At 29.4% G+C, this 57,671-nt stretch carries 48 protein-coding genes (2 of these 48 cut by a window edge); 39 read left to right on the forward strand and 9 right to left on the reverse strand.

The window, feature by feature from the left end:
* The 7 genes in view from pheT to efp are tightly spaced (at most 60 nt apart) and all read left to right on the forward strand, a layout consistent with a single transcriptional unit that may run on beyond the window.
* Positions 1 to 481 carry the final stretch of a phenylalanine--tRNA ligase subunit beta gene (gene pheT, locus L8X50_RS01595; RefSeq protein ID WP_263660220.1) on the forward strand. Its footprint begins 1,850 nt before the window's first position, so 481 of the gene's 2,331 nt are visible here — the last part of the coding sequence; its start codon lies beyond the left edge, outside the window; it ends in the stop codon at positions 479 to 481.
* Complete coding sequence (gene aroA / locus L8X50_RS01600) at positions 478 to 1,764, forward strand: 3-phosphoshikimate 1-carboxyvinyltransferase (RefSeq protein WP_263660221.1); 1,287 nt, start codon at positions 478 to 480, stop codon at positions 1,762 to 1,764. The genes pheT and aroA overlap by 4 nt, the downstream gene beginning before the upstream one ends.
* Entirely contained in the window at positions 1,754 to 2,590 is an 837-nt protein-coding gene (locus L8X50_RS01605) for a 4-hydroxy-3-methylbut-2-enyl diphosphate reductase (protein ID WP_263659749.1), read from the forward strand. Before aroA ends, L8X50_RS01605 begins: the two co-directional genes overlap by 11 nt.
* Before the next feature lie 55 nt (positions 2,591 to 2,645).
* Positions 2,646 to 4,313, forward strand: a complete 1,668-nt coding sequence (locus L8X50_RS01610) for a 30S ribosomal protein S1 (protein ID WP_263660222.1) — start codon at positions 2,646 to 2,648, stop codon at positions 4,311 to 4,313.
* Positions 4,314 to 4,319: 6 nt separating this feature from the next.
* On the forward strand, positions 4,320 to 4,799 hold the full coding sequence (locus L8X50_RS01615; protein ID WP_133319893.1) for a hypothetical protein: 480 nt from the start codon (positions 4,320 to 4,322) through the stop codon (positions 4,797 to 4,799).
* On the forward strand, positions 4,796 to 6,376 hold the full coding sequence (serA, locus tag L8X50_RS01620; RefSeq protein WP_263660223.1) for a phosphoglycerate dehydrogenase: 1,581 nt from the start codon (positions 4,796 to 4,798) through the stop codon (positions 6,374 to 6,376). The genes L8X50_RS01615 and serA overlap by 4 nt, the downstream gene beginning before the upstream one ends.
* Positions 6,377 to 6,436: 60 nt before the next feature.
* A complete protein-coding gene (gene efp / locus L8X50_RS01625) occupies positions 6,437 to 7,006 on the forward strand; it encodes an elongation factor P (protein ID WP_039618934.1) in 570 nt (189 codons plus the stop codon).
* Positions 7,007 to 7,022: 16 nt separating this feature from the next.
* On the opposite strand, the gene uvrB is transcribed toward efp, so the two are convergent.
* Positions 7,023 to 8,996 (reverse strand): excinuclease ABC subunit UvrB, encoded by a 1,974-nt coding sequence (gene uvrB / locus L8X50_RS01630; protein WP_263660224.1) that lies wholly within the window; start codon positions 8,994 to 8,996, stop codon positions 7,023 to 7,025.
* A 154-nt stretch (positions 8,997 to 9,150) separates the two neighbouring features.
* Between uvrB and L8X50_RS01635 the strand changes: the two genes are divergently transcribed.
* The 6 genes from L8X50_RS01635 to ispG all read left to right on the forward strand — a co-directional run bounded on the left by L8X50_RS01635 (position 9,151) and on the right by ispG (position 14,656).
* Positions 9,151 to 9,384 (forward strand): hypothetical protein, encoded by a 234-nt coding sequence (locus tag L8X50_RS01635; RefSeq protein ID WP_012661890.1) that lies wholly within the window; start codon positions 9,151 to 9,153, stop codon positions 9,382 to 9,384.
* On the forward strand, positions 9,371 to 9,610 hold the full coding sequence (locus tag L8X50_RS01640) for a hypothetical protein (RefSeq protein ID WP_133319896.1): 240 nt from the start codon (positions 9,371 to 9,373) through the stop codon (positions 9,608 to 9,610). The genes L8X50_RS01635 and L8X50_RS01640 overlap by 14 nt, the downstream gene beginning before the upstream one ends.
* Positions 9,611 to 10,081, forward strand: coding sequence for a type II secretion system protein (locus tag L8X50_RS01645; RefSeq protein ID WP_263660225.1), 471 nt, complete (start codon positions 9,611 to 9,613; stop codon positions 10,079 to 10,081).
* Positions 10,078 to 11,922, forward strand: coding sequence for a primosomal protein N' (locus L8X50_RS01650; RefSeq protein ID WP_263660226.1), 1,845 nt, complete (start codon positions 10,078 to 10,080; stop codon positions 11,920 to 11,922). The genes L8X50_RS01645 and L8X50_RS01650 overlap by 4 nt, the downstream gene beginning before the upstream one ends.
* Positions 11,923 to 12,042: 120 nt before the next feature.
* Positions 12,043 to 13,536, forward strand: coding sequence for a C69 family dipeptidase (locus L8X50_RS01655; RefSeq protein ID WP_263660227.1), 1,494 nt, complete (start codon positions 12,043 to 12,045; stop codon positions 13,534 to 13,536).
* A 55-nt stretch (positions 13,537 to 13,591) separates the two neighbouring features.
* Positions 13,592 to 14,656, forward strand: a complete 1,065-nt coding sequence (ispG, locus tag L8X50_RS01660) for a flavodoxin-dependent (E)-4-hydroxy-3-methylbut-2-enyl-diphosphate synthase (RefSeq protein WP_373416668.1) — start codon at positions 13,592 to 13,594, stop codon at positions 14,654 to 14,656.
* Here ispG and L8X50_RS01665 read toward each other — a convergent pair.
* The 5 genes from L8X50_RS01665 to L8X50_RS01685 all read right to left on the reverse strand — a co-directional run bounded on the left by L8X50_RS01665 (position 14,653) and on the right by L8X50_RS01685 (position 20,671).
* Complete coding sequence (locus tag L8X50_RS01665; protein WP_263660228.1) at positions 14,653 to 16,017, reverse strand: nicotinate phosphoribosyltransferase; 1,365 nt, start codon at positions 16,015 to 16,017, stop codon at positions 14,653 to 14,655. The two genes, ispG and L8X50_RS01665, sit on opposite strands and share 4 nt — an antisense overlap.
* Positions 16,018 to 16,038: 21 nt before the next feature.
* Positions 16,039 to 17,145, reverse strand: coding sequence for a cell division protein FtsZ (ftsZ, locus tag L8X50_RS01670; RefSeq protein ID WP_039626779.1), 1,107 nt, complete (start codon positions 17,143 to 17,145; stop codon positions 16,039 to 16,041).
* Between the two features lie 11 nt (positions 17,146 to 17,156).
* Entirely contained in the window at positions 17,157 to 18,536 is a 1,380-nt protein-coding gene (gene ftsA, locus L8X50_RS01675; RefSeq protein ID WP_220566695.1) for a cell division protein FtsA, read from the reverse strand.
* Positions 18,533 to 20,011 (reverse strand): peptidylprolyl isomerase, encoded by a 1,479-nt coding sequence (locus L8X50_RS01680; protein ID WP_263660229.1) that lies wholly within the window; start codon positions 20,009 to 20,011, stop codon positions 18,533 to 18,535. Before L8X50_RS01680 ends, ftsA begins: the two co-directional genes overlap by 4 nt.
* An 81-nt stretch (positions 20,012 to 20,092) precedes the next feature.
* The gene (locus L8X50_RS01685; protein ID WP_263659740.1) at positions 20,093 to 20,671 is read right to left on the reverse strand and encodes a class II aldolase and adducin N-terminal domain-containing protein; all 579 of its coding nucleotides are present in this window, start codon (positions 20,669 to 20,671) and stop codon (positions 20,093 to 20,095) included.
* Between the two features lie 60 nt (positions 20,672 to 20,731).
* On the opposite strand from L8X50_RS01685, the gene rsmH reads away from it, so the two are divergent.
* Together rsmH and L8X50_RS01695 are read left to right on the forward strand one after the other, a co-directional pair.
* Complete coding sequence (rsmH, locus tag L8X50_RS01690; RefSeq protein ID WP_263660230.1) at positions 20,732 to 21,649, forward strand: 16S rRNA (cytosine(1402)-N(4))-methyltransferase RsmH; 918 nt, start codon at positions 20,732 to 20,734, stop codon at positions 21,647 to 21,649.
* 3 nt (positions 21,650 to 21,652) lie between these two features.
* Positions 21,653 to 22,576, forward strand: a complete 924-nt coding sequence (locus L8X50_RS01695; RefSeq protein WP_263659738.1) for a hypothetical protein — start codon at positions 21,653 to 21,655, stop codon at positions 22,574 to 22,576.
* On the opposite strand, the gene L8X50_RS01700 is transcribed toward L8X50_RS01695, so the two are convergent.
* Positions 22,573 to 23,064 (reverse strand): hypothetical protein, encoded by a 492-nt coding sequence (locus L8X50_RS01700; protein ID WP_133319905.1) that lies wholly within the window; start codon positions 23,062 to 23,064, stop codon positions 22,573 to 22,575. The two genes, L8X50_RS01695 and L8X50_RS01700, sit on opposite strands and share 4 nt — an antisense overlap.
* A 132-nt stretch (positions 23,065 to 23,196) precedes the next feature.
* Here L8X50_RS01700 and L8X50_RS01705 point away from each other — a divergent pair, with 132 nt between their 5' ends.
* Both L8X50_RS01705 and L8X50_RS01710 read left to right on the forward strand, forming a co-directional pair.
* A complete protein-coding gene (locus tag L8X50_RS01705) occupies positions 23,197 to 24,174 on the forward strand; it encodes a glycosyl transferase family 90 (protein WP_263660231.1) in 978 nt (325 codons plus the stop codon).
* A gap of 11 nt (positions 24,175 to 24,185) precedes the next feature.
* On the forward strand, positions 24,186 to 25,043 hold the full coding sequence (locus L8X50_RS01710) for a D-amino acid aminotransferase (RefSeq protein WP_263660232.1): 858 nt from the start codon (positions 24,186 to 24,188) through the stop codon (positions 25,041 to 25,043).
* On the opposite strand, the gene L8X50_RS01715 is transcribed toward L8X50_RS01710, so the two are convergent.
* A complete protein-coding gene (locus L8X50_RS01715) occupies positions 25,040 to 26,416 on the reverse strand; it encodes a cation:dicarboxylate symporter family transporter (RefSeq protein ID WP_263660233.1) in 1,377 nt (458 codons plus the stop codon). The two genes, L8X50_RS01710 and L8X50_RS01715, sit on opposite strands and share 4 nt — an antisense overlap.
* A gap of 285 nt (positions 26,417 to 26,701) precedes the next feature.
* On the opposite strand from L8X50_RS01715, the gene L8X50_RS01720 reads away from it, so the two are divergent.
* The 11 genes from L8X50_RS01720 (at position 26,702) to L8X50_RS01770 (ending at position 43,133) form a co-directional block, all read left to right on the forward strand.
* Positions 26,702 to 28,753, forward strand: a complete 2,052-nt coding sequence (locus L8X50_RS01720; protein WP_263660234.1) for an FTR1 family iron permease — start codon at positions 26,702 to 26,704, stop codon at positions 28,751 to 28,753.
* The gene (locus L8X50_RS01725) at positions 28,750 to 29,271 is read left to right on the forward strand and encodes a ferrirhodotorulic acid transporter, periplasmic binding protein (RefSeq protein ID WP_012661874.1); all 522 of its coding nucleotides are present in this window, start codon (positions 28,750 to 28,752) and stop codon (positions 29,269 to 29,271) included. The genes L8X50_RS01720 and L8X50_RS01725 overlap by 4 nt, the downstream gene beginning before the upstream one ends.
* 77 nt (positions 29,272 to 29,348) lie before the next feature.
* Positions 29,349 to 30,770 carry a Fe-S-containing protein gene (locus L8X50_RS01730; RefSeq protein WP_263660235.1) on the forward strand — a complete coding sequence of 474 codons (1,422 nt, stop codon included), beginning with the start codon at positions 29,349 to 29,351 and terminating at the stop codon, positions 30,768 to 30,770.
* Positions 30,760 to 32,052 (forward strand): ABC transporter permease, encoded by a 1,293-nt coding sequence (locus L8X50_RS01735; protein ID WP_133319910.1) that lies wholly within the window; start codon positions 30,760 to 30,762, stop codon positions 32,050 to 32,052. The genes L8X50_RS01730 and L8X50_RS01735 overlap by 11 nt, the downstream gene beginning before the upstream one ends.
* Positions 32,042 to 33,157: an ABC transporter permease gene (locus L8X50_RS01740; RefSeq protein ID WP_263659662.1), complete on the forward strand. Its 1,116-nt coding sequence runs from the start codon at positions 32,042 to 32,044 to the stop codon at positions 33,155 to 33,157. The genes L8X50_RS01735 and L8X50_RS01740 overlap by 11 nt, the downstream gene beginning before the upstream one ends.
* Positions 33,157 to 33,813 carry an ABC transporter ATP-binding protein gene (locus L8X50_RS01745; RefSeq protein WP_012661870.1) on the forward strand — a complete coding sequence of 219 codons (657 nt, stop codon included), beginning with the start codon at positions 33,157 to 33,159 and terminating at the stop codon, positions 33,811 to 33,813. Before L8X50_RS01740 ends, L8X50_RS01745 begins: the two co-directional genes overlap by 1 nt.
* On the forward strand, positions 33,803 to 34,294 hold the full coding sequence (locus tag L8X50_RS01750) for a TlpA family protein disulfide reductase (protein WP_220566705.1): 492 nt from the start codon (positions 33,803 to 33,805) through the stop codon (positions 34,292 to 34,294). Before L8X50_RS01745 ends, L8X50_RS01750 begins: the two co-directional genes overlap by 11 nt.
* On the forward strand, positions 34,255 to 34,752 hold the full coding sequence (locus L8X50_RS01755; RefSeq protein WP_220566706.1) for a TlpA family protein disulfide reductase: 498 nt from the start codon (positions 34,255 to 34,257) through the stop codon (positions 34,750 to 34,752). The genes L8X50_RS01750 and L8X50_RS01755 overlap by 40 nt, the downstream gene beginning before the upstream one ends.
* 392 nt (positions 34,753 to 35,144) lie before the next feature.
* The gene (locus L8X50_RS01760; protein WP_263659661.1) at positions 35,145 to 37,646 is read left to right on the forward strand and encodes a hypothetical protein; all 2,502 of its coding nucleotides are present in this window, start codon (positions 35,145 to 35,147) and stop codon (positions 37,644 to 37,646) included.
* Positions 37,647 to 37,673: 27 nt separating this feature from the next.
* Positions 37,674 to 41,096, forward strand: a complete 3,423-nt coding sequence (locus L8X50_RS01765) for a filamentous hemagglutinin N-terminal domain-containing protein (protein WP_263660236.1) — start codon at positions 37,674 to 37,676, stop codon at positions 41,094 to 41,096.
* Positions 41,097 to 41,216: 120 nt separating this feature from the next.
* Positions 41,217 to 43,133, forward strand: coding sequence for a ShlB/FhaC/HecB family hemolysin secretion/activation protein (locus L8X50_RS01770; RefSeq protein ID WP_263660237.1), 1,917 nt, complete (start codon positions 41,217 to 41,219; stop codon positions 43,131 to 43,133).
* 17 nt (positions 43,134 to 43,150) lie between these two features.
* On the opposite strand, the gene L8X50_RS01775 is transcribed toward L8X50_RS01770, so the two are convergent.
* Positions 43,151 to 44,242: a CinA family protein gene (locus tag L8X50_RS01775; protein WP_263659658.1), complete on the reverse strand. Its 1,092-nt coding sequence runs from the start codon at positions 44,240 to 44,242 to the stop codon at positions 43,151 to 43,153.
* 100 nt (positions 44,243 to 44,342) lie between these two features.
* Between L8X50_RS01775 and ileS the strand changes: the two genes are divergently transcribed.
* The 11 genes from ileS to dapE form a co-directional block, all read left to right on the forward strand.
* Positions 44,343 to 47,108: an isoleucine--tRNA ligase gene (ileS, locus tag L8X50_RS01780; RefSeq protein WP_263659657.1), complete on the forward strand. Its 2,766-nt coding sequence runs from the start codon at positions 44,343 to 44,345 to the stop codon at positions 47,106 to 47,108.
* A 99-nt stretch (positions 47,109 to 47,207) separates the two neighbouring features.
* Positions 47,208 to 48,572: an Asp-tRNA(Asn)/Glu-tRNA(Gln) amidotransferase subunit GatA gene (gene gatA, locus L8X50_RS01785; RefSeq protein ID WP_263659656.1), complete on the forward strand. Its 1,365-nt coding sequence runs from the start codon at positions 47,208 to 47,210 to the stop codon at positions 48,570 to 48,572.
* A 10-nt stretch (positions 48,573 to 48,582) separates the two neighbouring features.
* Positions 48,583 to 50,034: an IMP dehydrogenase gene (gene guaB / locus L8X50_RS01790; protein WP_263659655.1), complete on the forward strand. Its 1,452-nt coding sequence runs from the start codon at positions 48,583 to 48,585 to the stop codon at positions 50,032 to 50,034.
* On the forward strand, positions 50,034 to 50,207 hold the full coding sequence (gene xseB / locus L8X50_RS01795) for an exodeoxyribonuclease VII small subunit (protein ID WP_039628709.1): 174 nt from the start codon (positions 50,034 to 50,036) through the stop codon (positions 50,205 to 50,207). Before guaB ends, xseB begins: the two co-directional genes overlap by 1 nt.
* A complete protein-coding gene (locus tag L8X50_RS01800; RefSeq protein WP_263660238.1) occupies positions 50,200 to 50,988 on the forward strand; it encodes a carbon-nitrogen hydrolase family protein in 789 nt (262 codons plus the stop codon). Before xseB ends, L8X50_RS01800 begins: the two co-directional genes overlap by 8 nt.
* Positions 50,989 to 51,685: 697 nt before the next feature.
* Positions 51,686 to 52,978 (forward strand): UDP-N-acetylmuramate--L-alanine ligase, encoded by a 1,293-nt coding sequence (murC, locus tag L8X50_RS01805; RefSeq protein ID WP_263660239.1) that lies wholly within the window; start codon positions 51,686 to 51,688, stop codon positions 52,976 to 52,978.
* Entirely contained in the window at positions 52,971 to 53,318 is a 348-nt protein-coding gene (locus L8X50_RS01810; RefSeq protein WP_263660240.1) for a hypothetical protein, read from the forward strand. Before murC ends, L8X50_RS01810 begins: the two co-directional genes overlap by 8 nt.
* The gene (locus tag L8X50_RS01815) at positions 53,318 to 55,516 is read left to right on the forward strand and encodes an endonuclease MutS2 (protein WP_263660241.1); all 2,199 of its coding nucleotides are present in this window, start codon (positions 53,318 to 53,320) and stop codon (positions 55,514 to 55,516) included. Before L8X50_RS01810 ends, L8X50_RS01815 begins: the two co-directional genes overlap by 1 nt.
* Positions 55,517 to 55,560: 44 nt before the next feature.
* The gene (locus L8X50_RS01820; RefSeq protein ID WP_263660242.1) at positions 55,561 to 56,259 is read left to right on the forward strand and encodes an SIR2 family NAD-dependent protein deacylase; all 699 of its coding nucleotides are present in this window, start codon (positions 55,561 to 55,563) and stop codon (positions 56,257 to 56,259) included.
* Complete coding sequence (locus L8X50_RS01825) at positions 56,253 to 56,846, forward strand: LysE family translocator (RefSeq protein WP_263660243.1); 594 nt, start codon at positions 56,253 to 56,255, stop codon at positions 56,844 to 56,846. The genes L8X50_RS01820 and L8X50_RS01825 overlap by 7 nt, the downstream gene beginning before the upstream one ends.
* A gap of 3 nt (positions 56,847 to 56,849) precedes the next feature.
* Positions 56,850 to 57,671: the 5' portion of a succinyl-diaminopimelate desuccinylase gene (gene dapE, locus L8X50_RS01830; RefSeq protein WP_263660244.1), read on the forward strand. The gene runs 279 nt beyond the window's last position; 822 of the gene's 1,101 nt are visible here — the first part of the coding sequence; it begins with the start codon at positions 56,850 to 56,852; its stop codon lies beyond the right edge, outside the window.

Raw genomic sequence — 57,671 nt, forward strand, 5'->3', positions numbered from 1 at the left:
TGAGTTTAGTTTACAAAAATCAGAATATGCATTTTTAAGTCCATATGAACAAGCAAATGTATATAAAAACGGCAAGCGTATAGGTTTTGTAGGTAGAGTGCATTTAAGTATAGAAAATGAAAGGGATTTGGTTAAAACTTATATTTGTGAGCTTGATTTGGAAGGCTTAAAACAAGACTTTAAAACCGCTAAAGCATATTCTAAATTTCCATCTATGAGCAGGGATTTAAGTATAGTTATACCTAAGGGTTTTGAATATGAAAAAATCAAACACACTATTGCTAAATTAAATATCGAAAGATTAGAAAGCTTTAGAGTGGTAGATTTATATACAGATGAAAATTTGGGTGATTTTTATAGCTTGACTATTAATTTGGTATTTAGAGATTTTGAAAAAACCTTAGAAGATAATATTATCCTTGAATATATTGATAAAATCATCAAAGCTTTAGATGATGAGCATGGTTTAAAACTTCGATGAAAATCAGTCCTATTGGTTCTTTTAGAGCAGAGCTTGAAGATATAGCTTCTGATAAGTCTATATCTCATCGCTTTGCTATCTTTTCTTTGCTTACCCAAGGAACTTGCAAAATTAAAAATTATTTAAAAGCACAAGACACTTTACATACTTTAGCAATCATTCAAGCTTTAGGAGCTGAGGTTGAGGAAATTGATGGATTAATTTATATTAAAGCTCCAAAATATATAAAATCTCCAAATTGTATTTTAGATTGTGGAAATTCAGGTACAGCTATGAGACTTTTAATAGGTTTTTTAAGTGCTATTGAAGATGAATTTTTTGTTCTTAGTGGAGATTGTTATTTAAATGCTAGGCCAATGAAGCGAGTGAGTGGGCCTTTGATGAGTTTAGGAGCTAAAATTTTTGGAAGAGCTAACGCAAATTTAGCGCCTATTTGTATACAAGGGGCTAAGTTAGATGGTTTTGACTTTAGTAGTAATATTGCTTCAGCTCAAGTAAAATCAGCTTTAATTTTAGCAGCTTTATTTGCCAAAAAAGAAAGTTATTTTAAAGAAATTGAGCTTTCAAGGGATCATAGTGAGATTATGCTTAATAAAATGGGAGCTTGCATTGAGTATTTAAATGAGGATAAAACTTTTATCAAAATCAATCCTTTAAAAGAAAAATTAAAAGCATTTGAAGTATGTGTACCAAATGATCCATCATCAGCCTTTTATTTTGCCTTAGCTGCTTGTATTTTACCTTATTCAAAAGTAGTTTTAAAAAATGTTTTGTTAAATAAAACACGCATTGAAGCCTTTAAAATTTTAGAAAAAATGGGTGCAAAGATCACTTATAATATTACTAATGAAGATTTTGAAAGTATTGGAGAAATTTGTGTTGAAAGTGCGCCTTTAAAGGCGGTAAATGTGAGTGAAAATATCGCATGGTTGATTGATGAAATTCCAGCTTTGGCTATAGCTTTTGCTTGTGCAAAAGGAAAAAGCATTATAAAAAATGCTAAAGAATTGCGCGTAAAAGAAAGTGATAGAATCAAATCAATTGTATTAAATTTGCAAAAATGTGGCATAAAAGTAAAAGAATTTGAAGATGGCTTTGAAGTAGAAGGTGGCGAAGTTAAAAATGCTAAAATAGAAAGCTTTGGAGATCATAGAATTGCGATGAGTTTTTTAATTTTAGGTTTAAGATGTGGAATGGAAGTAGATGATAGTGAATGCATCAAAACTTCTTTTCCAAATTTTATTGAGATTTTAAAGCAAATAGGAGCTAAGATTGGAGATTGAATTAGCAAAAAGTTATGGATTTTGTTTTGGAGTAAAAAGAGCTATTAAAAAAGCCGAGCAGATTAAAGATGCAGCTACCATAGGCCCTTTAATTCATAATAATGAAGAAATCACAAGACTTTGGAAAAATTATAATGTTAAAACATTAAATGATATCAATGAATTAAGCACAGAAAAAAAAGCCATCATTAGAACTCATGGTATTACAAAGCAAGATTTAGAAAAATTAAAGCAAAAAGATATAGAAATTTTTGATGCAACTTGTCCTTTTGTGACTAAACCTCAAAAAATTTGTGAGCAAATGAGCAATGAAGGTTATGAAGTTGTTATTTTTGGGGATGAAAATCATCCTGAAGTAAAAGGGGTTAGAAGTTATGTAAGTACTAAAGCTTATGTAGTGCTTGATGAAAAAGAATTGCTTGATATTAAATTGCCTTCTAAAATTGCAGTAGTATCACAAACTACAAAAAAGATAGAAAAATTTATGGAAATTGTAAATTTTTTAATGCTTAGGGTTAAGGAAGTGCGTGTTTTTAATACAATATGTGATGCGACTTTTAAAAATCAAGAAGCAATCAATGAACTTGCTAAAAAAAGTGATGTAATGATAATAGTTGGAGGGAAGAACTCAGCCAATACTAAACAGCTTTTTTTGATAGCAAAAAACTATTGTGAAGATAGTTATTTAATCGAAAATGAAAAAGAAATTCAGAAAGAATGGTTTAGCGGTAAAGAAAAATGTGGCATTAGTGCGGGTGCTTCTACACCTGATTGGGTGATTGATTTGGTTTTGGAAAAAATCAAAGAATACGCCAAAATTAACTAAGTTTAAAGAAAACAATACTATAATCAACAATTAAAATTTAAAACAAAGGACCACAATGAGCGAGGTGAACAAAAAAGTTCAAAACAGACTAGAGGATATTATCATAGAAGAAGATTTTGAGCAAATGCTTGAAGAATCTTTTAAGTCTGATGAGGAGGCAACTACACAAGGTATAATTGTCGCGATTAAAGGCGATGAGGTATTTGTAAATGTAGGACAAAAATCAGAAGGTATTTTAGTAGCAGAAGAAATTCAAAACGAAAAAGGCGAATTTATCTTCAAAGAAGGTGATACATTAGAAGTTGCTATAGTAGGTTCTCGCGGTGGCAGATCTTTACTTTCTCATAAAAAAGCTTTAAGAAAACAAAAAGTTAAAGAATTTATTAACAATTATAAAGATGATGAAAGTATATTTGATGTAAAAATCATTGGTAAAAATAGAGGTGGCTTTGTAGCTGTGGATGAAAATGGAGTGGAGTTTTTCCTACCAAAATCACAAAGCAGTTTTAAAGATTCAAATAATATTATCAATAAAACTTTTAAAGTTAAAATTATAAAAATAGATAAAGAAGCTCAGAGTATAGTAGTTTCTAGAAAAAAAATAGTAGATGAGGAAAGAAAAAAACGCAAAGAAATTATTTCAAATGTATTAAATCAAGAAGAAATTATAGAAGGTGTTGTTAAAAAAATCACTACTTACGGTATGTTTGTTGATGTAGGTGGTGTTGATGGTTTAGTTCATTATAGTGAAATTTCTTATAAAGGACCAGTAAATCCTAGTTCGTTGTATAATGAAGGTGATAAAGTTCCTGTAAAAGTGATTAAATATGATAAAGATAAAAAACATCTTTCTTTATCTATAAAACTTGCCATGCCTGATCCTTGGGATGAAATTAAAGATGGTTTAGAAGTTGGTGATACTATTAAAGTTACGGTTTCAAATATAGAACCATATGGTGCTTTTGTAGATTTAGGAAATGATATAGAAGGATTTTTACATATAAGTGAAATTTCTTGGGATAAAAATGCTAAAAATCCAAAAGATTATATTAATGAAGGTCAAGAGCTTGATGTGGAAGTGATTGAAATTAATGCTAAAGAAAGAAGACTTAGAGTTTCTTTAAAAAATTTATTAGCAAAACCTTTTGATGAGTTTTTAAAATCGTATAAAGTAGGTGATGTGCTAAAAGGCAGTGTTACTTCCGTGACTAATTTTGGTGCCTTTATAAAAATTGCTAATTTAGAAGGTTTGTTGCATAATGAAGATGCTTCTTGGAATAGAAGTGATAAATGTAAAGATATGTATAAAGTTGGTGATGTTGTAGAAGTTAAAATCATTAGACTAGATAAAGAAAATCAAAAAATTTCTTTAAGTACTAAAGAATTACAAAAAAGTCCTGTTCAAGTTTATGCTCAAAAACACCAAGTAAATGATGTTATTTCTGGTAAAATTAGAGATATTAAAGATTTTGGAGTTTTTGTAGAGCTTGAAGAAGGCGTTGATGCGCTTATTCATAAAGAGGATTTGGGAAATATTGATTTTTCAAGTTTAAAAGTAGGTGATACAATAGAAGCTTTGATTGTTTTCATTGATGAAAAGAAAAATAGAATTCGTTTAAGCGTAAAAAGCCTTGCAAGAATGAAAGAAAGAGAAGCATTAAATGAAATCAATGATAATGACAAAGTAACTTTAGGTGATATTATCAAAGATCAACTTTTATAATAAAAAATGAAAAAATATACCCTTTATGGTATTTTAGGTTTTTTAAGCCTAATTTTATTTATTGCTTTTATTTTTATGGTGAGATATGTAGATATTGGGAATTTACCTATCTCACAAAATGTTAAATATTCTTTTGATGAAATAAAAAAAGAGTTACCACAAACTTGGCAAGATAAACTTTCAAATATTAAAATCAATGATTTTTCTCCAGCAGCAAATGAATTTTATATGAGTTTTAATATGGATGATTCTGTAGTAAAGCCAAAACAAAAATTTTATATGCTCGATGTAAATAAAAATGATGTTTATTCTATGTTTTGTTTAAAGCAAACTCTGCATTCTTTTTTTATCAAATACACTTTAACACAGAGTAAAGATGAAGTGGCAATTTATTTAGATACAAATAATGAAAAAGTATTAAATACACTGATCGACAAATTAAAAATTTATAACATAAATGCAAAATTAAAGGAGGTTTGGTTATGAAAAAAATTATTGTATGTGATGCGATATTAGACAAAGGCGTAGAACTTTTAAGAAAAGCTGATGATGTTGAGCTTATCGAAGCAGCACATTTACCTAAAGATGAACTTTTAACAAAATTAAATGATGTAGTTGTTGCTATTACTAGAAGTTCAACGGATGTGGATTTGAAATTTATCAATGCATGTTCTAATTTAAAAGCTTTAGTTAGAGCAGGCGTTGGGGTTGATAATGTTGATATAGATGAATGCTCTAAAAAAGGCATTATAGTAATGAATGTACCAACGGCTAATACCATAGCAGCAGTTGAGCTTACTATGAATCATTTATTATGCTCTGCAAGATCTTTTGTAAATGCTCATAATTTTTTAAAAATACAAAGAAAATGGGAAAGAGAAAAGTGGTATGGTGTTGAACTTATGAATAAAACTTTAGGAGTTATAGGTTTTGGTAATATAGGTTCAAGAGTGGCTGTACGTGCAAAAGCTTTTGGTATGAAAGTTATAGCTTATGATCCTTATGTGGTAGCTTCTAAAATGACTGATTTGGGTATAGAGTGTGTGAATTCTTTAGATGTAATCTTAACTCAAAGTGATTTTATTACCATACATACGCCAAAAACAAAAGAAACAACAGATATGATTTCTTTTGAAGAAATTTCTAAAATGAAAGATGGGGTAAGATTGATAAATTGTGCCAGAGGTGGTCTTTATAATGAAGATGCATTGTGTGAAGGTTTAAAAAGTGGTAAAATAGCTTGGCTTGGTATCGATGTGTTTAATAAAGAACCAGCAACTAATCATCCATTTTTAGACTTTGAAAATGTTTCTGTTACTTCTCATCTTGGTGCAAACACTTTAGAAAGTCAAGAAAATATCGCTATCCAAGCATGCGAGCAAGCTTTAAATGCTGCAAGAGGAATTTCTTATCCTAATGCTTTAAATTTACCGATTAAAACTGAAGATTTACCAAGTTTTGTAGCACCTTATATTGAGCTTATTTCCAAAATGGGCTTTTTGGCTGCTCAGCTTGATAAAACTCCTATTAAGGCTATTAAACTTGAAAGTGAAGGACAAATTAGCGAGTATAATGAGTCTTTATTAACTTTTGCAACAGTGAGTGTTTTAAGAGGTATTTTAGGTGAAAATATTAATTATATTAACGCACATTTTGTAGCTAAAGATAAGGGCGTAGAACTTTCTTCTTGTATTCTACCAAGTAGTGGTTATAGTAATAAAATCACTATAAAAGTAATTACAGATAATTCTAACCTTTCTATCTCAGGAACTATTTTTGGTGAAAATGAACAAAGAATAGTAGAATTGAATGGTTTTGATGTAGATTTTAAACCAAAAGGGAAAATGATAATTTTAAACAATAATGACATACCAGGAGTTATTGCTAATGTTAGCGGAATTTTAGCCAAAAATAATGTCAATATAGCTGATTTTAGACTTGGTAGAAATGGCTTTGGAAAAGCTTTGGCTGTAATTTTGCTTGATACGAAAATTTCAAAAGCTTTGCTTGAGGAATTAAGAGCTATTGATGCTTGTATTTTTGCAGAATATGCAGAAATTTAAGGCTTTTTATAAGCCTTAATTGTTACAATTATTTTTTAATTTTAAAATTAAGGAAAATATATGGCTTCTTATGGAATGGGAGATTTAAAAAAAGGTTTAAAAATAGAAATTGATGGTATTCCTTTTAAAATCGTAGAATATCAACATGTAAAACCAGGAAAAGGTCCTGCTTTTGTTCGTATTAAAATTAAATCTTTTATCGATGGTAAGGTTTTGGAAAAAACTTTCCATGCAGGGGATAAATGTGAATCTCCAAATTTAGAAGAAAAGCAAATGCAATATCTATACGATGATGGTGAAAATTGTCAATTTATGGATACTCAAACTTATGAGCAAGTTGCAATTAGCGATGAAGATGTGGGTGAAGCTAAAAAATGGATGCTTGATGGAACCATGGTAGATGTTTTATTTCACAATGGAAAAGCAATTGGTGTGGAAGTGCCTCAAGTAATGGAACTTAAAATTATTGAAACGGCACCAAATTTTAAAGGTGATACTCAAGGCTCAAACAAAAAACCAGCTACTTTAGAAACAGGCGCAGTAGTGCAAATTCCTTTCCATGTATTAGAAGGGGAAGTAATCCGCGTTGATACTGTGCGTGGAGAGTATATAGAAAGAGCAAATAAATAATCCCTTATTTAAGGGATTATAAAGTTCTTAATTTATTAATTTCATCTCTAAGCATTGCCGCTTTCTCAAACTCAAGATTTTTAGCTGCTTCTAGCATTTGTTTTCTTAATTCTTTTACTATTTTAGCGCGTTCTTTCGCAGGCATTTTTTCAAGTTCTTTGTCTTTACGATAAATTTCTCCTTGTTCAAGCTCATGTTTTAAACTTTCTTCTATGTTTCTTTTTACTGAGGTTGGTGTGATGTTGTGCTTTTTATTATAAGCTTCTTGTAGGGTTCTTCTTTCATTGGTAGTATCGATAGCTTCTTGCATAGATTTTGTGATTTTTTTAGCAAAAAGTAATACTTTTCCATTGACATTTCTAGCCGCGCGTCCCATCGTTTGAATGAGTGCAGTGGTGCTTCTTAAAAAGCCTTCCTTGTCTGCATCCATAATCGCTATAAGGGAAACTTCAGGTAAATCAAGTCCTTCTCTTAAAAGATTAATCCCGATTAAAATATCAAAAGCACCACTTCTTAAGCCACGGATGATTTCATTGCGCTCAATTGCATCAATTTCTGAGTGCATGTATTTTACTTTTAAGCCAAGTTCCAAGTAGTATTTACTAAGCTCTTCAGCCATTTTTTTAGTTAAAACGGTTATTAAAACTCTTTCATTACGCTCTATAACTTTTTTAGCTTCATCGTATAAAATTTCTACTTGATTTTCACTATCTTTGATTTCTATTTTAGGATCTAAAAGCCCTGTTGGACGCATGATTTGATAAAAAATATTTTCTTTGCTTAATTCTAGTTCTAAAGGTGCAGGTGTGGCTGAAACAAATAAAAATTTACAATTTTTATTAATAAATTCATCAAACATCAAAGGTCTATTATCTAAGGCACTTGGCAAGCGAAAACCATAATCAACCAAAGTTTGCTTTCTGCTTCTATCCCCTGCAAACATTCCGCGAAATTGTGGTAAAGATACATGAGATTCATCTACAATGACTAAAAAATCTTGATTTTTAATGGCAAAATAATCAAAAAGCGTATAAGGTGTATCGCCGCTCTTAAGCCCTGTTAAATGCAAGGCATAATTTTCAACTCCTTTGCACATGCCAGTACTTTGAAGCATTTCAAGGTCAAATTCTACCCTTTGTTTTAGTCTTTGTGCTTCTACGAGTTTATTTTCATTTTCAAAATAAGCAAGGCGTTTATTTAATTCAGCTTTTATACCTTTTATAGCCTCTTTAAGTCTAGCTTCACCTACGCTAAATTGACTAGTTGGATAAAGTATAAATTTTTTTAAGTCTTTACCTTTTTTATTTTCTAAAACATTATAATGATACATCGCCTCAAGTTCATCGCCAAAAAATTCAAGTCTAATAGCTTCATCCTCATAATAAGCTGGATATATATCTACTATATCTCCATTGACTCTAAAATCAGCTCTGTCAAAGAAATTATCATTGCGTTTATAACCCATATCTACAAGTTTTTTTAAAAGTTCTTTTTGTGAAATTTGCATATTTAGTTCTAAAATTAAAACCATACCCACATACTCACTTGGATTTCCCAAACCATAATTTGCTGAAACACTAGCTATGCAAATAACATCATCATAACTTAAAAGCGAAGCGCTTGCGCTTAGTCTTAATCTTTCTAAGTCTTCATTAGTAGAGCTGTCTTTTTCTATAAAAACATCGGTTCTTGGTATATAAGCCTCGGGTTGATAATAATCATAATAGCTTATAAAATACTCCACATGATTATTTGCAAAAAAGCCTTTAAATTCACTATAAAGTTGCGCGCATAAGCTTTTATTGTGGCTCATGATAAGAGTAGGCATGTTTAAGTTTTTAATGATATTTGCCATAGTGAAAGTTTTTCCACTACCTGTAACACCTAGCAAGGTTTGGTATTTATTGCCTGCTTTAATGCTTTTTACTATACCATCAATAGCTTGCTTTTGATCAGGACTTGGCTTAAATTCGCTAGTAAGTTCAAACATAATTTTTCCTAACTTGTATTTTTACTAATTTTACACAAAATTTTTTCTAAAAATTTAAATTTTAAAACAAAAAGCTATGCAAAATTAAATTTTTTTTTGTTACAATATGTGTTTAAAATACTCTAAAATATAAAATCAATAAAGGCAAAAAATTATGTATGATGAAAGAATAATCAACACAATGACAGATAAAGTAAATGAGCTTTTGGCTAAATATAATGAAGTATGTGAAATAAATGAAAATTTAAGAAATGAATTAGTGAGCGTAAAAGCACAAAATGAAGCTAAAAACAATCAAATTGCGCGTTTGGAAGAAGAGCTTAAAAATAAAAATATTGAAAGTGAAGATGTGATCAAAAAAATAGAGGCAGTTCTTGGCAAACAATAATCAAAGAAAAGTTACAATCAATGTCTATGCGAAAGACTTTGTTGTAACATGCAGTAATGAATTTGCAAATCATCTTGAAGATGAAATTGCTTTAATTTCTGGAGGCACAGGTAAGATAGAACTTGCAAATTTTATTAATGCTTTTGTAAAACTTAGCTATGAAAATTATATCTTAAAAAAAGAACTCAACAAACTTATAAACACTATCGATGAAGAAATACAATAAATGCAAGTAAAAAAAGCTTTTACTTTAGTAGAGCTTATTTTTTGTATGATGATTATTGCTATTCTTAGCACAATTGCTTATCCGTATTTTTCTTTTGGAAAAAATGATGCTAAACTTATCCGAGCAAAAAGTGAGGTAGAGCTCATCAATGCTTCTTTGGCTTTATTCAAAAATCAGTTTTTATTTAAAGAAAGTAAGGATTTTCCAGCCATTTTAGATGAAGCTTTGATAAATAGTGAAAATCAAAAATTATTTTTTTGTGATAGTTTGCAAAATTACAAAAAAACAAATCATTGTTCATATAGTGTATTAGATAAGCCAATTGTTTCAAGTAAAAAATCATGGATGAAAATAGCAAGTACTCAATATAGATTTTTTATAAATGCTAAAAATTACATAGATTTTTCTTATAATAGTGAAAAAGTTTTTTTAGAATGTGTGAGTTTAAATTGTAAGGATTATGGGTTTTGAATTTTTATCAACTTGCTATAAAAGGATATTATTTAGATACCTTAATTTATGAAAGTGAAGAAGAAATTGAAATTTTAGATGAAGTGATAGTTGATCTTGCAAGGAAAAAAAATCTCAAAGCTATAATTTTACAAAAATGTTCAAAGCCTGATTTTAAAACCCAAGCTATAAAAGAAAAAATAGGTTTTAAACTAACGCAATACCAATACGAACTTGCTCAATTTATTGCTTATTATTATGCTAGTAAAATAGCTTTTGTTTTGGGTATGTTTGAAAGCATTAAAGAGTATAAAAATGAAAAAATTCATATAGAAAAAGCACCTAGTTTAAGTAAAAACCAGCAAGAGGCTTTGGAATTTATAAAAACTAAACAAACTAGTTTATTATTTGGCGATACAGGAAGTGGTAAAACTGAAATTTATATTAGCTTGATAAAAGAATATCTAGAGCAAGGAAAGCAAGTTTTGCTTTTAATGCCAGAAATCGCTCTAACTCCGCAAATGCAAAAAAGATTAAAAGTGTATTTTGGTGAGCATTTTTTCTTGTGGCATTCTAAAATTACTAAGAAAAAAAAGCAAGAATACTTGCAAGATTTAACAAATTCAAAAGCTCTTTTGGTGGTGGGAGCTAGATCGGCTTTGTTTTTACCTTTTAAGAATTTGGGTTTGATTATTATTGATGAAGAGCATGATAATTCTTATAAAGCTTCTAATAATCCAAAAATCAATGCAAGAGATTTGGCTTTATTTGTAGCAAAAAAAATGCATATAAAAGTTCTTTTAGGTTCGGCTACTCCAAGTGTTGTAAGTTATTATAAACATCCTTGTTTTAGACTTAAAGGAACCTTTTTTGAAAGCAAAAAGCAGTTTTTATATGATGAGAGCGAGCTTAGCGTCTCGTCAAAATTACTTTTAGAATTAAAAATTAGCTTAAGAAATAAAAAGCAAGCTGTGGTATTTTTACCTACAAGGGCAAATTTTAGACAAATTTTATGTAAAGAATGTGCTAATACCATTAAATGCCCTTTTTGTTCTATTGCTTTGAGTTTGCACAAAAATAAAAATGCATTAAAATGTCATTATTGCAATTTTACTAAAGAAATCGATCAAACCTGCCCAACTTGCAATGGAGTTATGCTTGAAGCTAAAAAAATGGGCACAGCAGAGCTTTGCGAGCTTTTAGAAAGAGAATTAGCTGAGTTTAATCCTATCATAAAAAGATTTGATAGTGATGAGATTAGCAGTGTAAAAAAGCTTGATATGATTTTAAAAGATTTTAACCAAGAAAAAATTGATATTTTAGTAGGCACTTCTATGCTTGCTAAAGGACATGATTATCATAATGTGGATTTGAGTGTGATTTTGGGGCTTGATGAGTATTTATTTAGACCTAATTTTAAAGCTTTAGAAGAGACTTTGGCTCTTGCTATGCAAGTAGCAGGTCGTGCAGGTCGTAAGGGTGAGGGTAGGGTGTTTTTACAAACTAAGAATAGATCTTTTTTTGAAAAATATATACAAGATTATGATAGCTTTTTAAAAGATGAATTAAATTCTAGAAGTGAGCTTTACCCTCCATTTAAAAGACTTTTAAGGCTAATTGTTGAAGATGAGGATAAAAACAAAGCTTTAAATTTATGTGAATTTATAGCTAATAAAGTTCAAGAATTAAAACAAGTGCAATTAGTAGGTCATGGTGCTTGTGGCATTGAAATGCTAAATAAAAAATGGCGTTTTTATGTATTATTGCGTGCTAATACTCATCAAGAACTTGTAAAATTTGAGCACTTTGCCTTAAATTTTAAAAATATTACTTGCGATATAGATCCAGTTGATTTTTCTTAAAAAATATATTTATTTATAAATAATTATTATTTTATAATAAAAACAATATTTTATTTTTAATTTTAAATTTATTTTGATAAGAATATACTTTTTTAATTTCTTAAATTTAAAGGAGAGAAAATGAAAAAGTTTAGTTTTCTTACAAACTGTGTACTTTTTGGTGCTTTGCTTAATAATGCTTTAGCTTGTACTACTATTTTAGTACCAAATGAAGCAAGCAAAGATGGCTCTATGTTGGTTGCAAGAAGTGCTGATAGTAAAGCAGATAAAGCACAGATTTTTTTAATCCATCCAAGAGTTGAAAACCAAAAAGGTATTTATAGTACTAAAGCACATCAAGGAATGAATGATTTTACTTACCCTTTACCTGCTAAATCTTTTCAATATAGCACTATAGCTAATTGGCAAAGTAAATTACATGGTGCTACTGGTTTTAATGAAAAGGGTGTTGGGATAAGTGCTACTGAATCAATTTATGCAAAAGATGAGCTTTTAAAATTTGATCCTTATAATGAGAAAAATGGTATTAGTGAAGATGATATTTTAGATGTTTTGCTTCCAAGAATTAAAAGTGCAAAAGAAGGTGTTCTATTATTAGGCGATATTATAGAAAAACAAGGTGCTGCTGAGGGTTTTGGAGTGGCTTTTGTGGATTCTAAAGAAATTTGGTATTTAGAAAGTGCTACAGCACATCAGTGGATGGCTGTAAAAATTCCTAATAATTCGTATTTTGTTAGCGCAAACCAGGGTAGGTTGAAGCAATTAAAATTTAACGATGAAAATACCTTGCATTCTAAAAATTTAATAAATTTTGCCGTCATTCATAAAGCGTATAATCCTAAAGTAGATAAGGATTTTGATTTTTTTAAAGTTTATACAAGAAATGATGATAGAGATTTAACTTATAATTATCCTAGAGTTTGGTGGATACAAAAAATGTTTAATCCATCTTTAAATCAAGATGTAAAAAATAGTGCTAATTTTAATGTGTTTTTAGAACCTGAACAGAAACTTAGTGTGGATGATTTAAAAAAAGCTTTAAGATCGCACTATGATAGAACAAAATATGATCCATACTCAAATTTCAATGAAGATGAAAATATTTATCGTGTTGTGAGTGTGTTTAGAACTTATGAATCTCATATCATGCAAGTTAGACCGTGGCTTCCTAAAGAGATAGGCAGGTTAAATTATGTCGCAATAGGAATGGCTGATTTGAGTGTGTATTTGCCTTATTATTTTGGTAATGATGAATTTATTGCAGGTTATCAACAAGGAACAAATGAAGCTGATGATGAATCAATTTATTGGATTTATCGCAAGTTACAAACTCTTGTAATGAGTGATTATAATAAGTATGCACCTATTGTAAAAAATGCTTATGCTAAATTTGAAAAAGACACATCTTTAAAACAAGAAGCTATGGAAAAAGAATATTTAAGTCTTTATAAAAAAGATAAGAATAAAGCAAAGCAAATTTTAGTTGATTTTTCACTACAAAATCAAATGGAAGCTAAAAAACTTACTCAAGATTTAACAAATCAAATTTTTACCCTTTTAACAAGAGATATAGATGTAAAATATAAATCTCTTAATAAAAATAAAAAAGATTAATGATATGGCCCATTTTTGGGCTATAATACTCTAAAATAATTTTAGAGTGATTTTAATGACAAGATATAAAACAAGACAAATAAAAGTAGGTGATGTTTTAATAGGTGGTGATGCGCCTATTTCTGTGCAATCCATGCTTTTTACTAAAACAAGAGATATTGAAGGTTGTTTAGAGCAACTTAATAGGCTTTATTTTGCCGGTGCAAATATAGTGCGTTTAGCTTGTTTGGACATGGCAGATGCAAGAGCTTTAAAAGAAATCAAAGCAAAAAGCCCCTTGCCCTTAATAGTGGATATACATTTTAATTATAAGCTAGCAGTTTTTTGTGCTGAATTTATCGATGGGGTGAGAATTAATCCGGGAAATATAGGCTCAAAAGAAAATATAAAAGAAGTGGTGCAAGCTTGTAAACAAAGAAAAATTCCTATTAGAATAGGGGTAAATCATGGCTCTATAGAAAAGCAATTTAGCGATAAATATGGTTATAATATAGAGGCTATGCTTGAGAGCGCTTTATATAATATAAAATTACTAGAAGATTTAGACTTTTTTGACATTAAAATTTCTATGAAAACTTCAGATGTGCAAAATACCATAAAAGCTTATGAAGCTCTAAGACCACTTTGTGATTATCCGTTTCATTTAGGGGTTACTGAAGCAGGAACTAAATTTCATAGTACTGTTAAAAGTTCGATTGCCTTAGGAAATTTGCTTTTAAAAGGCATAGGCGATACAATGAGAGTTTCTATGACAGGGGAACTTGAAGAAGAGATTAAGGTAGCAAGGGCTATTTTACAAGATAGTGGAGTGCAAAAGAGTGGAGTAAATATCATCTCATGCCCAACTTGTGGAAGAATTCAAAGTGATTTGATTAAAGCGATTAAGATAGTAGAAGAAAAAACTAAACATATAAAAGAACCATTAAATATAAGTGTTATGGGTTGTGTTGTAAATGCCTTGGGTGAGGCTAAAGGTGCTGATGTGGCTATTGCTTTTGGAAAAAATCAAGGTTTAGTTATAAGACATGGTGAAGTGGTGGCAAAATTAAAAGAAGATGAGCTTGTTGATAGATTTTTACTTGAAGTAGAAGATGAAGTAAAACTTAGAGAAAAAGATTAATTTTTTTCTAAGTAAGTTTTTTGCATATTTTGTAATTTTTTAGAAATTTTTACTTTATAAATACTTGGATTTTGAAGTTTTTTTAGTTTAAAATCCAAACTATCAACACTTTTTTTATGATACTCTTGAATATTTTTCAAGTTAGGAAGCCCATAGATTAATTTTCCATCTTTAAAAATAAGCTCATGTAAATTTTTATATGTATAACCTTGATAATTTTTGATACTCTCATCATGTGTATATAAAATATCAAAACTTGCTTTATTGTTTTTATAATACCTTATGAGTTTTTTAAAATGTGGCAAGGTTGTTTTGCTTGAGCTTGCGCTGATTTTTATTTTAGGGATGATTTGATTGTTTTTTTCTAATGCAACAAGCTTATAAACAGCTCCAAAAATAGGCGAGCTTGCTGAAGTAATAAGCTTTTCTCCAATACCAAAAGCATCGATCGGAGCTTTGTTTTTTAGTAATTTTTCTATGATGAACTCATCTAAGGCATTACTAGCTATGATTTTGCATTTTGTTAAGTTAGCAAGATCTAGTTTTTTTCTAATATATTTAGAGATTTTCAGCAAATCTCCTGAATCAATACGGATGGAATAATTTTGCATAGAATCTTGCGCATTTAACTCATTAAAAACTAAAATAGCATTTTCAATACCTTTTTTATAATCATATGTATCAATCAAAAGACTTATATTATCTTTATAAATTTGACAATATGCTCTAAAAGCACTTAGCTCATCATCAAACATTTGTACCCAAGCATGAGACATGGTTCCACTAATAGGAATATTAAATTTTTTCCCAGCTAAAGTACAAGCACTTGCATGAAAACCACCTATAAAAGCAGCTCTAGCACCATTTAAAGCCGCACTTTCTCCATGGGCTCTGCGAGAGCCAAATTCTAAGAGTAATTTTTCTTTTGCAATTTTAGCAATTCTGCTAGCTTTAGTGGCAATTAGACATTGATGATTTAGAGTTAAAAGTATGAAAGTTTCTAATAATAAAGCTTCTATTATAGGTGCTTTGATAATCATTAAAGGTGTATTAGCAAAAATACATTCACCTTCTTTAACACTTAGTATATCTCCACTAAATTTTAAAGTTGAAAGGTAGTTTACAAAATCATCATCAAATTTTTTAGTATTTTTCAAAAAATCTATGTCATCTTTAGAGAAAGAAAAATGATTAATATGATTTATGATTTGCTCTAATCCACAAAAAATAGCATAAGAAGCACTATCAGGAGCTTTTCTAAAAAAAACTTCAAAATAAACAATCTGCTTATGCATATTTTGTTTAAAATAAGCATAAGCCATACTTAGTTCGTAAAAATCACATAATAATGAAGAATTCATATAAGGATTTTTACTTACAAATTAATCCATTTGACGACGCAAGAAAGCAGGAACATCAAGTTGAGAAATTACTTCCTCATCAAACCCACCGCTAGCTTTGCGCAAATTCATATAGCTATTTTTTTTACTTTCTTCTTGTTCTTTAGCACTTTCTATTTCAGCTTTATCTTCAAAACCTGTAGCAATGATAGTTACTTCAACACGATCGCCCATGCTTTCATCAGTAGTTGCACCAAAGATTACTTTTGCATTTTCATCTGCTATATCGCTAATGCTTTGAGTAGCTTGTGAAATTTCTATCAATGAGCATTCAGGTCCAATTTTATAATGGATAATCACGCCCTTAACGCCTTTCATAGTCATACCATCTAATAATGGAGATTCTATAGCACTTGATAATGCGTCCATGATAGCATTTTCACCTTCTCCATGACCCACACCCATTAAAGCTAAACCTCTATGGCTCATAACAGTTCTAACATCTGCAAAGTCAACATTGATATCGCCATCTTCTAAAAGAATAGACACCATACCTCTAACAGCTCTAGCTAAGATATCATCAACTAGTTTAAATGCTTCTTTTATACCTGCTTTTTTTGGAAGTATACTAAGAAGTTTTTCATTTTGGATTACAATGATAGAATCACTTTCTTTTTTTAATTCAGCCAAGCCAGCTTCAGCTAATTTTTTTCTTTGTTTTCCTTCAAAAGCAAAAGGCATAGTTACAACCGAAACAGTTAATGCGCCTACTTCTTTAGCAGCTTGTGCTACAACAGGAGCTGCACCTGTACCAGTTCCACCACCAAGTCCTGCTGAAATGAATACTATATCACTTTGACTTAAAGCTGCTTTTACTTCTTCAAAGCTTTCTCTTGCACTTTCTGCTCCAATTTCTGGTTGCATACCAGCACCTAAACCTTTAGTTTTTTTCTCACCTAGTTGAATTCTAGTTTTTGCTAAAGATTTTGCTATAGCTTGTGCATCAGTATTTGCTGAGATAAGATCAAGATCATGTAAGCCCATATTTACCATATGATCTATCATATTACCGCCACCGCCACCGCAGCCTATGACTTTTATTTTTGCACCTTTTGCGTGTTGCATTTCTTCTACTAGATATTCGCTCATTGTATCTCCTATTAGAACTGGTTTATTAATTTATTCCAAAAATTATGCATAAAACTTGATTTTTTATCTTTTTTGGTTTCAACTTTTGTTAATTCTGTTTTTTCATCTTCAAAATCTCTCTGTTCTTGAAAAATTTCTTCAAAATTTTTATTTTCTTCTTCATGTTCTTCTATGGTGAGATTTTGTTTTATCTGTTTGTTGATAAATTCAGGCTCTCCTTTGTATCTTAGTTTTTCATTAGAATCTAATTCATAAGGAGTAAAATGTCCACCACCATATAAACAAAGACCTATAGCGCAGCTATTTTCTGCATCTTCAAAAATTTCTTTAAAGCCATCCATAGTATCTTTTTTTGCGGTCGCTATTCTAACAGCTTTATTATCAAAATAAGCTGAAGCAAGTTTGTCAAGTCCTGCAAATTTTGTCATTCCACCTGTTAATACTATGCCTGCTCCTGCTTGATTTGCACAAGCATTATCACTTAGCATTTTAGCTAAAATAATAATAGTTTCTTCAATTCTTGCATAAATAACATTAGATATAACTTCTACTGAAACTTCATTTTTTCTTTTTTCATCACCCATATATGGAATTTGTATAATTGAGTTTTCATTTTGTGCTAAAGATGCATAATTTAATTTTAGTTTTTCTGCTTCTTTTGGTGGGGTATGCAAAGCTATGGATAAATCATTAGTGATATTTACTGAACCAATTTGTAAGCATTCATTATATCGTATAGAATTACCCGCATGAATGACCATATCGCAAACTGCTCCACCCATATCGATTAAAATAGCACCTAATTCTTTTTCACTATCATCAAAGCATGCGATAGAAGAAGCATATCCTGAAAGAACGATATTATCTACTCTAAGATCAGCAAGCTCAACTGCTTTTTTTAGATTTTTAATATGCACTTCTTGCGAGATTACAATATGTGTAGAAACTTCAAGACGATTTCCACTCATTCCCAAAGGATCTTCTACATGCTCAAGATCATTTACTTTAAAATTATAAGGCAATACATGAATGATTTCATATCCACTAGGTATATTTGCGGTATGTTTTGCTGTGCTTACTGCTCTGTGAATTTCTTTAATACCTATTTCATGATTTGGTATATTAACTACACCTATACTGTCTACACTTTTTGCATAAGCACCTGAAATAGATACAATTACTTTATCATAATGCACACCTGACATCATTTGTGCATCGGCTACTGCCTCTTCTATAGATTTTGAAGCAAGCTCTATATTGGTAATTGCTCCTTTTTTTATACCATTTGATTTTGATTTTCCAAAACCAATGATTTTAAGTCCTTCTTCGCTTTTTTGTGCCAAAATAGCACAAGTTTGTATTGAGCCTAAATCAATTCCTAAAATATTCAATTTGTATTTCCTTTATAATAGCGTTGGATTGGATATAATTCTATAAGTTTTTTTAATAATTCTTCCTTAAGTAAAGCTTGTTTAGTTTGTTTGGCACTTTGTTCTATGATAAATTTATAAATTTCTTCTTTATCTTTGTTTTCTAGAGTTTGCTTTGTAATTTCATAAACTATTGCTTTATCATCAAATAAAACATAAGATTTAGCTTTATTTGAGTCAAATACATGCATTAAAAACTCACTAAATTCAGCATCATTTATCATTTCACCTACTTTTGCTCCTTTACTTGAGTCGCGACTATAAGTTCCTATATCTATGCCTTGGAAATTATTTAGGGCAAGCTTTGCTTTTTCTTCTAATAAAGTTTTAGTTTTTTCTCTGATGTAAAGTTTGCTCACTTCATTTTTGGCTTGCTCAAAAGTCATAGTCTGTATAGGATTTATTTTTATAAGTTTTGCAATCATATAGCCATTTTCAAATTTAAAAGGCTTAATAAAATCATTTTCTTTAGCTTTTTGTATGTTTTCTAAAGGGTAATAAATATCAGCATCGCTTATTGTGATGTTTTTGTCAAAACTAAGCTCGTTTTTTCTCAAAGCAACATAGCTTTCATTAGCTTTAAGTTTAAGCTTGGAAAGTTTTAAATCTTTTATAACTTTATCTTTGCTTTGTTCTAAGCTTAGAATTTTTCCTGCAAAATCTTTATAGTCATTTTTATTTTCTTCATAGTAAGCTTGAATTTCTTTATCAACAACTGTGATTGTATTAGGATCTAAAAAATAAGTTGCAAGCTCATAGCTTTTTTGTGTTTTATATAGGTTTTTGTTTTTTTCCCAAGTTTGTTTTAGTTCTTTTTCATCAATAGGAATATTTTTATTATCAAGTTTTATTATTTGAATTTTTAAATTATCTTGCATTAAAAAACTTGCACCAAACATATCAAGCTCATTTTGTTTGATTTGTAAATTTAAAATAGCATTGATTTTTTTAAGCAATAATTCATCATGGATAATTTTTTCATAAGCTTTTGGTGTATAGTTGTTTCTTGCAAGTAAATTATAATATAAATCTTTATCAAAAACACCTGAAGCATTATGAAAAATTTTTTGATGCGCTAAATCATAAGCAATTTCTTCTTCGCTTACATTTAAACCTAAAGTTTTAGCATAAGAAAGCAGAAGTTTTTCTTGTATAAGTTCATTGATAGCTTGAGTATCTAAGCCATCTTTTTGTGCTTGTTCTTGTGTATAATTGCCATTGTTTAATTGTGAGTAGTAGTTAAATAATTGAGAATATTTTAGATTGAATTCATCATAGCTTATTTTTTCATCGCCTACTTTTGCAACAGAATTTGATCTATCGGTGTTAAAATCATAACTTCCCCAGCCAACAAAACCTGCTCCAACAAAAGCAATAACACTAATCCAAATAGTAATAACTAAATATTTTTTATGATGCTGCATCCAAGTGAGCATTTTTACCCCAATCCATAATTAATTAAATTAAACCATAAATTATAGGTAATTTGTGATTAATAAAAAATTAATTTTATGATTTTATGATAAATTTGTCTCTGCTAAATGGATAATTTTACAAGAATTCTCGATTAAATCTATTATTTTTCCAAGTTCATAGCTTGTTCTTCCATAAGCAAATATTCCATATCCTTTCACAACGACAAAATTTTGTTTTTGTTCTAACATATAACGATAAATTTCAGTTTGTGATCTATCATCCCAATCCTCATAACTTTTAGGATTGTAAACTCGAATTTCTTCTAAAAAAATTTCTCCAAAATAATCTTGAGGTGTTATGAAATCATGATTTAAACTCATGGATAAGGTATAAGCTGGATAAGCAAAACATACGAATTTAGCTTCAGGTATATTTTCATATATGCTTTTATGTATTTCACTATCGCTGCTTGCTTCATCCCAGCTATAATCTTTTGCAAATTTTAAGATACTTAAATTTTTTTCATCTAATTGATTCAAAAAAGCATTGCTTTTGTTGATAATAAATGAGCCTTGGGAAAGTTTTGCTGAAACAGAACCATGGCAAATTCCAAAAAAATTTTTTTTAAACATTGATGAGGATAGAATTTGAATTTGGGAAATAATATTTTCTTTATTCATTAAAAACCTTGTTTTAAACTTAGCTAAGGTATTATACTAAAAAATATTAAAAGGTATATTTTGCAAAGTCCACATATTCCTGTTTTATTACAAGAAGTTTTAAATACTTTTGATGATTTTGATAGCGGAGATTTTTTAGATTGTACTTTGGGTTATGGAGGGCATTCTAAAGCATTATTGCAAGCTCATGAAAAATTAAGATTAATTGCTTGCGATAAAGATTTAGAGGCTTTAAGTTTTTCCAAAGAGTTTTTAAAAAATTTTCAAGATAGAATAAGTTTTAATCATATAGGTTTTAAAGATATTTTAACTCAAATTTCAACGCAAAACATAAGAGGAATTTTAGCTGATATTGGTGTATCTTCTTTGCAGCTTGATAAAAATGATAGGGGTTTTTCACTAAATTCTGATTTTTTAGATATGAGAATGGATCAAAATAATCCTTTAAGTGCTAAAGAAGTAGTAAATTCTTACAACAAGGAAGCTTTAGAACGAATTTTTAAAGACTATGGAGATCTAGCGCCGGTTGCTTCAATGCTTGCTCAAAAAATTATCAATGCAAGAAGTCAAAAAGTGATTACAAGTGCAAAAGAATTAAGTCAAATTATAGGAAATGCTAAGTTAAAAGGACGCAATGTATCTTTAGCTTTACTCGTATTTCAAGCTTTGCGTATAGAAGTAAATAATGAACTTGGTGAGTTAAAATCCTTACTTGAAAATATAGAAAAAGCAAAATTAAAAGATTGTAAATTAGCTATTATTAGCTTTCATTCTTTAGAGGATAGAATAGTAAAAAATACTTTTAAAAGATGGGAAAAAGACTGCATTTGTGATGAAAGAGCTATAAAATGCGAATGCGGTAAAGGACATAGTCTTGGTAAAATTTTAAGTAAAAAAGCTATAAGTGCCTCCAAAGAAGAAATAAGCTATAATAGTAGATCAAGTTGTGCAAAAATGAGAATTTTTTATTTTAGGTAAATAATGATTGAAGATGATTTTTTAAAAGAAAAACAAAATATACGCGAAAAAATGTTGAAATATTCTAGGGCTATTAAAGAAGGTAGACCTTATGAAGAGTATGAGCACAATTTCAATGAAAGCGATCGCATATTAAAAAATAGAATACAGCGTAAAAAAAGACCTAAATTTACAGACTTTGATGAAGAATATAAAGAAAAACCTAAAAAACAATCCGCTATTTATTTAAAAGAAGATTTGATAAATGTTAAATTAGAAGAAAAAAAGCCTTTTAAATTACAACTCAATTTTTTTAAAAAGCAAAAAGAAAAATTTGATAAAAAAAATGATAAAAATCTTAAGCCATCTAAAAATGTTAAAACTTTGCAGGAAGTAAAAAAAGTAGAGAAAATACAACAAGAAAAAAAAGATTCTATTCAAATATCTAAAATTCTTACTCAAAGTAATGTCTTTGTTACTTCAAAATTTCAAGATTTAAAAGAAAAAAGAAAAGAAAAAGTCAAACTCAAACAAGAATTAAAAGAGCAAAAAAAAATCGAACAAGAAAAAATAAAAAAAGCTCAAGAAGAATTAAAAGAAAAAGAAAAATTAGCTAAGCAAGAGCAAAAAATTTTAGAAGAAAAAGTAAGGCTTGAAGAAAACCAAGAATATAATCAAGAAGATAAATACGAACTTTTAGATAGCATAGTAAGTGAGGAAAATAAAAATTTAACCCCTAAAAATTTATTATACGCAGGTTTGATGATAGCATTTGCTTTATTGATATTTTTCCCACAAATTTATATTAGAAATCAAATTTATTATGTAAGTAGAGAAATAGCAGATTTAAGATCGCAAGAATTAGTTTTAGATGAAGAAAACAAAGAACTTCAAAGACAGCTTGAAGCATTGTATTTTCAAAATCAAGTTTTAGACTTTTTAGATTAATCTTGTGTTTGAATGATTTTCTCCAAAACATATTGTTCAAGTTGATTTTTTGGAATTTCTTCTTTAATAGCTTGATTATAAATATTTTCTGCTATTTTTGAATATTTTTCATAAGCAAAATATGGAAAATGTAAAGTCCAGGCTTTTTTCAATAATCTTTTGCTTATTACTTTTCTAGTATAAATTTTAAAAATATCATAGCCAACAAAAACACAAGCGGTAACAAAAATAGCACTTAAGATACTAATATGAAAATCAATAATTGTTAAAAAATAATGGCTGATGATAAGCATAGGAACTAAAATGGCTATACAAAAAAGGGTATATATAAGATAAGAATTAAATACCTTAAATTTAAAATTTAATTTCGCAGGATCTATCATCATACCTTCATTTAACAAGGCATTTGCTTCTAATAAATCTTTTAAATTAACAGGTTGATTTGAAACTTTAAAAATAAAGTTTAAAATAAATTCTTGTATTTTCATTGTTTTACCTAGTAAGTATGTGATTTTTGTGATTTTAGCATTTTTGTTTTTAAATAAGATAAATTTTAAGTCTTGTAAATGAAATCTTGTGTTAAAATTTACATTATTTTTGCATATTAAAGAAAGAAAAAGATGGCAGATTCTAGATTTATGATGAATGTAAAAGGCATAGCTAAAAGTTTTATACCTAGAAAAATTTATCAAAATCAATTACAAAATATTTTCAAAGAGCTTTTAAAATCAAAAAATATAGATAATATTATTACTCGCTTAAATTATTACAATTTGCAAAATGATTTTTTTGATATAAAAAATTTTCAAAATTATGAAAAAATAGGAAAATTTCCCTTTAAAAAAACTTCCTATGCTTATGATGCTTATGCAATTAGTAAATATTTTAATGATGATTTTTTATGGATTGAAGGTTTTGGAGATATTAGTTATAATCTTAAATATCCAAGCATAGCTAAATCAAGACCAGTTGAAAATGGCTTTAATAATATCATTTTAAAATTAGACAAAAACAGACATTTTGATTTTATACAAGATAAAAACCAATTTGAAGATAAAAAAGATTTGCTTTTTTTTAGAGGTGCAATTTATCAACCTCATCGTATTAAATTTTTTGAAAAGTATTTTGATAATCCTCGTTGTGATATTGCTCATGTTGGCGGTAGAAAAATTCAAGCCGAAAAATGGATTAAAAATTTAAATTTTAAAATTAGCAGAGCCTATCAAACCCAGTTTAAATTTTTACTTTCATTGGAAGGTAATGATGTAGCAAGCAACTTAAAGTGGGCGATGAAAACAAATTCTTTAGTTTTAGCCCCAAAAATGCGTTATGAAACTTGGTTTATGGAAGGAAAGTTAGTTCCAAATGAGCATTTTGCTTTGATTGATGATGATTATGAAAATGTAGAAGCTTTGCTTGATTATTATTTAGCTAATCCACATAGAGCAAAAGAAATCATACAAAATGCTCATGCTTATATAGAGCAATTTTTAGATGAAAAGATAGAATTTTATATAGGAATTTTAGTTTTAGCTAAGTATTTTTATTATTCTAATCAGCTTGATTTACCAAAAGATATTATTGATTTATTTGATTAAAAGGAGAGTTTATGCAAGAGATGGAAATAGTATTTTTAAATGATGAATTTATAAAAGCTAGCGAAGCTAAAGTGAGTATTTTTGATAGAGGTTTTATCTTTGGAGATGGAATTTATGAAGTAGTTCCTGTGGTAAATGCAAAAATAGCTGATAAGGAAGAATTTTGGGAGCGTTTTGAGCGTAGTTTAGCCCAAATTGATCTACAAATTCCTTATACAAAAGAAGAATTTGAAAATATTTTAAAACAATTAATCATTAAAAATTCTCTCAAAGAAGGCGGGCTTTATATGCAAATTACTAGAGGGGTTGCTAGTAGAAATTTTGCTCTTTTAAAGGGGTTAAAACCTACTATTATGGCCTTTGCTTTTGAATGCAAGGTGATTGAGCATGAGTTTGCTAAAAATGGAGTAAGTGTTATTTCAACAGCTGATTTAAGGTGGAAAAGAAGGGATATAAAATCAATTTCTTTATTAGCTCAATGTCTTGCAAAAGAAGAAGCTGTTAAAGCTAAGGTTTTTGAAGCTTTTATGGTAGAAAATGCTTTAGTTACGGAAGCTTCTAGTAGTTCAGCTTTTATTATAAAAGATAAAACTTTAATCACTAAGCCATTTTCTAATGAAATCTTACCAGGAATTCGCCGTAAAAATATCTTAAAATTTGCAAAAGAACTTGATCTTAAAGTAGATCAAAGAGCTTTTAGTATGAAAGAAGTGTATGAGGCTGATGAGGCGTTTATTTCTGCGGCTACTTTTTTGATTTTAGGTGTTATAAAAGCAGATAGTAAGGTAATTAATGATGGTAAGGTGGGTTTTTATACCCAAAAACTAAGAGAAAAATATGTAGAAAAAATTCAAAAAGAGGTTTTTTAATCAAAACCCGCATTAGTAAATTCTTTAGGATTATCTAGAGCGTAGTGAAACTTTTCCCAGTCTATTTGTTTATCCCAAATAGCTACGATTAAAGCTGCTACGCTATTACCACATAAATTTCCCACAGCACGAATTTCAGACATAAATTTATCCACGCCCAAAAGTATAGAAATGGCAGCCACAGGTAAAACCTCGCCCAAACTTGCTCCTAAGCCATTGTTAGCTTCTGCAATGTGCATATTAGATAAAGCCGCAAGTGTACTTCCTAGTATAATAAAACCTGATCCAGTCACACCAACAGCACCTTTTGAGGCTATCATAAGCACTATTAAAATGCTAATTTCATGAGTTAGAGAAAGTTCTACATTAAAAGCTTGAGCAAGGAAAATTAAACTCATAGCTAAATAAATATTAGTACAATCAAGATTAAAACTATATCCAGTTGGTAATACCAAGCCCACAGTGGCTTTTGAAATTCCTGCTTTTTCAAGTTTTCTCATAAGCGGAGCTAATGCTGATTCGCTAGAACTCGTGGCAAAAACTATTAAAACTTCTCTTGAGATAAAACGCATAAATTTAAAAATATTGACTTTAGCAATAAAACAAATAAGCCCTAAAACTCCAAAGATAAAAAGCAAAGAAGCAAGCAACATAACAATAAGCAAATAACCCAAATTTAATAAAGAATCAAGTCCATATTTTGCCACTAAAAAAGCCATCGCAGAAAAAGCGGCGATGGGAGAAAAATACATAATGATTTCTAAGATTTTAAAAACAAAACTTTGCATAATTTCTAAGGTTTTTTGTATAGCTTTTCTCTCATCAATTCTCATAAGTGAAATAATAAAAGCACAAGCTAGGGCTATAACTAAGATTTGCAAAGTTTTTCCCTCGCTAAAAGCAGCTATGATATCAGTAGGTATAGCATCTTTTAAAATATGCAAAATTTCATTTTGCGCACTTATTTCTATATTTTTATTAACAAATTGAGTCACACTTTCTTGATCTAGAGTGCTTGGATCAAGGTTCATTCCTTTACCAGGTCCCATAATGTTTGCCATAAAAATGCCAATAGCTAAAGCAAAAGTGCTTACTATTTCAAAATAAAGCAAAGCTTTAGCTCCTATGCTTCCAACTTGTTTTAAGCTTTCAAGACTAATAACACCTAAAACAATAGTTAAAAATATAATAGGACCTATGAGAATTTTTAAAGCTTGTATAAAATAATCTACACCGATTTTACTAGCTAATGCAAATTCCTTATCTAATAAGCCAAGGCAAATGCCAGCTATAATTCCTATAATCACCCAAAAACCTAAATTTTTTAACATTTTTTTGAGCTTGCTTGGTTTTTCATGAGTAATAACTAGCATAAAAAACTCCTTGTAATTTTAAAAAACGATACATATTAGCAAAGAAAAACTTATTTTTATTGTTAAAATAAATAAAAAATAAATATAAAAGCTAAAAATAATAATTTTTTATCTTATTTTGTAGATAAAAGTAGCATTTTGTAGTATTTTTGTATGATTTATTATGAAATAAATAATGATAATGTTTATCTAAATTTAAGAAAGCTAGTACTATACTTGTGACTATGATTTTAAAAATGAATATCATTTCGGAGTAAAATAGTGTTTAAAAAAATAAGTTTATTAATGATTTTTTTATTTTGTTCTTTAACACTTGCTAGGGATATTGATTATCAAAAAGAAAGTCAAAATATTAAGCAAATTTTGAATGAAAGCATGGTGTTATATAAAGATAATAAAAATTTAGAAGCTAAGAAAAAAGCTGAAGATGCATATTTTCAGCATTTTGAAACCATGGAAGGCTCTATTGGTCGTAATGTCGGTAGAAAAGTCATTGTGATGGAGCGTAAATTTATTAATTTAAGAAAAATGTATAAAGATAAAGAAGATATTTCTAAGATAGAAGCTTTAATTAGTAGCTTGTATTTTGATTTAGATGAAGTCGTTCCTATATTAGAAAAAGGATTTCAATTAAAAGCTGAAGCTAGTGATATAAATTATGATAAAAAAGCAGCTGAAAGCTCATCTTTAAAAGCAGAAAAAGAGCGTCAAGTGCAAGCTGAAGCTATGTTTGCATCTTTACTTGGAGAGGATGTTAAAGGACAAACATCATCAAATTTGACTCAAAATTCAACTACTCAAGAGCAAAATATCCAAAAAGATGAAACATTATTAGCCTTACAAGAAGCTTCAGCTATGGATGCAAGATTGCAATTTTTAATGGATTCAATGATTTCAAAACTTGATCAAGCAGCATTGGCTTTTGTAAATAAAGATTACCAAAAAGCTAAAGATTTAATCCAATCAGCATTATTCGAAGATTATAGAAATTCAAAGGTAGAAGTTTTAGTAGCAAGATACACAAAAGCGGGTATGGATAAAAAAATACAAACAAAACTTAGAACTATAATAAGAAAAATCAACAATAACACTTTGGATGAAAAAGCTATAAGAGATGAAATTTCAGACATATCAGATTTATTATATGAAGCATTCCTAGCTTTACCTAAAGAAGAATTAGCTTTACTTCAGGTTAAAGGCTTTGATGAAAGTGTTATGAGTACTAAAAACTATACTAAAGTATATGATGATATAAAAATTGCACTTAATAATATTTTACAAAATTATGATGGTTTTAATTTAAATAGCATAGATGCTTTACAAAATGTTTATTTGGATATTTTTGAAGCAAGTGGTATGGAAAGTAAAATTGGTGCTATTGATAGTGCTTTAAAATTAAAAATAGAAAGTTATTTTTCAAAAGGTGTTGCACTTATTAAAGCAAGTGCTTCTAAAGAAGAATTAAAACAGAATTTTGATGAGCTTGGTGCATTAATTGAAAATTCTTTGGATAAAATTCAAGAATCTTCACCTATGTCTTTATTTATATGGGCTTTGGGTATTATCTTAAGAGAAGGTTTAGAGGCTTTAATCATTGTTGTAGCCATAGTTTCATATTTAGTTCAAAGTGGCAATAAAAAGCGTTTAAGTATAGTATATTCAGCACTTTGGAGTGGAGTATTTTTAAGTTTTGTAACTGCATTTTTTATTTCATGGATTTTTAAAGAACAAGCAGGGCAAAGTAGAGAATTTTTAGAGGGCATTACTATGCTTGTGGCTGTTGCATTACTATTTTATGTCGGTTTTTGGCTTTTATCAAATGCGCAAAATAAAAAATGGGCAAATTATGTAAAAACTCAAGCAGTTGAAGCTATCTCAAATAATTCAGCAAAAACTTTATGGTTTAGTGTGTTTTTAGCTGTATACAGAGAAGGTGCTGAAACTATTCTTTTTTATCAAGCTTTATTATTTGATGCAAAAACAAGCACAGATTATAGTTTTATATTTATAGGATTAGCTAGTGGATTAATTATACTTATAATACTTTATTATTTATTAAAAGCTGGTGCTTTAAAAATACCAGTAAAACAATTTTTCTATATAACTTCATACATTATTTTTTATATGGTCTTTGTCTTTACAGGCAAAGGCATTGGTGAGCTCATAGAAGCCAAGGTTATTACACCAAGCTTACTTCCTTTTGATTTTGAAGGAATTTTATGGCTTGGAATTTATCCTTACTATGAGAGCATCATACCTCAGTTTATGGTTTTAATCTTACTCATTATGGGTATTTTTATAACAAAGCAAATTTCAAATAAAAGGGAAAAAATATGAAAAAAACTTTATTAAGTTTAGGTGCAGCAGCTAGTATTTTAGCTAGTTCAGTTTTTGCAGCAGAGGTGCCAATTGGCGATCCTTATGAATTAAATGGTATGGAAATAGCAGCAGTTTATTTACAGCCAATCGAAATGGAGCCAAGAGGGATTGATCTTGCAGCAAGTTTAGCAGATATTCACCTTGAAGCAGATATTCATGCATTAAAGGGTAATAAAAACGGCTTTCCAGAAGGTTTTTGGATTCCTTATTTAACTATAGCTTATAAGCTAACTAATCTTGACAATGGTAAAGTAAAAACAGGAACTCTTATGCCTATGGTAGCAGATGATGGCCCTCACTATGGTGCAAATTTAAAAATGGATACAGGTATTGGAAATTACGAGTTAGTATTTTTAATAGAAAGCCCAGAAAAACAAGGTTTTGGACGCCATGTTGATAAAGAAACGGGTGTTGGTAAATGGTTTGAGCCATTTTCAGTTAAATACAACTTTAAATACACAGGAAAACCTAAGTGATTTTTTCCCTAGCTTTTTGCTAGGGTTTATTTATAAAATTATTGATTTTATAAATAAATTCTATCAAAGAAGAGCCTATGTCGATTTATTTTGTACATTTTTTTGGAGTATTTTTTTCTTACACACTTTTAAGTGCTTTATTTTTTTATAATCTAAAAAATTCTTTAGTGTTTAAACTTGCTTTTGTGGGTTTTGTTTTTTCTTATTTTGCTTTTTTTATTAGCGCTAAAACACTAAGTTATGATTTGTTGTATTTTTCTAATGATGTTTTATTTGTTTTATTGCTTTTAAGTGTTATCATTTTTTCTTTTATAAAAAATAATTTTTTAAAAGAAAAAATTCAAGTAATATTGCTTTTTTTATTATCTTTTGCTTTTGGTATAAAATATTTACATATTTCTATCGACTTTCCTATATTAAGCACTAATTTTTTAGATTCTTTAGCGATTAGTTCTTTTGGGCTTATTTTGCTTGCTTTTGTTATGTGTTTTGGGGTTTATCTTTTTACAAGATGGCTAAGGGAATTTAAATTTAAATTTTTAAATTTATTTTTACTCATTATCGTGATTTTTTATCTAAATGAAGCTTTAGCACAAATTTTATTGCACCTTATGAGAGAAGGTGTGATAGAAACAGAAAGTTTATATTTAAGCTATGTGGCAAAAAGTGTATATTATGCTAAATTTTATACATATATATGGTTTTTATTGCTAGGAATTTGTATAGTTTTAGCTCTAAAGCAAAGAGTGAGTGAAAACAGCAAGAAAAAAGATTTTGATATAGAATTTAGAAAAAATCAAGCAAAAAATTCAACTATAACTAATTTTAGTGCAAGTATTTTTAGTGCTATGATTTTAAGTCTTTGTATTTTTCTCTTTTATGACTTGCATGCTTCAAGACCAATCACCATAGACGAGCCAACCTATGTAGAGCCAAATGAAAATAATGAATTTGTTTTTGATGTGGCAATATTAAGAGATAATAACTTACATCGCTTTGCTTATATTAGCGATGAGGGTAAAGTGGTAAGATTTTTCTTGATTAACAAAAGAGAAGATAAAGACTCTCCAGTAGCAGTTTTTGATGCTTGTAGTATATGTGGAGATATGGGGTATGTTAAAAAAGGTGGAGAGTTAATTTGTATTTCATGTAATGTTAGAATTTTCTTACCAAGTGTAGGTAAGGCAGGTGGGTGCAATCCTATCCCTATGAAATATAAATTTGAAAATGGTAAGGTTATCATACCTTTTTCAGAAATTTTAGATGGAGTAAATTTTTTCACTCAAGTAGTAGAAAAGAAAGTTTATGATCCTATTGATCATACCGAGCTTATTAACTTAAAAGCACCAAGATCTTATGTTTATAAAGGAAGAACATATTTTTTTGCTAATGAAAAAAATTATGAAGAGTTTAAAAACGATCCTTTAAAATACATCGATATGAATAAATCTTCAAAATATAGAATTCATAATTTATTAGGAAATGACTATGCAAGTTAAGATTGTAAAAAACTCTATTTTTCAAAATAAAATCCAAAAATCTCTAGCCTTACTAACGATTTTTTTAGCTACTTTACTTATGGCTACTATGTTAAATCTTACTTTGGGTATAGGTAATGAAATTACAAAAGAATTAAGAAGTTATGGATCAAACATTTTAGTTTTACCTAAAGGTGCAAGTTTGAGTGTAGAAGTGGGTAATAAAATTTATGAGCCTTTGAAAAATCAAAATTTTTTAGAAGAAAACAAGCTCCATACTATAAAAGAAATTTTTTGGAGAAATAATATCAATGCCTTTGCGCCATTTTTAGATACTCAGGTAAAAATTCAAACTCCAAATGCAAATTATGAAAATATCTCTTTAGTGGGAACTTATTTTGATAAGGCTATAAAGATTCAAGATGATGATGATTTTTATGCAGGTATTAAAGAATTATACAAATATAGTCAAATCAAAGGAAATTACCCAAAAGATGATAGTTTAGATGAAATAATGCTAGGAATAGATTTAGCACAAAAATATGATTTAAAAATAGATGATGAAATCACCCTTGTGCAAAATGATCAAATTTTTAAAGTAAAAATTGTTGGTATTATGGATTTAACTCAAGCTTTTTCAAATAAAATCATCACTTCTTTGCTTTTGGCACAAAAGCTTTCTAAAAAAGAAGGTTTATTCTCAAAAGCAGAAGTTTCAGCTTTGACTATACCTGAAAATGATTTAGCACAAAAAGCAAGACGCGATGTAGATAGTCTTGATCAGCTTGAGTATGATCAGTGGTATTGCACTGCTTATGTAAGTTCTATTGCCTATCAAATTGCAGAAGATTTTAAAGGTGCAAGCACAAAAGTAGTGAGTGCGATTTCAGATGCAGAAAGTTTGATAGTATCTAAAATTCAATCTTTAATGGCAGTAGTTAGCATTATATGCTTAATCGTAGCTTCCATAGCCATATCATCTTTAATGAGTGCGGATATTTTTAGAAGAAAAAGTGAAATAGGGCTTTTAAAAGCTTTAGGTGCTAGCACTTTGCAAATTTATATGATTTTTGCGTTAGAAGGGGTTGTGGTAGCTTTAGTTGGGGCTGTTTTGGGCTTTGCTTTTGGTATAGGTATGTCAGAGATTATCGCCTTGAGTATATTTGAACATACCATTGAAATTTCTTGGATTATCCTACCAATTTGTTTATTTTTTGCAGTGCTTATAGTATTTTTAGGATGTTTGTTTTCTATCAAAGGAATTTCTAAACTTTCTACTTCAGAGGTTTTATATGGGAAATAATTTTTTTATGCAAGAGGTTTTTAAATCTCTTATTTTTTCTTATAAAAGAGTTTGTATTATTTTTATAGCTGTGTTTATGGGTGCTATGGTCAGCGCCTCATTTTTTAATATTTATTTTGATATTGACACAAAATTGTCCAAAGAATTAAAAGCTTATGGAGCTAATTTTATCATCACGCCAAAAGATGATGAGTTTTTAAGCATGGATGAATTTAATCAAGCCAAAGAAAACTTGAAAGCAAAAGCTTTAACCCCATTTTTATATGGTTTTTATAATCTTGAAAGTTCAAGTGCGGTAGTTGTTGGGGTTGATTTTGCAAATTTAAAGCTTACCAAGCCTTTTATGGAGGTTTTAAAAGGAAGCTTTTCTTTGAGTGATTTTAGTGAAGATAGTGCCTTTGTGGGGGCTGATTTAGCTAAACAATTAGAGCTTAAAATAGGACAAGAATTGCAAATTTATAACCCAAGTATATCTAAAATAGTCAAAGTAAAAATCAAAGCTATTTTAAGAAGCAATGATGAGCAAGATGGGGTTTTAATCATCTCTTTAAAAAAAGCTCAAGAATTAGCAGCTAAAGAAGTGATAAATTATGCTCAAGCTATTTTACTAGGTGATTATGAAAGCTTAGATCAAAAAGCAAAAGAACTTAGCAAGGCTAATGTAGAAGCCAAAGTCATAGCTTCAGTATCCATTAGTGAAGGTGTGATTTTAGAAAAGATCAAGGCTTTGATGGCTTTGATTAGTTTAACTATTTTGCTCATTAGTTCTTTGAGTGTAAATACCACTCTTAGTGCAGTGATTTTTTCAAGAAAAAAAGAAATAGCCTTGCACCTTGCACTAGGAGCTAAGCATAAAGAAGTTATTAAACTTTTTGGAGCTGAAGTGTTTATTTTAAGCTTGAGTGCGAGTTTGTTCGGCGCTTTTTGTGGATATTTTTTGGCAAATATTTTTGGGTATTTGATTTTTAATGCAAGTATAGATTTTAGATTGCTTTCAGTGTTTTTTGCGGTACTTGTTTCTTTGGTATTTGCATTTTTTGCAAGTATCTTACCGCTAAAAAAAGCCTTAAAAATCAATGTTTGTGAAAATTTAAAGGGTGAGTGATGAAAAATATTATAAAAATTTCAAATTTAAATCGTAATTTTAATGAAGTTAAAGCTTTGCAAAATATCAACCTAGAAGTAAAGCAAGGCGAATGGCTAGCCATTATGGGCCCATCAGGTTCAGGTAAATCAACACTTTTAAATATACTTTCTTTAATGGATACTCAAAGTAGTGGGGAGTATTTTTTAGATGATAAAGAAGTTGGAAATTTAAGTGAAGAAGAAAAAAGCGTAATTAGAAGAGAAAAAATAGGTTTGATTTTTCAACAATTTCATTTAATACCTTATTTAAATGCTTTAGAAAATGTCATGCTAGCTCAGTTTTATCACTCAAGTATAGAACAAAAAGACGCTATAATGGCACTAGAAAAAGTAGGGCTTTCACACAGACTTACGCATTTACCTAGCCAATTAAGTGGCGGGGAGCAACAAAGGCTATGTATAGCAAGAGCTTTAGTGAATGATCCTGAAATTTTATTAGCAGATGAGCCAACTGGAAATTTAGATGAGGCAAATGAAAAAAATATTCTAGAGCTTTTTTGTAAATTAAAACAAGATGGTAAAACCATAGTTTTAATCACTCACAATCCAGACTTAGCTACTTTTGCTGATAGAACTATCATTTTAAGCCATGGAGTGATGAAAAGTGAAAATTAAAAGTATAATTTTAGCTTGTTTATGTTTAGTTTTTTTAAGTGCATGTTTTGAAAACAACAATAAAAATGGCGGCAAAGTAGGCTTAAAAGCACCAGAAATCGCAGCTAAAAATTTAGAAGGTGAGAAAATCAAACTAGCTGATTTTGATAATCTTATTGTTTTAACCTTTGTAGAGCAAGGTTGTGCATCTTGTTTAAAAGACTTACCACTCTTGGAAAAACTAGCTAACGAATATCCTAAAAAAATCACTATTTTAGCGCTTGATTCTGTGGATAAGGGGAAAGATTTTGAAGAATTTGCTACAAAATATGATTATAAAAATATTATATTTTTGCAAGATGATTTAGATATATCATGGCAAAGATTTAACATTTTTGCAGTACCAACAACTTTTGTCATTAAAGATGGAGTTGTGCAAGATAAAATCATAGGAGAAAAACCATGGTCACAACTAAAAGCTTCTATTGCTTCTTGGCTTTAATAAGTGTTTTTTTCTTTAGTGCATGCTCAAATAATGAATTTCAAACCTTAAATTCAAGTCAAAACTATACTTTTAAATACGATGGTTTTGAAAAAACCTTAAAAACACAAAATGCAAATCAAGCTTATGCTTTATTTTTTTTCACGCAAGATTGCGGTGCGTGTAATGCACAAATTCCGATGCTAAATGAACTTTATAGAGAAAGAAATTTTCCTATTTTAGCGGTGTTAAATGGAGCTAAATCAAAAGAAGAAGCTCAAAAAATTCTTTTGGAAAAAAAGTTAGATTTACCACTTATGTATGAAGCTAAAGCAAGCTCATTTTTGTCTAAGGCTGTGGGTGGAATTTATGGTGTGCCTGTGATAGTTTTTTATGATGAAAAAGGCAAAATAAATGAAAAATTCATCGGACTTACTCCAAAAAGTGTTTTAGAAAATAAAATTAAAGTTTTACAATAACTACTGCTAACTTTTTTAAGTTTATTTTTAATTAAAAAATAAAATTTGCAATTATTTTTTTTAAGTGATTTTTTATGTACTCAAAATGCAAATATATTGTTAATGTTATTGATAGGCTGTATGTTGATTGTTTGGTATGTTACAAAAATACCCAATTAAAATAATTAACCTAAAAGCCTATAAACAAGCATTTTGATAATTTTTTTCAAAATGAGATATTTTATATCTTATTCTTAATTTAAGCTTAAATTTATATGCATAGCAGTAGTATAACTTTTTTATGAAAATATAAAATTTCTAGGAGGTATTTTAAATACCATGAAAAGATTATTTTTTAATTTAAACCTTAGGGGGGGGGGATATTGTTCAGTCATATTTTGAGAAAATATTGCATGATATTAAAATTTTTCTTACTCACTATATTTTCCTTAAACTCTTTAGAAGCTGCCACCCAGGCAAATTATGATAAAACTTCTAATGCTTATATTATTAAACAGCACAAATTTAATAATAATGATGTTTATGATTATAATCTTGACACATATAAACTCTTAAGTGGTAAAAACTTCTATGGTCAAATGGCTAGCAATAAAAACCTTTCAAATATTACTTTAATTTATGATAATCCTAAAGATAAGGCTCATTTGAATTTAAATAAATTAGCCTTTAGACAGCATATACTTACTCCAAGTATTAAAGAAGATATTTTTGTAGTTAATGGTTTTCATAGTTTTAGTTCGGTTAATACCGCTTTAAATCAATTAAGCTATATACCTTTTTTAGTTTCAGCCTATACCTTTAATGCAAAAGCAAATAATAATACCTTAGTATTAAAAGCAGGGGAATTATCTTCAGTATATTATTTAAAACCTACCGATAAAGAGGTAATTAATCCTAAAGCTAGTGGCTTAGATAATAAATATAATTTTTTAATCACTCCAGCCATAGCAAGAAAAGGTGAAGCAAGTAATAATACTTTAAATTTCTTAAAAGATGCCTATGTGGATATGGGTGTTGAAAACACCTATACCTTACCTTTAAATGGTGCTCCTTATATCTTAGGTGCTTTTGGGGTTGATGCTAATACTAATAACAATACTGTTATTTTAAATAGCGGCTCTAAGATAGACTTTCATACTACCCCTTATAAACAAAGCACTTTAGGGGATAATATTTTTGATGAGAGAATGACTCATGTAGTGGGAGCTTATACTTATAATGGCAATGCTAAAAATAATAAGGTTATTATAGATGGAGCTTCTTTATTAGTCCATGGTCCAAGTGGAGCTTATTCAACATCAGCTGCTACTCACTTAGGAGGAGCTTTTGTAGATGTAAATAACAATCAAAGCTATGAAGTAAGCAATAATAGTGTAATTATTAATGATTTAAAACTAGATTTAAGAGTGGATACTAAAAATACTCCATTAGCATACAATGCTATTTTAGTAGGAGCAGTTTATGGGGGTAGGATTATAGAAGGTAATGCATATAGAAATGTTATTATTATTAAGGATTTACAAACCTTATTAGCATTAAATACCAATATAGAAGTAAAAGCACTCTTAGACTTTTATGCAGGTATAACTAATAATGGTATGGCTAATGATAATGTTATTTATATGAATTTGAAAAAGCCATTTGAAATCAATTTTAATTTTACCGGTAAAGATGAAATCAATCTTTATGGCGGAGTAGCTACTAAAGGAGCTAGTAGAAATAGTATAAATATAGAAGGAAGTATTACTCAAGGAGTAACAGATAAAAAAAGATATGATAAGATTAATATTATTGCTGCACAAACTCTAAGTTCTAAAGCAAATAATAATAGTATTAATATCAGTAATTCTAATTCTGATATTCCTATGTTTTTATATGCAGTTATGTCTGAAGATGGTAAATATTATGCAAGTAGTGCTAATGCTAATAGTATAGTTTTAGATAATGTAAAATCAGGTAGAAACCTAACTGCTATTATAGAAGCTGATAATTTAGAAAAAAACACTATAAAATATAATATGGTGCAATCTTTATCCAATGCTTCTAATATAGATAAAGGTTCTAAAATCATTTTAAGAGCTAATGAAAATGCTAATGATAATACTTTAAATATTAAAGATTATTCAAGTGCAGCTAGTTCTAATGTATATATTATTAATGCAAAAAATGAAAGTGCTAATAATACTTTTATCTTTGATAATTTAGCCCTAGGTACAGCTTCTGATAAAAGAGAAGGGGAAATAATAATTAGTGCAGGTATAGCTAAGAATACTCATGATAATTATACTCATATAAATAATTTAAATATAGATGAGTATAAAAACAACAAAGCTATATTTATAAGCGCTTCTGGAGTATATAGTGAAAATGATAAAAGCTATAATAATACTTTATACTTAAGTGGTAATACTAATATTTTTAACAATACCAATATAGAAGTATTAGCAGGAAGCTTTTTACAAACTAAAAAAGATAATAACTTTGTATCAAAAGCTCTAATGCATAAAAGTGGTACTAATAATCATTTAATATTAAATACAAATATAAAAGCAAATACTATTAATAACTTTGATCATTATAGCTTTATCTTAAAAGATGATACTAAAGCTTATTTAAGTGCTAAAGAAGTGATTAATCTTTCTAAAGATAGTTCTATTAATGTATATACAAACAATAATGTAAAAAATAAAAGCTTTATTTTAATGCAAAGTGAAAAAGGCTTTGTAGATGCAAATAATAAACACTTAAATCAAAAAGACTTACAAAGCTTATTAGAAACTATTACTAAAAACAATCAAAGCTTACATAAAAATATTAAAGCAAAAGTTCAAAAAGCTAAATACACTCTAAGTGTAAGTAAAGATGCAAAAAGCATAGTAGTGAATTTAAATTAAAAAAATAATACACAAAAAGGAGCCAACATGAAAAAACTATCAAATCACATCATACTCTCAGGCATAACTGTATCAATGCTATTTTCTCCACTAATGGCTTTACCTAGTGGAGGTAAATTTACTCACGGGACTAGTGGAACTATAAACAAACCAAATGACAATACCTTAAATATTAATGGACATGGAACAAATTCAGTCATACAATGGGGTGGTGGTTTTAGTATAGGTAAAGGTGAAAGTGTAAATTTTGGAGGTAATAGTAAAAACTACCTAAACATTGCTCATGGGACAAGTAAATCTACCATAGAAGGTGTATTAAATGCAAAAGGTAATAATGTCTTTTTAATCAATCCTAATGGAGTAATCATTACTAAAACAGGAACTATCAATGCTAATCGCTTTGTGGCTTCGACTTCGTCTATGAGTGATGGGGATATACAAAAGTTTACAAAGATGCAAAAATTTGATGATGGATTAACTTTTTCACCAGTGTTTAAACCACAAAAAGCAGGCAATGTAGTTAATATGGGTAATATTAATGCTAATAATGTATTACTTATAGGGAATAAGGTTTTATTATATGGAACTTTTGATATTGAAAATAAAACTTTTAATCAAATTGCAGCTTTAGATAAAGATAAAAAAACAAATATATATTTAGTTGGGAATGAAACTCATGCTGATATTGCTACCTTAAATAATATAGATAAGTTGCATATAACTGCTAAAAATGAAGGTTCTTTATATTTAGGTGCTACGGGATATTATTACAATCCATCTTCGTTTAAGGATTTTAATTATGAACAACAAGATTATGATAATGTTTTAAATGAAACTGGAAACAAAATAGAAGTAAAGCATAATAATGAAAAATTTTTAAATAATAAATTTATAGGCATAAGTTCTGATGTGGATTGGTGGCATTTTGCTAAAGGATGGAATGAAAATAAAAGTGATTTTAGCAAAAATATCGAATATAGACTTACTAATAATATAAATTTTAAAGGCAATCAAGGCAAAGGCGAAGAAGGAAAAGATTGGCAAAACTATGCTAATTATTGTATAGATGGTCTTGGTTGTACTTCTATGATGATTGGTGATAATAAAAATCCTTTTACTAAAACATTTGATGGCCAAGGATTTACCTTAAAAAATATTAATATAGAGGCTAACAATAAAAATTATGTTGGTATTTTTGGAAATTTAAGTAATGGGGCTAATATAAAGAATTTCAATGTAGATTATATGAATGGTAATGTTAAAGCAAATACGACAAATTCTATTCTTTATACAGGTGGTGTTGTCGGACTTATAGAGCAAGATGCTAAAGTTGAAGACATTGTTTTAAAAAATATCAATGAAATTATAGGCAATGGTAAAGATTATGCTTATGTTGGAGGTTTTGTTGGGGATATTGTTGATGTAGCTAATATTGATTCTCTACCTATGATAAAAAAGGGCAAAAAATATGAATTACCATCAATACAAAGTAGTAAATTTAAAAATATTACAATTTTAAATATAAACGGTATTCAGGCAGAAGGAATACAAACTTCAAGAGTAGGCGGATTTAGTGGAGCTGTTTATTCCTCTCCATTGAGTCAAAATTCTAGATATGATTTTAATAATATTTTTTTAAATCATATTGGTTATATAGGTGCAGTAACGGATAAAGCAAGTGCTAAATCAGGAGGATTTGTCGGAGAGATTATAAATGTATATAAAGAAAATAACACTCCAACTTATAATAGCTTTACAGATATTTCTTTAAATGATATAGGATTGATTCAATCTTATAACAAAGGAACATATGATCATTATTTAAAAAGCTCTCATGATTTTGAGCAGGATGATTCTTTTGCTAGTGGATTTGCTGCAAGTGCTAGTGGAGGGAATTATTTTACTGGTATAACTTTAAATAATATAAAAACAATTCAAAGTATATCCAAAGACAAAGCTGAACTTAGCTATGCGTCAGGTTTTATATCGCATTCTGGTTCAAATTATTTCAACGACATAATTTTAAATGATATACAAAATATTATTTCTGAGGGAACGGGGCATAATAAAAATGGAGCAACAATAGCAACTGGTTTTGTGAGTTTTTACAATCCTAGTTATTTTTATGATATATATGCTTTTTTTAATTCAAAATCACAAATTCAATCAATTGCACCTAAAAATGAAGAAAAGACTATAGTTGGTTATTTTGATATCGGAGGAAAAGATAAAGATGATAAAAGCCATCATAATATCCATGTGTGGATGCCTAAAGATATTTTAAATGGAAAACACTCTCCTGATAAAAAATCTTCTATTGATATAAAAGAATACAGCGATCAAACGCAAGCTTATAAAGAATATAAACAAAAATTGTTAGAATACTCTAGTAAGCAATTTTTAAAAGACAATCATAATTATCTTACTTTTGCTTTAAATGAGAAAAAAGATGAACTTAAAGAAGCTTTAGAATTAGATTTAAATGCTATTTTAAACAAAGAAGCTATGCTTTTCAAAGATGATTCTTTTCAAAGTAGTATTGAAAATTATGCTATTAATGATATTGCAAGTCAATATTATAGATTTTATATTAGCTCGCTAGATGATATGCTTAAAGAAAAAGATTATAAACAGATGAGTGAAGATGAGAAAATTGATTTCGTGTCTAAGTATTTTTTAAAAGATAATGAAAACAATAAAGAAGAAGCTTTGAAGATAGTTCAGAGTTTGGAATTTATAGATGCTTATCAAGAAAATGGTTTAAAGGGTGCTAATAAAGAAAAAATTTATCAAAATGAAACTTTTGAAAAATTGTTAGATAATACTGCTAATGTGATTTCTAAAAAAGATTTTATATTCGCTTTATTAAAGAAAGATTTGAAAGATTTTCTTGATAAATCTATAATACTAACAAATCAACTACAAGAAATAAAAACAAAAATTCAAGAAAATGAAAGAGAATATAATGCTTTAGCTAGTAGTGAAAATATTGATTTCAAAAAAATCAATATTTTGGCAGAAAATATTAGCAAATTAAATCAGCAACAAAAAGATATTGTTTCTCAATTGGATATTAGCCCTATAAAAAATAAAATAGAATATACTATCTCAAAAGGAGGTTTTGAAATAATAGGAGATGTTAAGCAAGATATATATACGCCAAAATTAGCACAGCTTGCATTGCAACACGCGAAAAAAGAAATTCCGTGGACAGAACTTCAACCAAGCGCTCCAGTGAAAAAAGAAAAATCTAAAAAAGATTTACCTTTTATAGAAAATAATATTTATTTATCAACTAGCGATAATTTGAAATCAGATGGTGGACTTGTGATAAAAAAAATTAGAAAAGAAAAAGATGTAGATAAGGCTGTCACGAGAAAAAGAGCAGTAACTTGCATAGTTAATGATGGATTTAAAACTATGAATCCTTGTGTAGTAAGTGATATATAAAATATAAATACTAGGTTATCCTAGTATTTATAGTTGTAGATATTATTGAAATTTACTATTGATCAATTCTTAAATTACAATTAATCTAAATCAAGTGTTATTATAAATTAAGGTAAAATCATGAAAAAACTCTCTCTTTGTATTATAGCAATTAGCTCTTTAGTCTATGCTAATAATGGAAGTATTATCATAGCTAAAAATGATATAGAAAAGGTTATAGAATTATCCCCTGATAGAAACCTCCCTCAAAACAAAGCTATCAAAGAAAATCTAAAAACTAAAGATGATTATAAAAAAGCTCAAGAAGCCAAAAAAGACTTTGAAGAAAAAAAGAAAGCCTTAAAAGAAAAACTAAATCAAGAAGATAAAACTAATGAGGAAACTAACAATCAAACTAATAACAACACTACCAACCCAAATAACCAAACTAACACTAACACAAACAATGACAAAGCTAACACTAACTCTAGTATAAATAATCAAACAAACAATAATTCTAATAACAACTTTACTAACTCAAGTAATCAAACTAATACTACCACCACTAAACAAGTAATAACCAAATACAAATTTGTTATCACTAATGAAAACACTAGCTTTGAAAAGCTAGGTATTAAAGAAGAAGATTTACAAATACTCATTAGCGAGTTTAGCACTAGAAAATTTAGTTTGCAAGATTTACAAGATATATCTAATATCATTGCTTATTATTTCCAAGTTAATGGCTATCCTGCTGCAACAGCTTATGTACCCCAACAAGAATTTGAAGATAGTGTGCAAATAAACATAGCTTTGGGAACATTAGGTAAGTATATAATAAAGAATAAAACTACTATAAAAGATTATTTTATTGAAAGTAAGCTTAATGAAAGAATCAAAGGTAAAATCATCTCTACCAAATTAATAGAAGATAGTGTGTATAAAGTCAATGAAATGTATGGCATTCAAACCCTAGCAGGCTTACAAGCAGGAGAGAATGTAGGAGAAACTGATATAGTTATAGAAGTAGTTCCTGATACTAAGGCTAATGTATTATTATATGCTGATAATTATGGTATTAAAAGTGCAGGGGATATTAGAGCTGGTATTAGTATGGGATTTAATTCTATATTTAATATGGGAGATTATTATAATTTTTACTTACAATCAAGCAATGAAAAACAAATTAACTATGGAGCAAGTTATACTTTCTTTTTAGGAAATTTAAAAATTACTCCAAGTGTATCAAAAGGAAATTATTCTTTAGGCGGAGATTATCAAGAAGTTGGCTTTAGTGGAATTTCAAAAAGTATAGGTATAGACTTTTCTTATCCTGTATGGATTAATACTAATTCATCTTTATACTTTACTTCTAGTATTTATCATAAAACTTTAAATGATAAAGCTTTCGCTTATACACCATTTTCATATATAGCAAATAAAAATTCTAATGTAGGTAGTATAGGTTTAGAAGGTTTATTTAGAGGCTTTGAGAATAATACTTTAAGTTATAGTGTTAAGATAAGTATAGGTAAGGTTAATGATGATGGACTTTTTATAGAAGATAATTATTTTAAAAATGAAAGTAATGGCTTTGGTTGGTTTAGAAAACTCAATGCTAGTTTGAATAATTATTATAGTATTAATGAATACATTACGCATACTTTAAATATAAATTATCAAAAGGTATTAGGGAATTTTGAATTAGATTCTTCTGAAAGTTCATCTTTAGGTGGAGCTTATGGAGTAAGAGCTTATGATAATGGAGAGGGTGATGGAGATAATACCATAGTGGCTAACTTTGGTATAAGAATAAATATACCAAATACTAATTTTTATTTTACTCCCTTTTATGATGTAGGTTATGCTTGGTATGAAAAAGCTTCAGGGGATAGATTAGCAGATGAGCATTTTTTAGATGCAGTAGGCTTACAAATACTTTATAATAAAGCTAATGAGTATTATATAAAGCTTGATGCAGCAAGAGCAGTTCATCAGTATAAATATGATGATGAACATAGAATGAAATTGTATTTAAGTGGAGGGGTGTATTTTTAACTACACCGCTTTTATAATTAAACACCAAAGAAAATTTCAGGTTTTAATCTAAGCATTAAACAATATGCAGCCAAACTAGCTTGCTCTCTTGTATAGTTTCTATTGCCTTGTATATGAATGCATTCTTGTAAAAAGGTTCCATCTTTATACATAGTTCCTATGTAGATGGTACCTGCTTTGGTGTTTTTATCATTCTCTTCTCCAGCTACCCCACTAAGCGCTAAAGCAAAATCACAATTTGTGGTTTTAAAAACCCCTTTTAACATAAAATAAATACAACGATCAGAATATTCCCCAACACTTTCTAAAGTATCATTGCTCACCCCAAGCCAAGAATTTTTTAAACGATTAGAATAAGTGATCAAAGAACCCTCAAACACATTAGAAATTCCTGAATTTTCAGCAAATTTTGAAGCACAAAGTCCTGCAGTACAACTTTCTGCAAAGGAAATTTTTAAGTTTTTTTCTAAAAGTTTTTTGGCTATAAATTTAATAGGATCGTTTCCTAAAAATACTTTTCCTGCAAAAAGTTTGAAAACCCCTTTTAAAAAGCCTTCTAGTTTTCCATATTGACTAGCGCTTGCTCTAATGCAAATGAGATTATCTAATAATGCACTTGAGCAAGTTTGAATTTCAAAAGAAGTAGTAAGTGTGCTAAGTAAGATATTTGCACTCATTTCATCTATATCTAAAAGACAAAAATACGCATAGTCAAGTTCAGGATTTTGCAAAATCAAAGGCAATTTTTGCTCTATATTTATGTTTAATAAATTAATATGGCATTGCTCAAAAGAACTTAAAAAGGAATTTTTTTCACGCAAAGCTTTTGAAGGTACTAGGGTATCATTTTCTAAGATTAAAACATCATCATTTAAGGTTGCTATGATTTTAGCTATGGTTGCGTAGTATTCGCTAATGCTAAAAATGGTTATATAGCTATATTCTTTAGAAAGTTTTTCAAGTAAAAAAGGAAGTTCTTTATCAGGTTTGTTTATAAATTTTAACTCATGAAGTTCTAAAAACTGCTTTTTGTATTCTTCTTGTATATAACGCATATAATTTTCATTAATAATAATTTCATTGCCTATAATGATGATGAGATGTTTCATGATTTTCCTTTTTTTATTGCGATTATAACAAAAAAATAAGTGCAAATTAAAAGTATTTTAAGTAGAATTTACTATTTTTAAATTTTTCAAGGTGGATTATATGGATTATAAAGATACGCTATTGCTTCCAAATACGACTTTTGCAATGCGTGCAAATTTAGCAGAGCTTGAGCCTAAGCGTTTTAGCAAGTGGTTTGAAAACAACTATGCTTATGAAAAAATGAAACAAAAAAGACAAGGAATAAGCGAGAGTTTTACTTTACATGATGGCCCTCCTTATGCTAATGGACATTTGCATATTGGCCATGCTTTAAATAAAATTTTAAAAGATATCATCATTAAAATGCATTATTTTCAAGGTAAAAAAGTGCGTTTTACTCCTGGTTGGGATTGTCATGGTTTACCGATAGAACAGCAAGTTGAAGTTAAACTTAAAGATAAAAAGCAAAGTTTAAGCAAAAAAGAAATTCGTGAGTTTTGTAGAGAGCATGCGAGAGAATTTGTAAATATCCAAAGAGATGAATTTAAGTCTTTGGGTGTGATTGCTGATTGGGATGAGCCATACTTGACTATGAAAAATGCTTTTGAGGCAGATATTTACAAAGCTTTATGTAAAATCGCTAAAAAAGGACTTTTGCTAGAAAGAAGTAAGCCTGTTTTTTGGAGTTGGGCTGCTAAGAGTGCATTAGCAGAAGCTGAAGTAGAGTATGAAGACAAAGAAGATTATTCTATTTTTGTAGCTTTTGAGCTTGATAAAACTTCCCTTGAAAAGCTAGGTGTAAAAAAAGCTAAAGCAGTCATTTGGACTACCACGCCTTGGACTTTACCGGCAAATCAAGCTATATCTTTAAATCCAAATGAAAAATATGTTATCACTGAAGAAGGTTATATTTTTGCTAAAGCCTTGCTTGAAAATATGATTAATAAAAACTTCACTCAAGGAAAAATTCAAAAAGAACTTTTAGGTGTTGAATTTGAAAATTTAAGTGCTATTAATCCACTCAATCAAAGAAAATCCACTCTTATTTTAGGCGATCATGTTTTAATGGAAGGTGGAACAGGGCTTGTACATACTGCACCAGGTCATGGTGAGGATGATTATTATGCGTGCTTAAAATATGGCATTGAAGTGATTATGCCAGTAGATGATGGTGGGTGTTATGATGAAACACTAAGAGCTAAAGGGCTTTTGCCAGAGCATTTATTAAATGAGTTTATAGGACTTCATATTTTTAAAGCAAATGAGCGTATTTTAGAATTGCTTGGCGAAGCTTTACTTGAGAGTTCTAAATTTATACATTCTTATCCATTTTGTTGGAGAACACATAAACCGGTTATTTATAGAGCCACAAAACAATGGTTTATCTTAATGGATGAGAAAAAATTAGATGGAAAATCTTTAAGAGAACTAGCACTAGAGCAATTAAATAATGTGAAATTTTACCCAGAAAGTGGGATAAAAAGACTTAGTTCTATGATAGAAAATCGCCCTGATTGGTGTATATCAAGACAAAGAGATTGGGGTGTGCCTATCGCATTTTTTAGAGATAAAAACACCAAAGAAGTGATTTTTGATGATGATGTTTTAGATCATTTGGTGGGAATTTTTGAAGCAAATGGAGCTGATGCGTGGTGGGATTTAGAAATAAAAGATTTATTACCGCCAAATAGCAAATATGATCCAAATAATTTAGAAAAAGTTTATGATATTTTAGATGTTTGGTTTGATAGTGGTAGCACTTGGGAAGCAGTATTAAACTCAGCAAGATATGATGCAGGAGAATATCAAGCTTCAATGTATCTTGAAGGAAGTGACCAGCACCGTGGATGGTTTCAAAGCTCACTTTTAATTTCTACCGCGATCAATCACAAAACCCCATATAAAAACATACTTACTCATGGCTTTACCGTAGATGAAAAGGGTCAAAAAATGAGTAAATCTAAGGGTAATGTGATTTTACCTCAAAATGTAGCTAAAAATTATGGGGTAGAAATTTTAAGACTTTGGATAATGCTTAGTGATTATTCAACGGACTTAAAAATTTCAGACAATATCTTAAAACAAGTAAGCGAGCAGTATAGAAAGATAAGAAATACTATAAGATTTTTACTTGCAAATACTAATGATATGGAATTTTTAGAAACAAAAAATTTCACACTTTTAGATAAGTGGATTTTAATGCGTGCAAAAGTTGCTTTTGAAGCATGTGAAGCTGCTTTTGAAAAATATGAGTTTGCAAAAGGCTTTAGTGTGCTTTTAAATTTCTTAAGTGCGGATTTAAGTGGAATTTACTTAGATGTGTGCAAAGATAGATTGTATTGTAATGCAAAAGATGATACAAAGAGAGTAAGCGCGCAAAGTGCTATGGTGCTAATAGCTAGAAAGCTTTTTGCGCTTTTAGCTCCAAGTTTAACTTACACTATAGATGAAGCTTTAGAACATGCAAATGTGGCTATTAAAGAAAATGCTAAAGATGTGTTTGATTTGGTATTAAAAAATGGCTTTGATTATGAGTATAAAATCGAAGATGATTTATTTATAAAATCAAGAGAAAAATTCTTTGAGCTTGTAGATGTATTAAAAAAAGACAAAATCATCAAATCAACCTTAGAGTTAAGCTTGCAAACAAGTGCAAATGAGCTTTTGAGTGAAGATATTGAAGAAGTAGCTGATTGGTTTATGGTAAGCTCTATAGAAAGCTTAGATGATAAAGAAGCTTTGAGTGAGTTTAAAATAGATGATCATAGTTTTAAAATCGTGCGTTCTTTATTGCACAAGTGTCCAAGATGTTGGAAATTTTTAGCAAAAGAAGAAGAATGTTTATGTCCAAGATGTAATAGTGTGGAAAAAGCAAAAAATGTTTGAGCAAGCTTTACCTTTTAGCGTGGTAGTGATTACTTTATTGAGCTTTTTATTTATCACGCTTTTTTTGTTTTATTTGGTTAAAAAATTTAAGGATAAATAATGGTAACTTTAAAAGAAGCTTTGAAATTTTCAAATGAAGAATTAGAAAATCTAAAAAAAGAATTAAATGAAAAAGCACATCAGCAAAAGCATTTAGGTGCTTATGTAGAGCAGTTTTTAAATAAAGACTTAAGCACTTCAGGTACTGGCGTACCAGTAGCTATAAAAGATAATATTAGTGTAAAAGATTGGGAATTAACTTGTGGCTCTAAAATTTTACAAGGCTATGTGGCTCCTTATGATGCAAGCGCTATTGTAAATTTACGCAAAAATAATTTTACTCCATTTGGAAGATGTAATATGGATGAGTTTGCTATGGGAAGTACAAGTGCAACTTCTTTTTATGGTAAGACTTTAAATCCGCTTGATAATACTAAAGTTCCAGGTGGAAGTAGTGGGGGGAGTGCTGCTGCGGTTGCTGCAGGGATAGCTTTAGCAAGTTTGGGTTCAGATACAGGTGGTTCAGTAAGGCAACCTGCTGCTTTTTGTGGTTGTGTTGGGTTTAAGCCAAGTTATGGAAGAGTTAGCAGGTATGGTTTAGCAGCGTATTCTTCAAGCCTTGATCAAATAGGAGTTTTAACGCAAAATGTTGAAGATGCTGCAATTTTATATGATGCTATTGCAGGCTATGATGAAAAAGATAGCACAAGTGTAAACATAGCTTTTGAACCAACTACGCCAAAGCTAAATGCAAATAAAAAGCTAAAAATAGCTGTGATTAAAAACTATATAGAACAAACTAATGATGATGTAAAACAAGCCTTATTAAAAACTATAGATATGTTAAAAGCAAATGGCCATGAGATTGTTTATAAAGACTTAATGGATTCTACATTTGATGTTGCGGCTTATTATATCATAGCAGCAGCTGAAGCAAGTGCAAATTTAAGCCGTTATGATGGTGTAAGATATGGTAGAAGAAGTGAAAAATGTGACAATCTTAGTCAAATGTATGTAAATAGCAGAAGTGAAGGTTTTGGTGAGGAAGTAAAAAGAAGAATTTTACTAGGAACCTTTGTTTTAAGTAGTGGCTATTATGATGCATACTACATCAAAGCACAAAAGGCTAGAAGATTTATCAAGCAAAAATATGAAGAAATTTTAAACGATTGTGATTTGATTTTTATGCCAGTTGCTCCAAGCGTTGCTTTTGGTTTTAACGATATAAAAACTCCAGTGCAAATGTATTTAGAAGATGTATTTACTATTTCAGTGAATTTAGCAGGACTTGGTGGCATTAGTGTGCCAGTAGGAAAAAATGAAAATGGACTTAGTATTTCTGCTCAACTTATATGTAAAGCTTATGATGAGCAAACTTTATTAGATGGTGCTTTGAGCTTGGAAGAAATTATCAAAAACAAATAAAGGAAAAATTATGAAAATCATAAAACGCGCTTTGACTTTTGAAGATGTTTTACTAGTCCCTCAATATTCTGAGGTTTTACCTAAAGAAGTAGATATTAAAACAAGACTTACAAAAAATATCACCTTAAATATGCCTTTGATTTCAGCTGCTATGGATACAGTTACTGAACATAGAGCAGCTATTATAATGGCAAGGCTTGGTGGCATAGGGGTAATCCATAAAAATATGGACATAGCTTCACAAGTTAGAGAGATAAAAAGAGTTAAAAAAAGTGAAAGTGGCGTGATTATGGATCCTATTTATATAGGGCCTAAAGCAAGTGTTAAAGAAGCGCTAGAACTCATGGCTGAATATAGAATTTCAGGCGTTCCTGTGGTAGATGAGAATAAAATTTTAATAGGAATTTTAACTAATCGCGATTTAAGATTTGAAACTAACTTTGATAATTTAGTAGAAAATGTAATGACAAAAATGCCTTTAATCACTGCTAAAAAAGGCTCTACTTTAGATGATGCAGAAAGGATTTTCTCTACTAATAAAGTAGAAAAACTTCCAATCGTAGATGAAAATAATCGCTTAGAAGGTTTAATCACTATAAAAGATTTGAAAAAACGCAAAGAATATCCAAATTCAAATAAAGACGCCTATGGAAGATTAAGAGTGGCTGCAGCCGTGGGTGTGGGTCAGCTTGATCGCGTAAAGGCTTTAGTAGAAGCTGAAGTTGATGTTATAGTAATGGATAGTGCGCATGGACATTCTAAAGGGATTATTGATACATTAAAAGCAATTAAGGCTGAATTTAATGTAGATGTGATAGTAGGAAATGTTGCAAGTGCTAAAGCGGTTAAAGATCTATGTGAAGCAGGTGCAGACGCTGTTAAGATAGGTATAGGACCTGGTAGTATTTGCACCACACGCATTGTTTCAGGTGTGGGTGTACCTCAAATTTCAGCTATAGATGAATGTGCAATAGAAGCGAGTAAATACAGCGTGCCAGTAATCGCTGATGGGGGTATAAAATACTCAGGCGATATTGCAAAAGCTATCGCAGCAGGAGCAAGTAGTGTGATGATAGGTTCACTTTTGGCAGGAACTGATGAGAGTCCAGGTGAGTTATTTACTTATCAAGGAAGACAATATAAGAGTTATCGTGGCATGGGAAGCTTAGGTGCTATGCAAAAAGGTAGTTCAGATAGATATTTCCAAGAAGGTACAGCTCAAGATAAACTTGTACCTGAAGGTATTGAAGGTAGGGTGCCTTATGTAGGAAGTATAAAAAGTGTAGTACATCAACTTTTAGGTGGGCTTAGATCTTCTATGGGTTATGTAGGTGCAGTAGATATCAAAGCTTTCCAAGAAAGAGCTGAATTTGTAGAAATCACAGCAGCAGGATTAAAAGAAAGCCATGTGCATGATGTAACTATCACTGCTGAAGCACCAAATTATAAGGTGAGTAATTAATGGAATTTGAAGATCATATCAAACAAGCCGAGCTTTCTTTGGAAAAACTTAATGATAAAGATTTGGACCTTAAAACTTGCGTAGAAATTTATAAAGAAGGTTTAAAAAGTATCAAGCAAGCAAGAACTATGCTTGAAAATGCTAAATTGGAAATCGAGCAAGTAGATGAGTAGTGTTGTAGCTTTACAATTTCCCACTTTGGCTTTGAGTGAATCAAGGCTTGATTATTATCTAAAAGCTGCTAAGGAAAGTGGTGCGAATTTGGTGGTTTTGGGCGAGTATGTTTTAAATAGCTTTTTTAGTGAGCTAAAAACTATGCCAAAAAGCATGATCAAAGAACAAAGTCAAAGCAAAAAAGCAAGCTTGATAAAACTTGCTAAAAAATATGATTTAAATATTATTGCACCTTTCATAAGTGTTGAAAATGATGGTTTAAAAAAACTATGCTTAAAAGTAGGTCCACAAAATGTAAAAGTGTATGAGCAACAAATTTTAATGCCTTATGCACACTGGAATGAAGAAAAATTTTTTAACAATAAAAAAGCTGATAAGCTTAAACTTTTTACTTTCACACATGAGGGCTTAAAATGTGCTTTGCTTTTTGGCTTTGAGGCACATTTTGATATCTTTTGGCAAATGATCATGAAAAAAAAGATAGACTTAGTCATCATTCCCACAGCTAGCACCTTTGAAAGTAATCAAAGATGGCTAGAACTTTTAAAAACAAGAGCCTTTTTAAACTCAACAAGCATTTTAAGGGTTAATCGTATAGGTAATTTAAAGCAAGAAAATGAGTGGAAATTTTATGGAGATAGCTTTTTTATTAATGCTTTTGGCGAAGTGCAAGAGCAACTTGGCGATCAAGAAGAAATGCTTGTAGTGGAAGTTAGTAAGGCAAATGAAGCTAGAAATTTATGGGGCTTTGATAAGCTTTTGAAAAATTATGAAGAATAGTTTATATTTTAAAACACAAATTATACTTTTAATATAAAGTATAATTTGTTAGAATTAACAATTTAATATAGTAAATTTGGATTTAACTATTTTGTTTATTAACTATAAACCAAAGAATTGAAAATCCTATTATTCCAATTGGCAAGACAAGCATAAATAATAAAAATTTTATAACTATTTTTGCAATGATTAAAAAAAGAGTATTGATAAAAAATACATTATCTCCAAGCAGTATATTTTTTAGTTCTTTCCATACAAAACATGCAAAAGGAAATAATAAAAATTAATTCCTAACATAATAAAAAATGAAATGCTGCTAGATAGTGGAGTGGTAAAATAAAAAAATACATGCTGCAAACACATAATGTCTTATAAGCCACACTAGATTTATAGTGCTAAAAACTTTTAGTGGATTGATCAAATTTTACTCCTTATTTATTTATAAAATATTTTGCAATTTTATTTTTTTAAATTAATTTAAACTTAATATTTTTATTTTAATATTGTTATATTAATACTAAATTAAATATAAAGTAGTTTTAGTATTAGTAATTTATATAAGATTGTGTAAATATTTTGATGTGGCTATGTGATTTATATCAGGATAAAATAAATACTCATTAAAAAGTTTATATTTTATTTTTAGTAAACAAATGATAGAATTTTGCCTTAAATTTTCAAAAAATTTGAGGCAAGAATGCAAAAAATTCATTTTATAGGTATAGGTGGTATTGGAATTTCAGCTTTGGCGAGATTTTTAAAAGAACAAGACTTTAAGATTAGTGGTTCTGATATCAAAGAAAGTAAAATCACAAAAGAATTAGAAAAAGAAGGTATAAATATAAAAATTCCTCATCATAAAGACAATGTCAAAGATGTGGATTTAGTGGTGTATTCAGCTGCTATCAAAGAAGATAATGAGGAATTAATCAGTGCAAAAAAACAAAACATCACAACGCTTTCAAGAAAAGAAGCCCTGCCTATGATTTTAAAAGACAAAAGAGTTTTTGCGGTTGCGGGAGCCCATGGTAAAAGCACAACTTCAAGCATTTTAGCAAGCTTGATAGAAGCTTCTGTTATTATTGGTGCAGTGTTGAAAGAAAGTGGCACCAATATGCTTTATAAAGAAAGCGAAAATCTTATTTTTGAAGCTGATGAGAGTGACAGTTCTTTTTTGAACTCAAATCCTTATTTAGCTATAGTGACTAATGTTGAAGCAGAACATTTAGATCATTATGGAAATGATCTTTCAAAATTATACAAAGCTTATGAAGACTTTTTGCGTTTGTCTAAAATTCAAGTGATTAATGCTGAAGATGAGTTTTTGTCAAGTTTAAATTTAAATAATGCAAAAAAGCTTTACCCAAGCAAAGATATCACAAATATTTATATGAAAGTGGAAAATTTTAAGCCAAAAACCTATTTTACGCTTAAAGATTTAGGCGAATTTAGCGTTTTTGGTATGGGTGAGCATGTGGCGATGGACGCTGCTTTGGCTATTTTGGCTGCGAGTGAATTTATAAGCACAGAAGAGCTAAAAACTAAGCTTTTAAAATATCAAGGGATTAAAAAAAGATTTGATATTTTATTTGCAAATGAAAATATGGCTTTGATTGATGATTATGGGCACCATCCAACAGAAATCAAAACAACACTTAAAGCAGCAAATGAGTATGCAAGGCTAGCTGGATATGAAAAAATCATAGCTATTTTTGAGCCTCACCGCTACACGCGTTTAAGTGCAAATATAGAGTATTTTAGCGAGGTTTTAGCAAATGTTGATGAGCTTTATATTTTACCTGTGTATGCAGCAGGAGAAGCTAAAATAGAGATTAATATGCAAAAATACTTTCCAAAAGCTAAATTTATAAAAGAAATCAAGAGAGAAGAAAGTGCTATTTATCTTGATGATGAGTTGATTGAAAATGGCTTGGTAGTTGGTTTTGGTGCAGGAGATATAAGCACAAAGCTTAGGGGCAAGTATGTTTAAGATTTTTTTATATGTCTTAGCTTTTTTTGCGATTTTACTTTTTTTCATTTTTTTGCGTAAAAAAATAGGTAAGATTAGTAATTATCTTTTGATTTTAGTGTTGATTTTGATGATTGCCTTTGCGATTAAATTTGAGTTAAGTGCCACAAGAAGTGGTATTTTAAAAAAAGAAACACTCAATGCATTCTTACAAGGACAAAGTCTAATTTGCAAAGATGTTAATATCACTAAAGAGTATTTTAACTTTGAACATGGAACGCAAAGTTTTATTTCAAATGGTAAAAATAAACAATTTAAAGCCTATGTTTTTGATATAAAAGATTGCAAGGTAGATAAATAATGCAAGAGCAATTTTTTAAAAAGTTAGATTTAGATGGCTATATAGAAGATTTTAGGGGGCTTTTTGCAAGAGATAAAGAAATTTTTTTACAAGGTGATAGCAAGCTTCATTATAAAAGAATCAATGAGCTTTCACTGATTGATTTTAATCCTCCACCTATGATAGAAGAGCTAAATGGTGCTTTAACTCATCTTAGCAAGCAAGGAATTTTACATTTAAGCCAAAGCTTTGAATTTATTAAAATCTGTATGTATTTTAGATACTTAAAGGGCTTAAAATTTGAAGAAAGTTTAAAAGAATGGCTTTTAAAAATAGAAATTCCACAGGCTATTTTAGAGCTTTTTGAGTATTTTGATGAAAAGGGTGAGATTAAAGAAAGTGTTGATGAAAGACTTGTTAATCTAAATTTAGCTCTAAAGATAAAAAAAGAAAGTTTGGTAGCTGAGTTTAAAAAACTCACCTATACTAAAAATCTTAGTGCATATTTGATCGATACGCAAATCCATCTTATCAATGGTATGGAGGCCTTGCTTTTACGCGGTGGGTTTAATCATGTCTTAAAAGCAAAAATCATAGGTAGAAGTAGTGGCGGTGGATTTTATGTGGTGCCTTTAAGCGTAGAAAAAATCCAAAGTCAAATAGATGAAATCAAAGATGCTAAAGAAGAAATTTTTTATGAGTATGCTAAAAAAATCAGCTTGATTTTTTATAAAAATTTGATGTTTTTGAAATTTATCAATAATGCTTTTGATTTATTTGATCATTATAGCGCTAGAGTTTTGATGGCTAAAAAACATGATTATGAGTTTGTTTTAGCTGATAGTTCTAATAATTTAAGCTTATATAACTTCGCACATCCGGCTTTAAAAAATGCAAAAAGTGTTAATATAGAGTTTAACAAAAAAGTTTTAATCATCACGGGTGTAAATGCAGGTGGTAAGTCTATGCTTTTAAAAGGAATTTTAAGTGCAGCTTTACTCGCAAAGCATTTGCTTCCTATGAAAATTAACGCACAAAAAAGCCAAATAGGGAATTTCAAAGAATTTGATGCGATTTTAGAAGATCCACAAAATGTAAAAAATGATATTTCTACTTTTGCAGGAAGGATGTTGCATTTTTCTAAGCTTTTAGGTAAGAAAAATGTTTTATTAGGGGTTGATGAGATAGAGCTTGGAACAGATTTTGAAGAAGCTGCGTGTTTATATACTGAGCTTATTTCTAAGCTTTTAGAACAAGATAATAAAATCATCATCACAACCCACCACAAACGCCTTGCTATGCTTTTGGCTAAAAATTCACAAGTAGAACTTATCGCTGCTTTGTATGATGAGGAATTATCACGCCCAAAATATGAGTTTTTAAAAGGCACTATAGGCAAATCTTATGCATTTGAAACGGCTTTAAGATATGGCATAAGTGCAAATTTAGTGCAAAATGCTAAAAAGCTTTATGGAGAAGATAAAGAAAATTTAGAAGAAATGGTAAGTAAAAATATCAATCTTGAACTTTCTTTACGTAAGAAAAATGAAGAACTTGAGAAAAAAGAAGCCAAAGTAGATGAAATTTTACTTTCACTCAAAGATCAAAAAGAAAAAAACGATCAAGAATTTAAAAAGCTTATTTCTAATTTAGAATTTAAATATCACAAAGCCATAGAAGAAGCTAAAAAAACGATAAATCTAAAAGATATTAAAGAAAAACAAAGAAATTTAAACAAAGCCAATGAACTTAAAAAAAGTATTGTTTTACCAAGTATGGAGCAAAATGAAGAGCTTAGAGTAGGGGATTTTGTTAAATATGAAAAAATCAAAGGTAAAATCACTGCAATTTCAAAAAACGATGCGATGATTCAAAGCGATGGTTTGAGTTTGCGTGTGCCATTAAAGCTTCTTAAAAAAAGCAATCAAAACCCTACACAAAAGGTAAAATCAAGTGTCAATATAACCCGTCCAAGTGCTTTGAATATGACTTTAGATTTACACGGCTTAAGAAGTGATGAGGCGCTTGAAAGATTAGATAAATTTATCTCTGATGCTTTGATAGTGGGTTTTGATGAGGTGATAGTTTATCATGGTATAGGCACAGGAAAACTAGCTTTTGCGGTAAAAGAGTTTTTAAAAGCTCACAAAAGTGTAAAAAGCTTTAATGATGCTCCGATTAATCAAGGTGGTTTTGGTGCTAAGGTGGTTAAGCTTTAAGTAAAATTATAGTAAAACCTTTAAACAATAATGAGGTTTATTAAATGAAACAAGTGATGATTTTAAGTGGAGCAGGTTTGTCTGCTCCAAGTGGTATAAAAACTTTTAGAGCTAGTGGTGGGCTTTGGGAAGAGCATGATGTGATGGAAGTTTGCTCTGCAACTGGCTTTAGAAAAAATCCTAAAAAAGTTTTAGAATTTTATAATAAAAGAAGAAAAGAGCTAGCTGGTGTTAAGCCAAATTATGCGCATAAAATCATCGCTTTATTAAAACAAAAATTTCCAAAACAAATTAGCGTTTTAACGCAAAATGTAGATGATTTATTAGAGCGAGTAGGCTGTGAAGAAGTGGTGCATTTGCATGGTTTTTTACCTGAACTTAGGTGTTTAGAGTGTGAAAATATTTTTAACATAGGCTATGAAAGTAGTGATGATAAAATTTGTCCTAAATGCCAAAGTAAAAGTGTAAGGCACAATATCGTGATGTTTGAAGAAATGGCACTAAATTATAAGATTTTATATGAAAAATTACAAAATTGCGATTTATTTGTATGTATAGGCACAAGCGGGCAGGTTTTACCCGTGGGAGAGTATGCAAGAGTATGTAAACAAAGTATATTAAACAATCTTGATGAGGATAAATATTTAGAAAGTAATTTCACAAAAGTTTATATAGAAGATGTTTGCACAGCCATTGATAAAATCAAAACCGATATAGAAAATTTCTTGGAAGAAAAATGTTAGAGGTAATCTTACAAGGCATAGTTTTAGGTATGGGTGTGTCTGTGCCTTTTGGACCTGTAAATATTTTGATCTTAAATACTGCTTTGTCTTCTTTTAAAAATGCTTTTTGCGTTGGACTTGGTGCTTTAAGTGCTGATATACTTTTTTTGATTTTGATTAATCTTGGGCTTTTAAGCTTTGCAAATAATGAATTTTTTTATAAAATACTAGCAGTTTTTGGCTTTTTCTTTTTGAGTTTTATGGTGTTTTTAATGCTAAGAAAAACAAGAAAAGTCGATCTTAACAAGGTAAATAAAACTCATCCTTTAAAAGGTTTTAGCAAAGGATTTTTTTTTAATGTTACAAATCCTTATGTTATAGGTTTTTGGGTGAGTGTAGCAGGACTTAGCATGCAGAGTAAAAACTCTTTTGCCTTGCTTTTTGGTTTGGTGAGTTTTATTGTGTTTTGGATTTTTACTCTATCGTTTTTTGTGTCTAAATTCAAAGCCTTTGTGAAAAACAAACATATATTTTACATTAATCTTTTTTCAGCGTTTATTTTAGAGTATTTTGCTCTTTCTATGCTGTATAAAGCTTTTATAGGATAGAACATGCAAGTAGTTGAAATTTTTAAAGAATTGAGCAAATTTAAATCCATTACCCCAGATGATGATGGAGCATTAAATTATATCGCAGTGGAGTTAAGTGATTTTGAAGCTTTTTTTATAGAAAAAGAAGGTGTGAAAAATCTTTTGCTGACTAAAAAATTTAGTGATGATGGTGAGCATTTGGCTTTTGGTGGGCATGTAGATGTAGTGCCTGCGGGAGAGGGTTGGAGCAGTGATCCTTTTGAGCCTTTAGAAAAAGATGGGTTTATTTATGCAAGAGGTGCGCAAGATATGAAAAGTGGCGTGGCTGCTTTTATGTGTGCAGTTAAGGAAGTAGAAAATTTTAAAGGAAGAATTTCATTAATTTTAACAAGTGATGAAGAAGGCGAGGCTAAATTTGGTACGCTTGAAGTGCTTAAATTTATGCAAGAAAAAGATATGCTACCTGATTTTGCTGTGGTTGCTGAGCCAACTTGTGATAAAAAATTTGGAGATAGTATTAAAATAGGGCGTCGTGGTTCTATCAATGCAAAATTACTCATCAAAGGTAAGCAAGGCCATGTAGCATACCCGCAAAAATGCATTAATCCTGTGCATAATTTTGCTTTTGCTTTGAAATTTTTAGCAGGTTTTGATCTTGATCCAGGCGATGAGGTATTTGCACCATCTAAAATCGTTATTACTGATATACGTGGTGGTATGGAAGTGTGCAATGTAACCCCAAATGATTTAAAATTGATGTTTAATGTGAGAAATTCTCCACAAACTAGCTTAGAAGATGTAAAAGCTTATGTAGAAAAGACTTGCGAAGGGCTTGATTATGAG

This window comes from Campylobacter sp. CNRCH_2013_0898h (assembly GCF_025772965.1).
Lineage (GTDB): Bacteria > Campylobacterota > Campylobacteria > Campylobacterales > Campylobacteraceae > Campylobacter_D > Campylobacter_D lari_D.

What these genes read in the sequence shown, in the direction of transcription:
- uvrB (WP_263660224.1), bottom strand. Translation starts at nt 8,996, where the DNA reads ATGTTTGAACTTACTAGCGAATTTAAGCCAAGTCCTGATCAAAAGCAA.
- aroA (WP_263660221.1), top strand. Translation starts at nt 478, where the DNA reads ATGAAAATCAGTCCTATTGGTTCTTTTAGAGCAGAGCTTGAAGATATA.
- L8X50_RS01815 (WP_263660241.1), top strand. Translation starts at nt 53,318, where the DNA reads ATGCAAGAGCAATTTTTTAAAAAGTTAGATTTAGATGGCTATATAGAA.
- L8X50_RS01685 (WP_263659740.1), bottom strand. Translation starts at nt 20,671, where the DNA reads ATGAATAAAGAAAATATTATTTCCCAAATTCAAATTCTATCCTCATCA.
- L8X50_RS01730 (WP_263660235.1), top strand. Translation starts at nt 29,349, where the DNA reads ATGTCGATTTATTTTGTACATTTTTTTGGAGTATTTTTTTCTTACACA.
- L8X50_RS01680 (WP_263660229.1), bottom strand. Translation starts at nt 20,011, where the DNA reads ATGCTCACTTGGATGCAGCATCATAAAAAATATTTAGTTATTACTATT.
- L8X50_RS01710 (WP_263660232.1), top strand. Translation starts at nt 24,186, where the DNA reads ATGCAAGAGATGGAAATAGTATTTTTAAATGATGAATTTATAAAAGCT.
- L8X50_RS01715 (WP_263660233.1), bottom strand. Translation starts at nt 26,416, where the DNA reads ATGCTAGTTATTACTCATGAAAAACCAAGCAAGCTCAAAAAAATGTTA.
- L8X50_RS01635 (WP_012661890.1), top strand. Translation starts at nt 9,151, where the DNA reads ATGTATGATGAAAGAATAATCAACACAATGACAGATAAAGTAAATGAG.
- L8X50_RS01720 (WP_263660234.1), top strand. Translation starts at nt 26,702, where the DNA reads ATGATTTTTTTATTTTGTTCTTTAACACTTGCTAGGGATATTGATTAT.
- ftsZ (WP_039626779.1), bottom strand. Translation starts at nt 17,145, where the DNA reads ATGAGCGAATATCTAGTAGAAGAAATGCAACACGCAAAAGGTGCAAAA.
- ileS (WP_263659657.1), top strand. Translation starts at nt 44,343, where the DNA reads ATGGATTATAAAGATACGCTATTGCTTCCAAATACGACTTTTGCAATG.
- L8X50_RS01695 (WP_263659738.1), top strand. Translation starts at nt 21,653, where the DNA reads ATGATTGAAGATGATTTTTTAAAAGAAAAACAAAATATACGCGAAAAA.
- efp (WP_039618934.1), top strand. Translation starts at nt 6,437, where the DNA reads ATGGCTTCTTATGGAATGGGAGATTTAAAAAAAGGTTTAAAAATAGAA.
- L8X50_RS01770 (WP_263660237.1), top strand. Translation starts at nt 41,217, where the DNA reads ATGAAAAAACTCTCTCTTTGTATTATAGCAATTAGCTCTTTAGTCTAT.
- L8X50_RS01775 (WP_263659658.1), bottom strand. Translation starts at nt 44,242, where the DNA reads ATGAAACATCTCATCATCATTATAGGCAATGAAATTATTATTAATGAA.
- L8X50_RS01825 (WP_263660243.1), top strand. Translation starts at nt 56,253, where the DNA reads ATGTTAGAGGTAATCTTACAAGGCATAGTTTTAGGTATGGGTGTGTCT.
- L8X50_RS01740 (WP_263659662.1), top strand. Translation starts at nt 32,042, where the DNA reads ATGGGAAATAATTTTTTTATGCAAGAGGTTTTTAAATCTCTTATTTTT.
- L8X50_RS01760 (WP_263659661.1), top strand. Translation starts at nt 35,145, where the DNA reads ATGATATTAAAATTTTTCTTACTCACTATATTTTCCTTAAACTCTTTA.
- xseB (WP_039628709.1), top strand. Translation starts at nt 50,034, where the DNA reads ATGGAATTTGAAGATCATATCAAACAAGCCGAGCTTTCTTTGGAAAAA.
- L8X50_RS01735 (WP_133319910.1), top strand. Translation starts at nt 30,760, where the DNA reads ATGCAAGTTAAGATTGTAAAAAACTCTATTTTTCAAAATAAAATCCAA.
- L8X50_RS01800 (WP_263660238.1), top strand. Translation starts at nt 50,200, where the DNA reads ATGAGTAGTGTTGTAGCTTTACAATTTCCCACTTTGGCTTTGAGTGAA.
- L8X50_RS01810 (WP_263660240.1), top strand. Translation starts at nt 52,971, where the DNA reads ATGTTTAAGATTTTTTTATATGTCTTAGCTTTTTTTGCGATTTTACTT.
- gatA (WP_263659656.1), top strand. Translation starts at nt 47,208, where the DNA reads ATGGTAACTTTAAAAGAAGCTTTGAAATTTTCAAATGAAGAATTAGAA.
- serA (WP_263660223.1), top strand. Translation starts at nt 4,796, where the DNA reads ATGAAAAAAATTATTGTATGTGATGCGATATTAGACAAAGGCGTAGAA.
- ispG (WP_373416668.1), top strand. Translation starts at nt 13,592, where the DNA reads ATGACAAGATATAAAACAAGACAAATAAAAGTAGGTGATGTTTTAATA.
- L8X50_RS01645 (WP_263660225.1), top strand. Translation starts at nt 9,611, where the DNA reads ATGCAAGTAAAAAAAGCTTTTACTTTAGTAGAGCTTATTTTTTGTATG.
- guaB (WP_263659655.1), top strand. Translation starts at nt 48,583, where the DNA reads ATGAAAATCATAAAACGCGCTTTGACTTTTGAAGATGTTTTACTAGTC.
- L8X50_RS01765 (WP_263660236.1), top strand. Translation starts at nt 37,674, where the DNA reads ATGAAAAAACTATCAAATCACATCATACTCTCAGGCATAACTGTATCA.
- L8X50_RS01820 (WP_263660242.1), top strand. Translation starts at nt 55,561, where the DNA reads ATGAAACAAGTGATGATTTTAAGTGGAGCAGGTTTGTCTGCTCCAAGT.
- L8X50_RS01665 (WP_263660228.1), bottom strand. Translation starts at nt 16,017, where the DNA reads ATGAATTCTTCATTATTATGTGATTTTTACGAACTAAGTATGGCTTAT.
- L8X50_RS01615 (WP_133319893.1), top strand. Translation starts at nt 4,320, where the DNA reads ATGAAAAAATATACCCTTTATGGTATTTTAGGTTTTTTAAGCCTAATT.
- L8X50_RS01755 (WP_220566706.1), top strand. Translation starts at nt 34,255, where the DNA reads ATGGTCACAACTAAAAGCTTCTATTGCTTCTTGGCTTTAATAAGTGTT.
- L8X50_RS01700 (WP_133319905.1), bottom strand. Translation starts at nt 23,064, where the DNA reads ATGAAAATACAAGAATTTATTTTAAACTTTATTTTTAAAGTTTCAAAT.
- L8X50_RS01610 (WP_263660222.1), top strand. Translation starts at nt 2,646, where the DNA reads ATGAGCGAGGTGAACAAAAAAGTTCAAAACAGACTAGAGGATATTATC.
- murC (WP_263660239.1), top strand. Translation starts at nt 51,686, where the DNA reads ATGCAAAAAATTCATTTTATAGGTATAGGTGGTATTGGAATTTCAGCT.
- L8X50_RS01705 (WP_263660231.1), top strand. Translation starts at nt 23,197, where the DNA reads ATGGCAGATTCTAGATTTATGATGAATGTAAAAGGCATAGCTAAAAGT.
- L8X50_RS01655 (WP_263660227.1), top strand. Translation starts at nt 12,043, where the DNA reads ATGAAAAAGTTTAGTTTTCTTACAAACTGTGTACTTTTTGGTGCTTTG.
- L8X50_RS01725 (WP_012661874.1), top strand. Translation starts at nt 28,750, where the DNA reads ATGAAAAAAACTTTATTAAGTTTAGGTGCAGCAGCTAGTATTTTAGCT.
- L8X50_RS01745 (WP_012661870.1), top strand. Translation starts at nt 33,157, where the DNA reads ATGAAAAATATTATAAAAATTTCAAATTTAAATCGTAATTTTAATGAA.